Here is a 40951-nt window from a genome sequence, read left to right on the forward strand (position 1 = left end):
CTGCGGAATCGACGCCCTACGGCCACGACCCGGCGCGACCCTGCCCAGATCGGCCAGCCCACGCTCGGCGAACTCCGACCGCCACGCCCGCACCGTCACCCGGGTCACCCCAGCCAGCACCGCATTGTCGGCGTTGGACATCCCGTCCGCGGCCCGCAGCAGCACCTGCGCCCGCTGCACCAGCCGATGCTCGACCGTACGCGACTTGGCAAGAGACTCCAGCAGTTCCCGCTGGCCGGGTTCGAGCACCAGTGGTGCGGCAGAACGTGTCACGTCCAGAGCCTACTAAAACGGCTAGCTATTTGCGAGACACAACACTAGTTCGACGGCGTAGTCGACGTTCGCCTTGGCAATCTTGAACAGCCACTGGCTGATGAACTCCGACTTCAGCACGGATTCGTCGACGGCGGCCTTCTGCTTGACGGCCTTGGCGTTGTAAGCGCTCGCCGCGTCGCCGGTCCACTTGGCCAAGTTCTCGTCGACTGGTTCCGTGGTGACGAATGACAGGTCGGAGACGGGCCTCTTCACGTCGTTGACCCACCGAAAGCTGATATTGATCAACGAGAGCACCGGCAGTTGATGCTCCAGGGCCCGATCGACCTGGTCGAGGACGGCGTTCAGAGCGCTGCGGGTGGCGTCCAGGTTGTGCTTGATCCACCAGAGCGCCGCCGGTCCGAGGAGCCACTTCCACTCTTTGACCTGGTCGACGATCTCGTTGAACTTGCCGACGGCGGTGTCGATGCCCGAGCGGATCTGGTCGAAGGCCATGTTGAACGGCTCGCCGTACTCGAGGTCGGAGTTTCCAGGCTGCATCGGGTGTTCGTGTCCTTCGTCGTCAGACGGTGTAGATCTTGTTGAGGTCGAGGGCGACTACCTCGTCGGCGCGGTCGTATTCGTCGGCGATGCGCCGGAGCGCTCCGCCGATCTGCTCGAACTCGGTGACGGCCCGCCGAGGATGTCGATCATGAAGGTGTGGAAGTCCCGGTACGCCACCGAGTGGATGAGGACGTTCGCGTCGCCGATGAAGAAGGCCGATGCGTCGAGGTGAAGCTGCTCGGCTGTGCTTTTGATAGCGGCGATCTGGTCGGACAGCTTCAGCCACTTGCCGCCCTCGTCGCGGACGGCGTCGGTGATGACGTTCAGTTCGTTCATGCGTGCACCTCAGGATCGGTTCCGGGAGCGGGCCAGGGTGTAGGTCCGGAACAGGGATCGGGCCTCGAACTGCACCTGGCCCGCATCCATGCGTGCGATGCGGCCGACGTCCTGCGTGATGGCTACGATGCTCCCGCCGCGCAGACGTAGCGCCAGGGAACCGTATGGGCTGGAGATTGCCTGCTCGGCCTCGACGTTCGGCTCCTGGGTTAACCGTTGGAGGTCCGCGTCGATCTCGTGCAGAGTGCGCCAGGTTCGGCGAAGCCAGAGGTGCTCGTCGACTTCCTGATCTTGAGCGGCGCCGGAGGCCGGCGTCGCCGGCGGTGGTGCGTCCTGGTCCGTCTGCAATTCTTGTAGCGCGGTCGCCTCAAGTGCGGTGTGCAGTGCCGCGGTGTAGGCCTGAAAGAGTGCGTCGGCGAGTCCGCCCACGCCGAGCTGACGGCGCCAGTCGTGGGCGATGGACACGTCTTCGACGTCGCGATGTGCGTCGATGAGCACCGTGACGGACCCAGTCGAGTCCTTGCCTGTGTGGGTGCCTGGCGTCTGCCGGGAATCCGTCTGCAGGTATGCCTGCTGGGCTTGGGCCCGCAGCTCCACGTCGCTGCCGAGGAAGTCGAGGCTGGCCAGGGACAGGCGTGCGTTCCGTCTGTCTCGCTGCATCGTCCCCCGGGTCCCCTCGCACAACGAGTGCATTATGTGATTCGCCCGTCACGGCGAAGCAGGACCACCGTACGTGAAGACCGCCGGCTCATGGGGTCCCGTAGATGCCGGACCCTCTGCTCCGGCGGCAGGAGACCAGGATGCGGTTTCAGAGATAGTGGCATCCGGGGTGGGCTGCGTCGAGGTGGTTCTAGCCAGAGGGTGGACGGGCAGAAGAGGTTCCCGGGCTAGTCATTGGCTGGAGCCTGATGCCGCCGGGGAGGAAGACTTCGGTCTGCGGGAGATAGCCGTTGCGGCTGAAGAGGCGGCGGGACGCGGGCGGGACTTCTGCCATGGCCGGCAGGCCGATGCGGTCGAGTCGTTGGCGGTGGTAGGCGAGCAGGGTGTCACCGAGGCCTTGGCGCTGGTGTGCCGGCAAGACGGCGAGGGTGGCGAGGTGACAGTGGGGTGTGCCGGGGCGGTTGCTGTGGAGATATGCCTCGAACAGGTCGAAGGGTTTCGTGTCAGGCCCGGCGGCGGCGCGGAGGCGTTGCTGGTATGGGGCTGGTGGGGGGATGGGTCGGTAGCGGTGGAAGGTGACAGTGGCTGCGGTGAGGTTGTCGGTGACGTGACTTCGCCGAAGAACAGGGCGTGTTCGACCCAAATTTCCAGCACGTCGGTGAGGATGCGCCTGGAATGGTGCTCGTCGGGCACGAGCCAGGCGCCGAGTGGCTGGGTGTGAAGCGCGTCGGCGGTGAGGGCGGCGACGGCGTGTTTGTCGGCCCACCGGGCCGGGCGGATGCGGGGCAGGGCGTACGGCACGAGGCGTAGATCCTTTGTGCGTGGTGTCAGCGGTAGGCGGCGGTGGCGAGGTCGCCGATGGTGGCGTCGACGGCGGTGGTGATGTCCCGTACCGCCTGGTAGTGCTGGTCGCGATCGCCGTCAGGTGTGTGGTGACCGTGGTGGTGTCGTGGTCGAGGTAGAGGTGTTCGGCGAGTCCGAGGACTGCGGTGAGGCCGGCGAGGGCGGCGGTGTGGTTGTCGGGTTGTTCCCGGCCGGCGATCAGGTAGCGCAGCCGGGATCGGGCGACGACTGCCCATTTGCTGTCGGTGGCCTGGTAGGTGTCGGTACGGAGGAGGCCGCCGAGACGTCGCCGGCTGTGTTGACGCAGGATGCCTGCGGCGACGAGCCCGGCTCGGGTCCGGTCGTACATGTCGGTGGAGGAGGTCCGAAGCCACATCTTCAGCGGCGGAGAAGCGTGGCGGATGGAGGCGAGAGCGGAGTCGGCGATCAGGTCGCCGACGGGTTTGTCGGTGTGCAGGCGGATGCGCCGGTCGGTGCCGGGCCGGGCGCCGTCGCGGGGGCCGAGGTGGATGCGTCCGGCGAGGAACAGGTCGATCAGCACGGCGCCGGCGAGGCCGAGAGCGAGGGCCCGCTGGTGCAGGTGGAGTTCACCGGTGTCGTCGTCGTGGCTGAGCAGGTAGAGCTCGTCGCGCAGCGGCAGGCGGGGCAGTGGGAGGCTCATCGGCTGCCCTCCTGCTGTGCGGCGGTGAGCCGCTGCAACCGGCCGTGCGTCCCGTCGTACGGGGCGGCGGCTGCGGGTAGTAGCGCCTTGTCGGCTGCGGCCAGGACGGTGTAGTTCGGGTCGCAGACGTTGCCGATGGGCGCCCGGCCTATCTGGGAGACAAGCTGGTAGGCGTCGAGGACGTGCAGTCCGGTGAGCCGGCTGGTCCAGCCGACGAGGTCGTGGTGGGCGATGCGGTAGGCATCTTCGAGGGGTCGGGCGCATCCCACGGACATGATCGACGTGTCCGTTTCCAGCCGTGGCCACAGGGTGGGTTCGCCCTTGATAACGTCGACGATGAGGGTGGCGGTGGCCGCGATCTCGATGCCGGCGCCGCAGGCTTCGCCGTCGCCTTGGCGGGCGTGGGCGTCGCCGAGGGCGAGCATCGCCCCGTGCACGTTGACCCCGAGGTAGACGGTGGTTCCGGCGCGTACCTGCGGGGTGTCGAGGTTGCCGCCGTGGATGTCGCCGACGATCGTGCAGCGGGCTTCGAATCCGCCGGGGGCGACGCCGATCGTGCCGATCATCGCCTCGAGGGGCAGGTCAATGCTGTGGTCGCTGTCCGTCGCTGCGAACCGCACGGTGCCGGCGCGCCGGTCAATGCGATACACCCATACCCGTTCCTCGAGGGGCGGCTGGAGGGTGGCGGTGTGCGTGGTGGAGGTCAGCGCCCCGAAGTGCGGGAAGGTCGTCGAGATTCCCCAGTCCCTGGCCGGGACGATGGAGCAGATGTGCACGGCGAGGGTGTCGCCGGGCTCGGCGTCTTCGACGAAGAACGGGCCGGACACGGGGTTGAGGTAGGGCATGCGGCATGTCTGCGAGGGGAGATCGGCCGGTCCGCGGACCAGGCCGCCGAAACAGTCCTCGGTGAAGACCTGCAGCATGTCACCGGAGCGCAGGTGCGCCACCGGCATCCGGCCGCCGAAGGTGTAGGCCAGCTCGTCGCGGACCGGCCGGTACACGATCTTGCCCATGGCGCTCACACCCGCTCGATGTCGCGCCGCAGCGGCTGGACCGGCGCCAGTCCGGACAGCGCCGGCCGGCGGCCGGTCACGTAGAGGCCGGCGAGGACGAGCACGCCGAGGGCGAGCCAGGCCAGCCCCAGACGCTGCGCGGCGATGTTGGCGTTGATCAGCACGTAGGCGAGGATCACGAACCCGGCCGCCGGCATGACGAGATGCGCCCACCAGTGGTGGCTTCGGCGGCGGACGAGGTGATGCACGACCACCGAGACGTGCAGGACGAGGAAGGCGACCATCGCCCCGAAGTTGATCAGCGACGACAGCAGGGTGATCCCGTCTGTGCGGGTGCCCATGTAGAGGCCGAGGATCAGGGACACCGCGCCGGTGAGCAGGGTGGCGTTGATGGAGACGCTGCGTCGCAGCGACACCTTCGCCAGAAAGCCGGGTAGCTGCCGGTCGCGGGCCATCGCGTACAGCAGCCGGGAGGTGGCGACTTGCGCGACCATCGAGTTCGGCAGCCCCCAGGCAATGGCCGTCGAGACGGCGCACAAGGTGGCCAACCAGCCTCCACCGGCCACGGCGGCGGCGTGGTAGAAGGCGGTGCCGTTCGGATCCCCCTGGGCGAGGAGCGTGCCGGAGTCGGGGATGAGCATCGCGGCCAGCCACGTCTGCGCGATGAACAACACCCCCGCCAAGATCAGGACGGCGGCCATCGCGCGGCCAATCTGCCGGGAGCCGCCCTTGGTTTCCTCGGCCAGCATGCTGATGCCGTCAAAGCCGAGGAAGGACAGCACCGCTATCGACACCGCTCCCGCCAAGAGGGGCCAGGTGAAGGTGTCGGCGTTGTAGAACCCATCCCAGTTGAGCCGGCCCCTGCCCGAGGCGAGGGCCCAGCCGGCGACGGCCAGGAAGATCGCCAGGATGATCAGTTCGCCGACGAGCATGACTCGGGTGACCATCGCGGTCATTCGGATGCCGACCGAGTTGACGATCGTGTTGACCGCGACGAACCCGAGCAGCCACAGCCAGACCGGAACCGTCGGGACCGTGGCGTGCATCGCCACCGACGCCACGAGATAGAGCAGGCCTGGCACCAGCACGTAGTCGAGGAGAATCACCCAGCCAGCCAAGAAACCGACCGGCGCGCTGATGCCGCGGCCCGCATAGTTGTAGACGCTTCCCGCAATGGGGAACGCCTTGACCATCTGCGCGTACGAGAACGCGGTGAACACCAGCGCCACCACGCCGACCGCGTACGCCAGAGCCACCATGCCGCCGGAGCCGGCGTACACGCTGCCGAAGATCGCCATGGGCGCGATCGGCACCATGTACACCAGCCCGTACGCGACCAGGTCCCGGAACCGCAGCCTCCGGGCCAACTCCTGGCGATAGCCGTAGCGCCCCAATTCCTCCTGTAGTTGCATCGGACCCTTCCATTGAGGTCGTTATCGGGGGACGGAGCATTGATTGCTGCGCCGCCCGTGAATGGCCTTTCCGCTCTGAATGGTGTCTCGATTCGAATGGCTTGGTCGATACCGAAGATGCGGACAATAACTGTTGTCCGCATCGACGTTGCCTCCGCGAAAACGAACGGGCCGGCGGGCAGTTTGCGAGGCCGACATCCAGCGGCAGGGGCAAGGCGCCCGGGCGTAGAGTCGCCACGTCTGAGCACTCGCGCCGGCCCGGAGGACCGAGAGACTTCCTGGCCTTGCCGGTGCCCCGGCGACTGGTTGACGAGCCCGCCGTCGTCCGGTCGCGCGTGGAAGCTGTTCGAGGAGGACCCGTGAGGCTGGCGGACAGGAACGCTGAAGTGTCGGTGGACGACGCCGTCCGCGCCTCGGTGACCTATGACCAACTGCGTACCGGTGATGACGGCCTGTACTGGCTGGAGACTCGCCCCGACGCCGGCGGGGGTACGACGGTGACGCGTTGGCGGCCCGGCGAGGGCAAGCGTGATGTCAGTCCGAAGGGCTTCGATATCGCCAGCGGCGTTCACGCGTACGGAGGCGGATCATTCGCTGTCGCCGAGGGGACATTCTGGTGCGTTGGCGGAGATGGCCTCTACCGGAGCCGTCGTCACGGCGGGGAACTCGAATTGGTCAGCCATGGATGCTTCGGTGACCTGACGATCGGTGACGGCGAGTTGTTGGCTGTGCGGGAGTCGGGGCAGGGTGACGAACTCGTCGCGGTGTCGCTCACCGGTGCTCCGCAGGTGCGGACTCTCGCCTCGTCCCGCGGGTTCCTCGGTGCGCCTCGGTCGGGTCTGGGTTGGTTGGCCTGGACCGCGTGGAGCGAGCGCGACATGCCCTGGGATGCGTGTGAGGTGTGGGTGGCCTCCTACTCGCCGCGTGGTTCGGTCGAGCGCGCAGTAAGACTGGCTGGCGGTCCGGATGAGTCTGCGGTGGAGCCGCGGTGGGGACCCGACGGGGCGTTGTACTTCGTGTCGGACCGCAGTGGCTGGTGGAACCTCTACCGATGGAACGGCCACCGGGTGGAGGCGGTGGCACCGATCGCGGGTGAGTGCGCCGCGGAGCCGTGGGAGCTGGGTTACGCGTCGTACGGCTTCCTCGACGATGGCCGGATCGTCGTGGCGGTGCAGGAGGGGCCGCGACACCGCATTGTTGTCATCGAGAGCGACGGCACTGTCCGCCCGGTCGACTTTCCGTACACGTCGATCAAGCCGTACCTGGCCGTTCGAGGGATGACGGTGGCGTTGATCGGATCGTCACCGACCGCAGCCCCGCAGGTCGCGCTGATCGACCTGGCTGACGCCGATCCCCAGGTGGAGGTGCTTGCCAGGTCGGAGCACGCCGGACTCGACGGGGCGCGAGTTTCGACGCCGATGGAGCTGCGCGTTCAGGTGGCGAGTGGTCGGGAGGTGCTTGCTCTGGTGTATCCGCCGACGGGCTCGGCTGCGGACTGGCGGGCACCGGTGATCGTTCGGGCGCATCCTGGGCCTACCGCCTCCTGTCTGCTGCGCTTGGACTGGCAGGCGCAGTTCTTCACCAGTCGCGGGTTCGCCGTCGTTGATGTCGACTACCTGGGTAGCACCGGGTACGGCCGGGTGTTCCGGGAATCGCTGTACGGCCGGTGGGGTCTGGACGATGTCGATGACTGCGCGGCGGTGGCGGTTCACCTGCTGTCGACGGGGCGGGCGGTGGCGGGGCAGGTGTTCATCCGTGGTGCCAGCGCCGGCGGATACACCGCGTTGCACGCGGTGGCACAGGACGGCCCGTTCGCCGCCGCTACCGCCGTGTCGGCGATCGTGGATCCTGACCGGTGGGTGGAGACGGTGCCTCGGTTCCAGCGGGCGCACGCGATGCGGCTGCGAGGTGGTGCCGGCCGAGTCCGTGCCGCCACAGTCCAACGGCCGGTGCTGCTCATTCATGGCACCGCCGACGAGGTGGCCGTGGTCGAGGATGTACGGGAACTCGCCCACGAGTTGAGCTCTCTCGGCATGGCGCCCGAGGTGTTGTTCCTCCCTGACGTTGGTCACTATGTGGCGACGTCCCGTCGAGCAGGCGCGGCGCTGGAGGCGGAGCTGGCTCACTACCGCTCAGTGATGGCGGATGCGGCCAACGATCAACAGGGGTTACACAGCGGCCAGCGGTAGCCGATGACGCACGTACTCGCCGAACTCGCGGACCTCCGGCTCACACCGGTAGGGCTCAAGGTCAGCCTGTACCTCGACAATGCGCTGCAGGCAGCGGTGTGAGGTAGTTCGTGCGGCGTGGTCAACTGCCTGGCGTGCGGCGGCGCAGGCTTCGTCGATGCGGCCGGCGGCGGCCAGTGACGAGGCCAGGAGCGCGGTGTCGATGGCGAGTCGCCGGACGTGGGTGGGGCTCAGCGCGGTGAGGGCGTCGCCCAGGTGCCGTTGGGTTTGCCGCGGTCGGCCCAGGTCGTGGAAGCAGTGGGCGATCTCATCGGCGAGGTACGCCGCGTCGAAGTACCGGATCCACGCTGGCTCGTCCTCGGGCTTGCTGCGGGCCAGTTGCTTCTCCGCCATGTCGAGGTGGGTCAGGCATTCGCCTTCGCGTCCAAGGCGGGCGTGCGTGCGCGCCACCACCGCGTGCAGCGCGGCTGCCACAGCGGGCGTCGCCTGGGTCTCGCTCCCTCTCACCGCCGTCAGCGCCATCCTCCGTGCCGGCTCGGGGTGCCCGCAGTGCAGTGCGAGGTGGCCGATGTTCACGGCGAGCAGGTAGCTGCCGTACAGGCGGTCGGCGGCGGCTTCCGTCAGACGTAGAGCGCGAAGGTAGCGGCGTTGGGCGAGGCCATGGGCGCCGGTGTCGACCGCCTGGTACCCGCAGAGCTCGAAGAATCCCGCCGCCAGCGTGTAGAGGTGCCGGCCGACCGCCTCGGAGGTGGGGGTGCTCGCCAGCAGCCGGTTCAGTTCGCCTTCGACGTACCGCTGCACCTGAACGTGGACTCGTCCGGCACCGTAGGTGTGGTCCAACTGCCGGAACATCGCCAGAGCGGTCTCCGCCAAGTGAAGATCCTCTTCGTCAACCTGGTCAGGCGAGCCGGGTCGTCCGGCCACGGACAGGCGGGGTCCCGCCGCAGCGTTCAGCCAGTCCAGCGCGGCGCGGTCAAGAACGCCTGGCTGAAACGGAACACGGACGACCATGTCCGCCACCCCAGGCGTCTCCGCCGATTGGATGGGCAGCAGGGTGTCGACGTTGCTAGAACCGCTCGGCGAAGTTGGCCGCATACCCTCATTGGCGCGACTTCCCTCAAGAAGCGGTAGCAGGCGGGTCAAGGCCCCTCCGGTCGCCAGCGCCCTGTCGCAGGCTTCAACGAATTCCCGTGACGGGAAACGGTCCGCCGTCTCGACCCGACGCACCAGGTCGGCGCTGAAGCGGATCATCGCGCCGAGTCGCGCCTGCGAAAGGTTGGCCCGCTCCCGCAGCCGACGCAACTCGGCACCGAAGAAGTGGCGCTCGGACAGGGACGGCTGGAGCATCCGCGGGGTCTGGCCCATAGCACCGCCTCCTCAGACTGTTCGCACCACCACGGCGATGAGCAGCATGGATGTCGCGCACATAGGGTCACTCAGTGTTCAGCGCGGCGCAACCAAGAACACCGAGATGCGTAGGTGCGGGTGACGCTGGTCGACGGCCCACATGCGGACAACCGCTTCGTCCGCATGCTCGGCATTCACTCCACCGACTCGACGGGCGAGTGTGGAGACGGGCGGTGGCTACTCGTCAGATCCGCCCCTGACTTGAACTTGCGCGGGAGGTTGCAGTGGAGCAGGAGATCGTTCCGCCGCCGTGATCTTGACTCACGCCGGCTGCGCCCTCGGCCTTGCCACCGTGCGAGCGATCATGCGGACGAGCATCCGCGCATATGGCTAGGGCATCTAGGCGCGCCAGCAGGATGCAACCTTCGACCGGCACCACATCGACATCAGACTTCCATGTGACTTGGCGAGTCCAGCGGCTTGAGGCGCTGTTGAGCCGAGAAGAGCGGAACGGCGGGCCATCCGATCGGGAGGCCCTGATGGAAAGGGGAAGCACCCGAATGAGTGTCGATACGGCGAGCGGCGAGGACCTCCATGCCGCAATGGTCGATCAGCTCGTCGCTGATCAAGCGGCGAAAGGGCTGATCATGCGGCCCGAGGTGGAGGCGGCGCTACGGTCCGTGCCACGCCATCTGTTCGCTCCGGATGCCGCGTTGACGGAGGCGTACCGGGCCGACCAGGCGGTGGTGACCAAGCGGATCGGCGACGAGGCGGTCAGCTCGGTGTCGGCGCCGTGGCTCATCGCGGAGATGCTTGGTCAGGCAGTCGACGCCATCGACGGCGGGTTGCCCGGCCGGCACGTCGTCGAGATCGGCTCCGGCGGGTACAACGCCGCGCTGCTGCGCGAGCTGGTCGGCCCGTCGGGCTCGGTCACGACCGTAGACATCGATCGCGAGGTGACCGACCGGGCCACCGCCTGCCTCACAGCGGCTGGTTACGACGACGTGGCGGTGGTGTGTGCGGACGCCGAGCAGCCGATCGGCCCGGGCCACTCCTACGATCTGATCATCGTCACGGTCGGGGCGTGGGACGTTCCCCCGGCTTGGACCGCGCAGCTCGCCGAGAACGGAACGCTGGTCGTACCGCTGCGGACGTTCGGGATGACCCGCTCGTGGGCGATGCGTCGGACGGGGGACCGGCTGGTCAGCCACAGCCAGCGGTTGTGCGGGTTCGTGTCGATGCAGGGCGCCGGGGCGCATGAGGTGCGGTACGTCGACATCGCTGACGGGGTGCACCTGCGGCTGGACGAGGACCAGCAGGTCAATCGCCACGCTGTCGGTGAGCTGTTGGCGCAGCCGCAGACGCAGGCATGGGCCGGGGTGAGCCTGCCCCCTCGTACCGTCCTGGCTGATCTCGACCTGTGGTTGGCGGCCCGCATCACCGATGCGGGACAGCAGTTTGTTGTTCTCACGGCTCAGCAGGAGGCGGTCGATGCGGGCGTCGTCGCCCCGGCGTGGCGCTTCGGCACACCGGCCGCCCTCGACAACGGCGCGTTCTGCTACCGCTCGACGCTGCGCTGGAACGACGACGACATGTTCGACCTGGGTGCTTGTGCGCATGGGCCCGATGCCGCGGCGGCGGCCGGTCGGATGGTCGGACAGATGCGCGCGTGGCTGGATGCGGGCAGCCCCTCGCCGGTGCTGCACGTCCTGCCCGCTGGTACTCCCGACGGCGACCTGCCGGCCGGGACGGTGTTGGACAAGCGGCACTGCCGCTTCGTCCTCACCTTCACCCCCGCATAGAAGGGAACGCACGTGAACGAAATCGACGCCTCGGAGTTCGCCCTGGACGTCAGCCTGGTCGACGCCGGCCCCACCGCGGGCGGCTACGCCACCGCCACCGACGACGGGTGCGGCTCGGGCAACACCGGTTCCAACGCCTGCACCACGAAGTGCGACGGCGGCAACTGACCCATCCGTTCCTCTCATGATCGGGCCCGGCGTCGAGCGCGCCGGGCCCGTCGATTCGGTGGTGCCTCATGGTTCCCGCAGCTGGTGCGGCGCTGATCAGAATCGCCGCCTACCCAAAGGGCCTCGTGCTGCCTGCCTGGCCCGATTTGGCCCTCGGTTATCCGGATCAGTGGCGCGAGTGGCTGGACACGACGTGGACGCTGCCCGGGTTCGCGGCGGCCGTCGCCTGCGCGGCGCCGCAGCTGGCCGACCAGATCCAACGGGCTCTGAGCGGTGAGCCGATGTCACTGCAGCGGCTGCGGCGCCTGGTGCAGTCAGCGGTCCGGTACCTGCTGCGCTGGACCACCCGTGCGACCCCGTTCGGCACGTTCGCCGGCGTGGCCCCGGTCCAGTTCGGCGCTCGCGCGTCGGTCCGCCTGGGCGAGGCCCATCGTGCGGTCTCCCGCCCCGACGGCCAATTCGTCGCCGAGCACACCGCGCGGGCCGAACAGGACCTGACCACGCTGCGCACCGTCGCGGTGGTGACGAACTCGTTGGGATACCGGCGCGGCGACAGGTGGGTGCTGCCCTGTGCCCACGCCAGCGCCGATCGGCGGTGGGACGTCGAAATCCGCCTGACCGGACCGATCCGGGCTGCGATCCAGGCGGCGCGGTCCCCGGTTAGGTTCGCCGAACTCGCCGCGACGATCGCCGGGCCCGCCAGCATCGCCGCCGCCGAGCGGCTGCTGGTCGAACTGGTCCGCAACGGCGTGCTGCTGTCGGCCCTACGCCCACCCATGACCGCCACCGACCCGGCCGCACACGTCACCCGCCACCACGCCGTCACGGCACCGGGCAACCGAGTCGCCGTCGATCTACGCGCCGACATCGCGGTGACTCTGCCCCCGCCGGTACTGCACGAGGCGGAGCGGGCCGCGTCGACACTCGCGGCGGTAGCGCCGCCGTATGCGGCCGGATGGACCGAGTACCACAACGCGTTCATCGAGCGGTGGGGTCCAGGAGCGGCTGTTCCCATCCGTGAGGTGCTGAACGTGCTGGGGTTTCCGGCTGGCTACCGGGGATCCACTCGTCGCGCCCCAGCGCTGTTCACCAGCCGCGACCGGCTGCTCGGACAGCTCGCGCAGCAGGCCGCACTCGACGGCTGCGCCGAGGTGGTGCTCGACGACGCGCTGATCGACCGGCTGCGCGGGGATGACGACCGGCCGCCGATTCCGCACACCGAACTGCGGTTCGCCCTCGCCGCCGACGCCCCGCACGATCTGGACCGCGGCGCGTTCACCCTGACGGTACTCAGCGGGTCCCGCCACGCCGGCGTCGCCGCCGCCCGGTTCCTGCATCTGCTCACCCCCGCCGAACTCGCCGGATTCGAGCAGGTTTACCGGCATCTGCCGACCGCCCTGCCCGGCGCGGCCACGGTGCAGCTGTCCGGACCCCCGCTGGACGCCCGTCTCACCGCAGTGGCCCGGACGCCCGAGCTGCTTCCCGTCCTTCCTGTCGGCGACTTCCACCCGGCACCGCCGTGCACGGTCGAGGATCTGGGGGTGACCGGCGACGGCCGCCGGTTGTGGCTGGTATCGCTGGACACCGGTCAGCCTGTCGAACCGCTGCTGTTCAACAGCGTGCTGCTGCCCACGCTGCAGCAGCCGCTGATGCGGTTCCTGACCGAGATCTGGACCGCGTGGACGGCACCGTGCAGCCGGTTCGACTGGGGACACGCCAGCGGCCTGCCGTTCCTACCTCGCCTGCGGCGCGGACGCACCATCGTGCACCCCGCCCGCTGGATCATCGACCACACCACGCTTCCCGCTCCGAGCACCGCATGGCCGCAGTGGCGCGCCGCCTGGCAGCGACACCGCCACCAGCGGCACATCCCCCAGCAGGTCCTTGTCGGCGACGACGACATCCGCCTACGCCTCGATTTGGACGACCACGCCCACCTGACGGTCCTCCGCGACCACCTCGACCGACATCCCCGCACCGCGATCACCGAGGCTCCAGAGCCAGCGGGCTGGATCGACGACCGCCCCGCCGAACTCCTGCTCACCCTCACCCACCCCGCGCCAGCCGCCCGACCAGCCCGACCAGCCCGAACCCCCACCACTGTTCAGCACTGGCCTGGGCGGTCACAGTGGCTGCAGGCACACCTCCACGGTCGGCTCGACGACATCTTGACCGACCTCGCCGGCCGCGCCGCTGACCACCTACCGACCGGCTGGTGGTTCCTGCGGTATCCCCACCCCGAGCCGCACCTGCGGCTGCGCATCCCAATTCCGGACACCGGCCGGTTCGCCGACACCGCCCGCCATCTCGCCGGCTGGGTGCAGCACCTGCACGATGACGCCCTCGTACACGACTACAGCCTGCACCCGTACCGCCCCGAAACCCGCCACGGTGCCGCAGCGACCCTCGCCGCCGCCGAGCGGGTGTTCGCCGCCGACTCCCGTGCCGCCCTGCACAGGCTCACCGGCGACCGACAAGCCACCACCGCCGCCGGGATGATCGCCATCGCCGACGGGTTCACCGGCGACGGGCCGCGCTGGCTCGCCACCCACGTCGCCCACCGGACCGGTCCCCGCCTCGACCCCGCCCAGCTCAAACATGCCCGACGCCCAGTGCATGACGAGCGACTCGCGGCAGCGCTGGCCGCCTACCGGTCGTTGGTCGTCGATGACGGACTTGACCCCGACGAGGTGCTGGGTGACCTGCTGCACCTGCGCCACGCCCGCATGATCGGTGTCGACCTCGCCTCCGAACGGCACTGCCTGCGGCTGGCCCGAACCATCGCCCGCACCACCCTCGCCGGGCGTAAGCCGTGACCGCGGGACAGTCCCTCGCCGACGGCGCGGCGGGCATCGCACTGCTGCACCTGGAAACCGGCAACCGGACCGCAGCGTACGAGGCACTGCGCGACGCCAGCGCCGGTGGCGTGAGCATCGCCGAGGGGGCCAGCCTCTTCTACGGCGCTCCCGCGCTCGCGTTCGTCCTCGCCACCACCGACCACCCGGGCCTGGCCCAGGCACGAGCGGCCACCGCCCACGGCACCGCCACGGTGACCCGCCGACGGCTCGACGCCGCCCACCGCCGCATCGACCGACACCAGCAGCCGCACTACGCCGAGTACGACCTCATCCGCGGGCTGACCGGGCTCGGCGTCGTTCTACGCCGGCTCGGCGATCACGACCTGCTCCGTCAGGTCCTGGACTACCTCGTCCGGCTGACCGAACCGCGAGGCGAGCTGCCTGGCTGGTGGTGCTGGAACGGGCCCGAACGCCGCCAGGCACTGCCCGTCGGCGGTCACGCGAACTTCGGCATGGCCCACGGCATCATCGGCCCGCTGGCGCTGCTCGCCCTGACCCTCTGCGACGGCATCACTGTCGCCGGACACACCACGGCGATCAACCGCATCAGCCGATGGCTGGACGCCTGGCAGCAGCAGACCGGCGGTGCGATCTGGTGGCCGCAAACCATCACCCTCACCGACCTACGCCGCGGGCCACCGGCCCAACAAACCCCGCTGCGGCCGTCCTGGTGCTACGGCACCCCCGGCATCGCCCGCGCCCAGCAACTCGCCGCACACGCCCTGCACGACATCACACGCCAGCATCTCGCCGAGACCGCATTCACCACTTGCGTCACCGACCCCGAACAACTCCGTCGGCTCACCGACCGAGGCCTGTGTCACGGCACCGCCGGACTGTTGGCCACCGCCCGCCGCATCGCTTCCGATGCCCTCACCCCCATACCCCTCGATCTCGTCAACGATCTCCACCGGCAGGCCACCCCCACCACCAATGAGCCCGAAGGGCTGCTCGACGGGAAGGCAGGAGCCGACCTTGTCACCGCCGCCGCCACCGCCTGGGACGCCTGTCTCCTTCTCACCTGACGAAAGAGCCGTTGTGGACCACACCCCCTGGCATCAGATCAACATCACCTTCCCCGGCCAGACCGCCCGCGAGCGCGAGCAACAGGCGGTCGCCCACCTCAGCCGAGTGCTTCCCGCCGCCGAGACCGCCGGCCTGATCACCTGCTGGTGGTTCATCCGCAAAGGCGCCTGGCGCATCCGTTACCTCCTCACGAACAGCCCAGACAGCGGAGACCAGGCCCGCCGGCTACTCACCGATGGCGCCACCTGGACCGGCGACATCTACGAACCCGAAACTCACGCGTTCGGCGGCCACGACCCCATGATCACCGCGCACACGCTGTTCCACCACGACAGCCGCCACCTTCTCACCCACCTTCACCAGCACCACACCACCCGGCGCGAACACTCCCTCATCTTGTGCACCGCCCTGATGCGCGCCGCAGCACTGGACCTCAACGAGCAAGGCGACGTATGGGCACAAGTCGTCGAGCACCGCGCAGCACACCTCAACCAAGCACCCACAACCGATGCCCGCAGGTGGGAGAGCTTCACCGGAGACGTTCGGAGCCTGCTGCTCGGCGCGCCTCGCGCCACCGGCGACTGGCACGCCGCGTTCGAGAACGCTGGCGCAGCCCTACATCGCCAACGGGAACGGGGCAGCCTCACCCGTGGCCTACGGGCAGTAATCGCACTGCACGTGATCTTTCACTGGAACAGGCTCGGCCTACCCGCCACCACCCAAGCCACCCTCGCCCAAGCAGCCCAGGAAGCCATCTTCGGTCTGCCCGATCCGCGCCTGCCGGACCGCGGGTAGACGCATCAGGAATGAGAGGAGGAAGGCGCCATGCCCGAGAAGGTGATTACCAACAAGGTTCTCTGCTACGTCGTGCGGGACGGGCACTTGCTCGTCTTCCGGCACACCGCCTTCAGCTACGAGGAGGTGGGCATCGAGGTTCCGGGCGGCAGCGTCCGGCCGGGTGAGGACCCGGCGGACGCGGCGCTGCGCGAGGCCCGCGAAGAGACCGGACTGAGGGGCTTCAGCGTCGTGCGCAAGCTGGGGGAGGTCGAGTACGACATCAGTCCGCTCCGCTTCGAGATCCAGCGTCGCCACGTCTTTGAGCTGGCGCTGCACGGGGCGACGCCCGAGCGCTGGGCGAGCCAGGAAGACCACGACGGCGAGCGGGAGCCCACCCGGTTCGAGTGCTTCTGGATACCGCTACGGGCCGCGCACGTCCTGCAGTCCGGCCAGGGTGCCCTCGTGGGCCGGTTGTTCGACTGACTAGGAATCCCAACAGCGGCAACCAGGGGAACCAATGCGGGAAGACGAACTGCGGGATCTGGTCCAGCGCAGCCCGTGGCTGGTGCGGGCGCTGGGCGTCGTTCGGGACTCCGGCCTGCCGGACGCCTAGATTGGCGCGGGCGCCATCCGCGACCTCGTCTGGGCCGAGCGGTACGGCGACGGGTTCGACCCGTCATCGGTGTGTGATGTCGATGTTGTCTTCCTCGACCTGGCGGACCTGAGCCGCGGCAACGACGACCGGGCCACTCGGCGGCTGGTGGCGACCTGGTCGGATCCGCCGTGGGAGGCGAAGGACCTGGCCGGCGTGCACACCTGGTATCCGACCAAGTTCGGCGGCGACCCGGTGGCCCCGTTGCGCGCCATCACCGACGCGGTCGCCACCTGGCCCGAATACGCCACCGCCGTGGCCGTACGCCTCGAAGCGCACGGCCAGATCGTGGTCTGCGCGCCGCACGGCCTCGACGACCTGCTCGACGGGGTGTGGCGGCGCAACCCGGCCAGAGTCAGCCCGGAGGTCTCCCGGCAACGACTCGCCCGCCACCGCCCCGCCGAACGCTGGCCCGGCGTCCGCGTCGTGACCTGAGCCAGCGCTCGAAGCCCGCGGATTGCCACCGAGGCGCTCCTGCCGGCCGGCGACTCCGGGACCGGGAGAGCGGACGGCACACCATGATCTTGGATGATGTGCGAGGTGTGCTCTCCAGCGGCTGCCAACCCGGGTCACCCGGTACCAGCGCGGGTTACCGCGGCCGACCGCCGGTCGCAAACCGGGGTTCGTGTGCTCCGGGTGTCCTGGGCTGGGACAACAGGGGTCCGGGTGACGTGGGCGAACGGGATCGTTAGGTCCAGCGCCGTTGCTGTCATCTCGGTCTACTCGGACGACAGCCAGAGGCCGGAAAGAGCCAAGCCATCGGCAACGCCGTCGAGGACCAGGGAGGTGTTTACGCCGGCCGGAGCAACCCGCGGGTCAATGAACCTGGCACAGAAGTGCCGGACGCCGCGCACGGTGACCCTCTGCCGCACCGGGCCCCCGCTCAGCCAGAGGAGATCGCCCTCGCGGATGTCCCCCAGCTCTGGGCGCCCCGTGACCACCACGCCAACACGAGGAACCGTGAAGGAGTCAGCGATGAGCATCCGAGTCACAGTCACCTCCTTCACAGAGTCTCGGCCCCTGCTTTGCAGAGATCAAGACTGCTGTCGGCCGGCGTCGGCTACTGCAGCTGACTGCTCGCCTCGTCGGTCGCTGTCGCTCGTCACCTGCCTCCGTGGGCCGGCTTGGCTGTACGGATGGCTGTACGCGCAATTGACGAGCTTGATCGAGAAGCTGAGAAGATGCGGGCATGGTTGCTCCGGATGTGCCCTTGGCGACGCTGGCACGTCGCCACCTACCTGCTGCTGTCGCCGGCGAGTGGATCGCGCTCATCCGGCCTGCCCTGCACCTGCGACCCGCTGAGTCTACGGAGCCCGACGTCGCACGTTTAGGTGGACTTCCCGCTCTTCCCGAGGACGTTTCGTGGCCGCTACGGGAAGGCCACGGGCCGTTGAGCTTTGTCGCGAGCATCGATTGCGGGCAGTTGCCCTCTGATGCGCTCGACATCGCTCTGCCAGCGGAGGGCACTCTCTTGTTCTTCTACCGTCACCCCAGGTGGGACGACGGAACGGTGATCGAGTCGTCCGCACCGGAGACACAGGCAGGCGCTCGAGTGGTCTACCTACCGCCAGGTACGCAGACCGCCGAGCGCGAGCCGCCTGAGGGCGTCCATCAATATCCCCTCGTTCGACTCGCCGCTGATGTCATCGCGAGCGGGCCGGACTGGGAACACCCAGCCCTCCGAGCCGCGCTCGACCGTGTCTCCGACGAGGACCGAGCGTTCATGGATGATCCGATGAACAGTGACCCGTTCCGGATGGCAATGGGCGAACTCAGCCTGGAGCTCGGCCCACAGCACCGGGTCGGCGGCTACGCAGACCCCATTCAGGGCTCGGTCGAGATCGACGTCGCACAAGTGCAGCTCAGTGGCCGGGTGGCATACGACGATCCGGCCCTACATCAGGAAGCGCAGCGATGGACGCTGCTCGCCCAAATTGACAGCGACGACCACGCGGACATGGCGTGGGGTGACCGCGGAGCGTTGTACTGGCTCATCCGCCGCGATGATCTGGCCGCCGAGCGATGGCAGGCGGCATCGTTTACATGGCAGTGCTACTGAGAGGGATCTCCTCGCCGGGCAGTCGCCACACCTTCCAGCCTCCACGGACGGGGACAAGGTGGAGCGCCCTACCGGACTGCGAGCCAGGTCGGAAGAGCTGCTCTGTCGTCTGCTGCTGGATGCCGGCGCAGCCGTCCCCGCGCCAACTGGTTGACGCGGGGACCGGTGGTCGGTGGCCTGCGGCCGAGCTGCTCCTCCTGCACATGGCCGTGGCCAGCAGCCGGGAGGCGGCCTCGCCGACCAGCACAGCTTCCTCACCAAAGCCCTTGGCGCGCCGCAGCCACTCCTGCGGCTGATGCTCCTGTAAGCGTCAAGCTGCGAGAGTGAGGTCGTCGATCAGCGGGGGAGGCACACTGTTCCGGACCTTCAGTGCGGCTCTGACCAGGGCGAACATCTCGCGAGCGATGTAGCGCTTCAGGCAGCGCATGATTTCCAGGTGATTCAGCCCTTGGGCGCGTCGTCGCTCGGCGTAGGCTCGGGTGCGCTCGTCGGTGCGTAGTCGGTTCAGGGCGATCATGTGCAAGGCGAGATTCGCCCCTCGATCACCGCCTCGGTTGAGGCGGTGCCTGTCTGTGCGACCCGAGCTGGCGGAGATGGGCGAAACCCCACAGAGGGCAGCGAACGATCGTTCGCTGCGGATCCGCTCTGGGTTGTCGCCAGCGGTGACGAGTAGCTGAGCCGCGACCTCCGTGCCTACGCCAGGCTGCTCCAGCAACTCGGGTGCCGTCTCGCCGATCATCAGCCGAAGGTCGAAGTCCGCGTCCTTGATTTCCTGATGTCCTGCTCGGCCCATCGAGCAGCCGCGGGGTGGCGAACATGGCCCAGCGGTACTGCGACCAGTACACCGGAGGCTCAGCGGACCCCCGCAACGACGGCCGTTGGCAATGTACGAGGCTTCTCTCCACGTCCATTGTCGACATGGACGTCGCCTGCCGCGACACGTACGATTCCGGCGCCTACGCACAGACATCGAATTCCGACGATCCGTACGCCTGGCGGTGCTACCGCTGATCACTCTGAGGTAACGCGGCGAGCCGGTCGGCACCAGGTGGAGATGGTGGGCTCGCTGGCTGGGGTGGGGCTTGCAGAACCAGTGCATGACTTCAGCGCGGTACGGCCAGTACCAGTAGAGCAGAGGCTTCAACAGCTCGATGCAGGGGCGCGACGAGACGATGTCGGCCACGCCGACGATGATGTCGATGACTGGCTTGGCGGCGGGCCTCGGCACTGCGGTGCTGCCTACGTGGTGGACGACGCCGGTGATCATGGACTGGCCTCGCTGGTCAGGATGGGCTCCTGGGCAGACCGCCAGGGCCAGGCTGCGTCATAGGGATCAAGGTAGACCGGGGCTCGGCCTCGCTGAGTCGCTGCCGTGGCTGTCCGGCAGGACGGTCATTCTGCCAGGGGATGCCGGTTCGTCGCGGTTCGGACCGATGCGCAGGGCCCGCTCGGCGCCGGTCTGACCTGAACCGCGAGCCGAGGTGGGTTGGCTCTACTGCTGAGCAGGCGCACTGCGGTTGGCGTTTGCGCGTCAGAGGCCGAGCAACTGCCTCTTCTTCGCCTCGAACTCCTCCGCAGTGACAATCCCGGCGTCGCGCAGCTCGGCGAGCTTGCGCAGCTGGTCCAGCGGATCCGGCTGGGACGGGACAGCCGTTGCGGCGGGTCGCTGCCCGGCCCGCGCGCGCAGCAGCTCGGCGAACCGGGCGACGTCACCGGTGTTGATCCACTTCAAGCTGACGTCGTTACCCGAGGCCGCAAACCGAAAAGAGTGCCCCATCAAACCCTTGCTCGACTCAAACGACGAGATGTTGGCATACGGAAATGACTCGAGGTCGTGCCCGCCGAGCTTCTTCGCGAAAACACGAGCCTGCGGTCGGTTGCCAGCATCACACCGTTTCGCACGGTGGACTGCCCCATCATCTTCGTGTCGTATGCGCCGAGCACCGCAGCCTCGATCTGCTCGCCCGGCTCCAAGTGAGCGCGGGCCTGCTCAACGAGCTTGTCGAGCTTCGCCATGTGATCCCCCTTGCAATGGGCAGGACCGCCAGTGTCCAGGACTGGCGCATCGCCAGCCCATCCGCCAACCGGGCGGAATGGACGTGTTGCATGACCTTGCGGAGTACTGGCACCGCCGCGACCCCGAGCTGCATCCGGCGGAGATCGCTTCGCGGATTGGCCGGTCCGAACGCACCGTCCGCCGCTACTGGCCGCCGCGGCCTCCGCGGGGCGAGACGCACGCCAACGGGCGTCTCGCCGACAGCCGGCGCCGCTGACGCCTTCCGCTGGCCATCACCTGGGCAACGACCGGCCATCGTCGGGAACCGTGCGGGCTGCCGCTGCAGCCCGTCTTCGCTGCGAGCCCAATGACGACTGCCACGAGCGGGCTTGGGATGGCGGCCCCGAATCGGAGTGGTCAGATGACAAGAGGACCCGGTCTCTTTGCTTCCAAGCTGGCGCCGGTCGTCGGTGGAACCGGATCAGATGGCCAACGGCTCCTGATCTTTAGCCGTGGCGGCCGGACGCCTAGCCGCGTCCGGCCCGGCCGGACCACAGGGGAAGCGCCGACCACGGTGTCGTCGTAGGGGTCTCGGCGAAGGCCGAACAGGGAGCAGGCGAAGCCAGCAGGCGGGTTCTGTTGTAGTTCCGGCGACCGGGATCTCCTTGGGGGTCTTGCAGCCAGCGCCGCCGTATTTCCGGTGTGAGAAGAGGGCACCCTGTCCGGCCGCGGCATCCAGCAACCGGCGGGTCACAGACATTCGCCGATCAACCGGGGGAGTTGCTGCGGTCGTTCGTCCGTTGACGCCTTTCGGCCGATGATTCCCGTCGCTTCCGCTTCTACAGTCGCTTCTAATCCGATCGCTTGGAGCGACGCGCGTGGATAACCGTCGGCTGGCCCACAGCACCATGACAGCAATCATCATCACCTGCCTCCTGTTAGTTGCCGCCTCGGTCACACCGACTCCTGCGGCTCGGCAGCAGCTGACGAGCACCGTCAACTTCACGGACCGCAGCTACACCCCGCTATCACCGAGTCGCCTGCTGGACACTCGCTCGGGGGTGGGGGCGAGCGCGACGGGCCCTGTCGGCCCGGCAAAGACGATCGAGGTGCAGATAGCTGGTCGTGGCGGTGTGCCTGCCGATGGCGTCGGTGCCGTCGTCTTCAACTTGACTGGCACCCAGCCGACCGCCTCGACCTACATCACCGCCTATCCGGCCGGGCAAGGCCGACCCGCCAGCAGCACTTTGAACCTGACGGCGGGGGAGACGAGGCCAAATCTGGCCATCATCACGGTCGGAGCCGGAGGCAAAGTAGCCCTGTATAACCACGCCGGCTCCACCCACCTGATCGCCGATGTCGTCGGTTGGTTCGCGCGGGGCGCCGATCTCACAGGCCTCTCACCCGCCAGGATCTTGGACACCCGGTCGGGGCTGGGAGCCAGCACGATGGATCCTGTCGGTGCGGGCAAGACGATCGATGTGCAGGTGACTGGTCGGGGCGGTGTGCCGGCCGATGGCGTCGGCGCGGTCGTCTTCAACCTGACTGGCACGCAGCCCACTGCGTCGACCGTTGTGACCGTCTTTCCCACCGGTGAGAGCCGCCCAACCAGCAGCACGTTGAACCTTGCCAAGGGGCAGACAGCGCCGAATCTGGCCGTGGCCAAGGTCGGGGCCGGCGGGAAGCTGTCTCTCTACAACAACACCGGCTCCACCCATCTCATCGCCGACGTGCTCGGATGGATGCCGGTCGGCGCCGACTATGTGGGCCTTTCCCCAGTCCGTCTACTCGACACCCGGTCCGGGCTGGGAGCCAGCACGATGGATCCTGTCGGTGCGGGCAAGACGATCGATGTGCAGGTGACTGGTCGGGGCGGTGTGCCGGCCGATGGCGTCGGCGCGGTCGTCTTCAACCTGACTGGCACGCAGCCCACTGCGTCGACCGTTGTCACCGTCTTTCCCACCGGTGAGAGCCGCCCAACCAGCAGCACCTTGAATCTCGTTAAGGGCCAGACAGCGCCGAATCTTGTCGTGGCAAAGGTCGGGGCCCGCGGAAAGGTGTCTCTTCACAATCTCACCGGTTCCACCCATCTCATTGCCGACGTCGTCGGGTGGATTTCCGCCGGGGTTGCGGCCAGTCTCGAAAAGCCGGCGACAACAGAAGTGGTTGACGTGCGGCAGGTGGTCAGCATGTCACCGGACTCGGACGCAGTCACCATGACTGGTGCGGCACCGGGAGTGGGTGAGGCTATGTTCGTCCCTCCGAGCCCCACAACCGGAGCGGGAATCCTTGCCCGAGTGACCTCCACCCAGCAGAGCGGATCCGGACAGACGATCCTTCGTACCGAACCAGTGTCACTTGAGGATGCGTTTCCCTCCGGCAGTATCTCCGGCAGCGCCGACACCCGTGCCCTCGCAGCAGGGGCCCCCGCATCAGCGGCGAAGTCCCTAGCAGGCCGACTATTGGCCGGCGACGACGGCCAGCTACGGATAGGAGCCGCTGCCGCGGGCACCACTCCCTGTGCAGGCTATGTGCTTCGAACGGACATCGCTATCGACGTTTCCGCCCGGGTCCTCCTCGACGCATCCTGGGGATTGGGCAAGTTGAAGCGGCTGCGAGTCGCGTTCGAACTGGAAGTCGCAGGAGCCGTGGCGATCACCGCGCCCGCGTCGGTCAAGTGCTCCTTCGGGGTAGGCCCATCGATCCCTCTAGGCACAATTTGGGGTTTCGTGCCGTCTATTCAGCCGACACTCAAGGTGGAGTTTGCCGCCGGGGTCACCGACACCGTCAAGATCAGTGGGAGGATCACCGTCGGAGCCGAGTACGTGGACGGACAGGGTGTCGACTGGATTCACCAGGGCACCGCTACAGGCTCCTTCACACCACCCACTGTGTCCGCGACCGGCAAGCTACGAGTGGCCTTCGGGCCCAAGGCGTCGCTCAAGTTCGCACGAGCTGCCGGCCCGGCCTTCTTCGGCGGACTCTTCGCCGAGACCACCCTGTCTCCCACCGCCAATCCCTGGTGGAGCACTGACCTGGGCGTCACCGTCGAGGGCTCGTTCGACGTCGACCTCTGGTTCACACAGGTCTCCTACACTCTTGCCGCCTTCGACGTGCTGCGATTCCAGCTGTCTCACGCCGGTGGCGCTTGGCCCGGTCCGTCGATCACCGGCGGTGAACTGCCCGCAGGAACCGTCGGGCAGCCCTACAGCGCGCCGCTACAGATAGCCGGCGGATCCGCGCCGCTCACCACCCGCATCGCCAGTGGTGGCCTGCCTTCCGGCCTGACGCTCTCCGGCACCGGCATCACCGGGACCCCCACGGCAGCCGGCCAGTACCGGGCCGTTGTCGAGGTGACGGACGCAGCGGGCCACACAGTCACCAGCGATGTCCAGATCCTCATCAAGACCGCCGGCGGCTCAGGTAGCGGTGACCCGCCGCCGGCCAATCCCGCACCCATGTGGCAGCGACAGCTCCCTAACGACGCGGACCCTCAGGGCATGCTCACCCACGCCGATTCCGCCCTGACCTTGAAAACCTGCTACCAGTTCGGAGACACCCAACCCGTCTTGTCGACCTTCAATCCCGACGGGACGTTGCGTGGAAGTCTGCCAGGGGATCCTGAGCATTGGCCTCAGACCTGCCCCGGTGACCAAGTTGGCGTCGGACCCGACGGCACCCTCTACTTCGCGTCGCGGGACTGGGTTTCACCATTCGGCGAAACCTGGAGGCTGGCCGCCTACCGGCCAGAGGTAGGGATCGTTTGGCGATCACCGGCTCTGCCGGGTTGCAGGACCGGACCGGATCGGGACCTCCATATTGGTGCCACCGGTGATGTTTACCTACTGACCGGGGCCTGCGAGGACCTGACGCGGGGGCGGCATCTCCTGGGAATACGCGTGGCCAACGGCGCGGTATTCCTCGACCGGGTCATGCCAGCTCATAGTCCGACCCCGACCATGTGGGACACCTTAGAGTTGGACGCCTACCGCGACGGGCTTCTTGTCACGGCATGGACTGGCCCCAATTCGGTAGAAGGCCATTACTCTATCCATTACTACGGATACGACGCACTCTCAGGCGAACTGTGGAGTTGCCGAACGGGGTGAATGTGTTTCAGGCAAGGCCCACCGACTGGATTGGCAACACCTATGCCGGCGTTAATGGCGATGCACCATCAGGCGTCGACTGCTACCCTGGCGGGTGGACGACCACACTTGTCCGTATCAACCCCAACGGCGAAGTCAGGCAGACGCCACTGAACGTGTGCGATGCGCGCTATGCCTACACGAGTCCCGACGGTCTTTTCATCCGTGGATCTTTGCCGGACACCCTTACCAAGCTCGACAGCGATGGGAAGCGCAGCTGGCAGTACCAGCCCTCCGATTGGGACCTCTCATTCGGGCGCCTGCTCGTCGGGGCGGACGGCAACATCGCCGTCCACGAGGCCAACTACGACATTTGGCGCGCGGAGCGAGTCATCGTGCTTGATGGCCGATCCGGCCACATTATCTGGTCGTGGTCGAACAGCTCCACGACACAGTGGGTCCATTGGCAGATCGCAAACAATCGCATCTACCTGCAAACTCGTCACTGCGACGACGGCTGCTCAACGACGGTCGGCGCATATAATGCGCCGTTGGCGCTCGACTATCCACGAAGCGACCTACTAGTACCCTGAACTGCGGGCTTTCGAAGGTGGAGAGCGACTACCAGGCGTGGAGGACCGCCAATTGCTCCTGACTGCCCCGAACAGCACGCGCTGTGCTTGACCTGGCCGTCGACGCGAAGCACATCCGCGACAACCCGGCACGGGTGTGCGCCGGCCGAAGCGCAACGCGGCCCATTTTCGCAGGTCAGCGAGATGCCCCGGCATTCATTCACACCGATGAGGTAGTCGGTGTTGAGCATCGAGGTGGCCTTCTGGACATCGAAGACTCAGCAAATGCGGGCGGAAGGTGTCCCCAGGTCGGGGAGAACCAAGGTGTGAAGCGCGTTGGCTGGATGGGTTGGGACGAGGCCGAGGGCTTGGCTCAGCGGGCGAGGACGGCGACGGTGTCGCCGAGGAGCAGCGGCGCCCCGTCGGGGCCTTTGATGTAAGAGTGGATCCAGATGCGGTAGGGCTGCCCATCGGCGTTGACGAGGCGTCGCCAGTGTCCGCGCACGAGGAACCGGACGCGGTAGTGCCACTTCGCTTCCCCGTCGGTGGGCCCGTCGACGGGTTTGGTGCGGCGGAGCATGACCACGCGGGTGTCGTGGCGGAGACTGGCGCGTAGCGCGCGGCGGCGGGCGGGTCGATCCAGCGGCGGGGCCGCGACGGTGGCGATCGGTTGTTCCTGGATACGCCAGAACGTGTAGAGCACCGCCGCGACGGCCCTCATCCGCAGCGTTGACTCGTCGATGCAGAATCGGCCGTCCGGGGCGGTCTCCCAGTCGCCGTCGACCGGCTGGTGGTCCTTTCCGATGGCGGCGATGGGGGTGCCGATGGGGATTTCGGCGAAGGAGTTCAGCACGTAGGGGCCGAACTGGGCGGCGAGGTCCGGGGCTTCGGCGAGTTGCTGGCGGCGGCGGGCGGCGGCGGGGTCGAGCGGGTCGTCGCGGTCGGCCCACCCGGTGATCCACCAGCCGGTGCGGCCGCTGCCGGTGTTGTGCCATTTGGCCCAGGTGATGGCGCCGATGGACGTGACCTCGCCGTGCACGCCGCGTTCGTAGATGGGCTCGGGGAGGAACAGCACGCCGGCGTCGCTGGGGGCGACGTCGTTGCCGACAATGTCGCCGGTGAGGTCGAGGGCTTGCGCGGCTGCGGCGATGATCGCCGTCATGGCCGGGGCGAGGACGTAGGGCTCGCCGTGCTGCCACGGTTCGTGCGCGACGCGGCTGAACGCGCTGAGCACGTCGGCCTGCTGGTTGGGGTAGTCGGGGTCGTGGTCGAGACGGGGTTCGAGGAACGCGCGCAGGTACTGCTGGGCGAATCGGCTGCGGGAGTATTCGGTCATGCGCAGGCGTAGGTCGACTGCTGCGCGGGCATAGCCGGCGAGGGTTGACTCGGTACGGAAACTCACGGTCCCTCCGTGGGTATCGAGGGCAGCGGTGGCGGCGGATCGCCGTTGCCGCAGGGCAGGTGTCTGTGTGCGAGGCGAGATCAGGCGGCGCGCGGGTACGGCGTCGACTGCGGTGGCGCTGCTACCACCGTGCGGGTGGGCCGGAACCAGCCGGCGAAGCGTGCTGCTGTCGTCGGGGTGGCGACTTGTGCCCGGCCCCGGGCGGGCAGCGGGGGATTGGTGGCGGCTTGGTAGGCGCGGTGGGCGTCGCGCGCTGGCGGGCACGGGTACGCCTGGCCGGCGCAGCGCAGGTTGGCGCAGCGGCCTGGCTGCGCGGGGTGGGGTTGGTGGGCGGCGGCGACGTCGGTGGCGAGCAGCCACAGCAGGACGTCGGTGACGGTGCGGGGTACGGCGCGTCGGTGCGGTTGCGTCATCGGGCGGTACCTCCCAGGGGGCGGTGTCGGCTCGGGTGGCCGCCACCTCGGCCAGCGGTGTGGGGATGCCGCTGTCGGGTTCGTCGGGGTGGCGACCGCGAGCAGTGACGCTCGACTCTCCCTATAGATCAAGTCGTCGGTCACTGGCCGGGGTAGGGGTGTTCGGCGGTGGTGGGGTCGAGGTCGCCGGGGTTGGCGTCGTCGCGTTCGCGTCCGTCCCACTCGATGTGCACGTCGAGGTCGGCGCCGGTGAGTGTGGTCTCGACGGCGGCTTCGGCGGTGTCGAAGGCGTTCTCGCGGCTGGTCGCGGTGACCTCGATGAGGATGGGCAGGGTGAGGCGGACCTGCCAGCGGCGCGGTAGCAGCGGCAGGTCCACGGCGTGTAGGACCCGGTTGGCGGCGTCGACGTCGATGTCGTGCTCGGCGACGGCGTCGCGCAGCGCACTCCAGACGTGGGCGCCGAGCCGCGTCGACGGGTCGGTGAGTTCGACCGCTGGCGGCTGTGGCGCGACGGGCTGGTGATCGCGCACGTAGGCCTGGACCTGAGCGGCGGTGTGGGTCAGCCATCCCAATGGGGCGGGCTGGGTGGGATGGAAGGCGTCCCAGGCGTGACGCAGAACGGATTCCAGGGTCGGCGGTGCGGCGGTGGTCGCCGTCGGTTCGATCATCGGGATACCTCATGTCTCGGGTAGGGGCCGGCCCCGCTGCCCGTTTGCGGGCGGCGGGGCACGGCGCGGCGGTGTCCTGGTCAGGGCGTGGTCTTGGTGGCGCCGTCGGGTTGGCCGGCGGCGCTGGTGACGTCGCAGGTTGTGACCAGGGCGCTGTCGGTGCTGATGAGGGCCTGGCAGGTGCGCCTGAGGGCGGCGGTGGCCTTGTCGCGCTGAGCGAGGGCGGTGGTGAGGGCGCCGGCGATCCGGTCGAGGCGTTCGCGCAGGGTCAGGACGGTGTCGGCGCCTGCGCTGTTGTGCACGTCGCAGAGCAGGTTCGCGGCGTCGGTCAGGGCGGTGATCTGTGCCTGGGTGGCAGCGATGATGCCGGCCTGCGACAGCAGCGCGCACACCTCGTCGGGTTGCTGCGCGCATGCCTCGGCGAGTTCGTCCAGGGCGAGGGCGTAGCCCTGGTGTTGCAGGAGTCGGTGCAGGACGTCGAGGTGGGGTTCAGACACGGTGTTCTCCAGGAGGGCTGGCGCGGGTCAGGGCGTGTGCGGGCCGGGATTGGGCCACCGGTCGAGCACGGACGGGGGCAGTCCGGCGCGGAGGGCTTGGTCGATGAGCTGCGCGAGGGTGTAGGTGGGATCGGCGGTCAGGGCCCGGTCGAGGGCGACGGAGGCGAGTGCGCCTTCGCCGCGGCGCCAGGCGGCGAAGGCGAGCAGGGTGGCGGGTGGGGCCGCGAGGGGCGGGTGGACGCGGCGGGTGATGTCGGCCCATAGGGCGGTGTGCCAGGGCAGCGAGTCGGTGGCCAGCCAGGCGGCGTCGCGGACGGCGGGGATGGGTAGCAGGACGGTGAGCCAGGCCAGTTCGTCGTCGGTGAGGACCTGCTCGTCGGCGTAGCGGGCGAACGTGGCCTGGACGGCCTGTTCGCCTGCGCGGATCAGCCCGTCGGGGCCCTCGCTGATGGTGAGGACGCGGCGGCGGGCGCGGGCTCGCGCGGTGGCGCGGGTGACCGTGGCGCGGGTGCGCCCGGTGGCGGGGGCGATGCTAGCGACGAGGGCGGCCCGATCGGGCAGGGCGTGACAGCCGGCGACGATCGCGTGCATGGTCACGTCGCTGCGGTGCGGGTCGAAGGGCACCCCGTCGGCGGGGCAGCAGGCGGGTTCGGAGCACAGGTAGGAGAAGTAGCGGCCGTCGGTGACCCGCAGGGCGTCGAGCACGTCGAGGCCGGCGGCGGTCAGCTGCCCGGTGACGGTGTCCATGACCGGGGTGACGGCGGCGGCTGGCCCGTAGCCGACCGTGATGGCGCGGGTGGCTGCCGCGTTGCGCAGCAGGCGGATCTGCGACGGCTCAATCTGCTCGGCCCAGTCGGTGACGTCGCCGGGTGCGGGCAGGTCGGTGCGGCTGGCGACGACGACCCGGGGGCCGGCGATGCCGACGAGCACGAGGCTGTCGGTGGGATGGAAGCCGAGCAGGTACGGCACGGCGGTGAGCAGGTCGGCGGGTGAGGCGAGCGATAGGCGCTTGTTCGAGTGGCTCACGCTTGTCTCCCAAGGTGTCGATGTGAGTCCCGGGCACGGCCGACCGGCCGTGCCCGGGGTGCGCTGAGGTGCGCAGGTGGCCGGGCGACCGGCGGTAGCGGTGCAGGAAGGAACCTCGGCTTGATGCCGGTTACGGCGATGCGCGGAGGTGTGGTGCCCGGTGCGTCAGGCCGGGGCAGGCCGACCGCGGATCGGTTGGCCGCAAAAGGTCAGGCGCGCTCGAGGGCGGTGACGGCGGCGTCGGCGATGTGGCCGATGGCCTGCACCGGGTCGGCCACCAGCAGCGTGGTGGTGTCGGTGAAGGTGTGCCCGTCCAGGTCGGCGGGGCGTAGCCACAACACGGCGCAGCCCGCTCGGTGCAGGGTGGTGACGAGTCGTTGGGCGGGGTCGATGTCGGGCAGGTCGCCGTCGGAGACGACGGCGAGCATTCGCAGCCGCCCGGGCTGGCGCAGGTGCAGGACCTCATCGGCGAGTTTCACCGCGTCGGTGAAGGCGCTGCTGCCGCCGTAGGCGTGCAGTTCCAACACCTGGGTGGGGCGTTGGCGGGGTGCGACGAGCAGCGTCGGGCTGCTGCCGAAGGCGATGGTGGCGGTGACGGCGTCGATGCTGCGGGCGGCGTAGGCGAGGATCCACCCGGCCGACGACATGGGTGCGGCGTAGGGGTGCATCGAGTAGGAGGCGTCGACGATGACGCCCAGGTGCAGGGTCGGCTTCGGCGGCGGCGACTGTGTGCTGCGCTGCCACGGTGTGGCGGTGGGGATGGCACCGGCGGCGATCTGCGCCTGGGCGGTGATGGCGTGGCGGGTGCGCAGCCGGCCCGGCGGCACCGGGCTGGGCCGGGTGTCTGGTTCGGGCTGGTGGGTGCGGGCGCGGGCCAGCCGGGCGGCGAGGGTGCGGGCGGCGGCGCGTTCGGCGTCGGTGGGGTCGCGGCGGCTCCAGGTCGCGGGCGGGGAGTGCCGGGCGGTGATCTGCTGGTCGCGGTACTCCGCCGGGGTCAGGCCGGCGGTGTGAGCGAGGTAGTCGGTGAGCGCCTGGGCGAGAAGGCCGGTGAACACGGCAGGGTCCGCAGTGGGTACGTGCGGTCGGCGGTGGGGGTCGATGTCGAGGATGCGGCACCACCGCCACGCCAGGTCGATCATCGTGTCGGCGTCGGTGTCGTCGGTGCTGTGGGCTTGCCGCCACAGGTCGCGTAGTTGCAGGAGCCGCTTGCGGCCGAGGACCGTGGTGACGGCGGTACGGACTCCCTTGATGTCCTTGGCGGTGATGATCCGGGCGTCGACCCGGGCGAGGAGCAGCCCGGCGAGGTGCGCGGCGTGCCAGGGGTCGTCGGCGGGGGCGTCGTCGGCGCTGATCAGGGTGGTGACGGTGTGGCGCAGCCACCGGCGGTCGCCGCGCCGGCGGGTGCGCTGCCGGTACTCGATGCGGGACTCCTCGAGGACCTCGGTGACCGCGGCGACGATCGGTGGGGTGCCGGGTGGGGTGCGCCAGCGGCTGTGGGCGGCGTGCGCGGCTTCGTGGACGAGGAGTCCGTAGGCGGTGGGCACCAGGCGCTTGTGGCCGGCGCGTCGGGGGTTGGCGATGTCAGGGCTGCCGATGTGGGTGGCGTCGACTTCGATGCGACACGTGTCGGGGTAGAAGCAGGGCGGGGGCGCCGCCGCCTGCGCCCGGCGCGACGCTGACCGTCAGGTCGGTGCGGCCGGTCAAGACGGGGATGTGCCGGGTCCACGCGGTGCTCCAGTCCTGCCAGTCCGGGTCGCCGGTCGCAGGGGCGGTGCCGGCCTGCAGGTGAGTTCGGGGATGGGGCATCAGGTTCTCCTTCCAGGGGTTAGCGCTGCTTGCCGAGGGTCAGCGCGGTGATCTCGCTGCCGAAGTGCTGCCGCAGGGCGGCGGTGACCGCCTCGCGGTCGTCTTCGGGGGCGCGGCCGGCGAGGTTCGCCACCGCGGCGGGCAGGCCGAGGGTCTTGCGGACGCGGGCGAAGCCGAGCAGCTCGCGCAGCTGCGGTGCCCACGACAGCCGCCCGGCGGCGAGGTCGGCGTTGAGAGCGATGGCGGCTTGCACGGCGGGGGCGGGGACGCCGAGGTGGCGGGCGAGGTCCCAGTCCGTGGTGACCTCGATGTGCACGTCGAAGCGGGACGCGAGCGCCTCGGTCAAGATGGCGCCGTGTACGCCGGGGTTGTGCCCGGCGATGACGTAGAACCCGTCGACGGCGTCGACGCGTTCGTTGCGGTAGCCGGGGATGGTGATCACGCGGCGGCCGTCCATGGCGGGGTAGAGCACGGCGAGGACCTTCGGCGCGATGAGGGTGGCGTCGTCGACCAGCAGCGCCCGCCCCTCGCGCATCGCGGTGACGAGGGGCCCTTAGACGAATTCGAAGCCGCCGTCCGGGAGGGGGATGAAGTTGCCGAGGGAGTCCTCCACGACGGTGTCGCCGGTGCCGGCAACGGTGAGCAGGTCAGGAAACGCGGCTTCCACCAGGGCGGTCTTGCCGGTACCTGGCGGGCCGTAGAGCAACACGGGGATACGCTTTTCACGTAGCCGGCGCAGCACGTCCACATCGGTGGCGCCCGCGAGTTTGCGCGGGAAGTACAGGTCACCGTTGGGGCGGGTGACTGGCTGCCGTCGACCTGCCCCGCGGCCACTGCGGGGTGTACGCGGGGCAGGCGGCGGCATCGCCCCGGCGGCGTCGATGCCCGCCTGTGTGATCTGGAAGCGGTGCGGGCCGGTGTAGTGGGTGGCGTAGCCGGCGGCGGCCATCTTCTTCAACGCTTCGAACACCGCGCCGGTGGAGCGGGCCGCGATGGCGGTAGTGATTTCGCCGACCTTGAGCCACTGGTCGGGTTGGTTGGCGAGGTAGGCGGCGACCTGCCGGTAGAGGTAGCCGGGCCGGCGTCCGTCTGTGGCGGTCGGAGGGATGTCGTTCGTGGCGGGCGTGGTCGCAGGGTCCATGCGGGCCTCCTGTCGTAGGGGTCGGGCCCGCGCACCCGTTTCCGGTGCGCGGGCGGTGATGGTGTCCGCGCGGCGGAGACGGGCAGTGGCGGGCCGAGCCCTGTGGCAGGGACGGGCCAGCAACGTCCGTGAGGTGCTCATGGCACAGCCGGATGGGCTGCGGGTGGACGGTGTCGCCGCCACCGGGCGGGTGGGCGACGACAAGGAACGCACCCGCCCGCGCCATCGATCAAGTCGACCGGGAACGTGGTGCGCGGGGGCTTAGCTGCGGCGGAGGGTGACCTCGCTGCGGGGGCGGCGGGAGATCTGCACGGTCAGGCCGAACACGCTGCCGTCGGACAACTCGATCCACACACCCCGGTCGAGGGTCAGCACGCCGGCGTCGCGGTAGACGCGGGCCGAGGTGATGGTCACCGGGGCGCCGTCGTCGTGGGTGAGCTGGGGCAGGTCGGCGTCGTCGCAGAGCTGGTCCAGGTCGGCGCTGGTGAGCAGGTGCCGCACCAGGGCCTGCAGGATCTCCTCGTGCGCGTACTCACCGAACTCGTCGTCGCGGTCATCGAGCATGGTGGGTCCTTCCTTTGGTCAGTAGGTCATTGGTGGAGGGGTTCGGTTAGTCCTCGGGCGTCGGCTGGCTGACTGGGTTGGGGATGTCACCGGCGATGCGGTCGCAGTCGTAGGGGTGAACGGCAATCCAGGTCCAGGCGCGGCCCATGACCGTGTACCGGCCCTGCGCGTCCGGGGCGATGCGGTGCACCGCCGCCGGGTCGCCGTGGATGACGGTCTCGTCGACGGCGATGACATCGCCGTCGAAGCGCATCCGCGCGAGGGAGTCGTCCAGCAGCCGCTCCCGCCGCGCCTCAGGGACGTCCTCTTCAGCGAGGGCCTGCCGGTAGCGGTCGCGGGCGGCCTGCTGGTCGGCGACGATCGCTTCCGCCACCTGGCGGGTGCAGGTGAACACCGCCCACCCGTTCCACGTGTCGACCAGGGTCCCGACGAATCCGACCGGGATGCGCATCTCCCCGTCGGCGTTCGGCGTCCACGCCCAGTTCCCGGCAAAGACGCCCGGCCCGCCCAGGCGCACCCGGTCCGGGTGCAGGTGGCTGAGGTCCCGGTCGTCGCCGGTGGGGGACAAAATGATGCGGCACTGTCGGGCCACCTCGTCGGTGACCGCCTGGTCGAAGCCGTCGCACCACGCCCACCGCGTCTGGTCGCAGCGGGCGGCGGTCAGGTCCTCCCACGGCGGCGCGCCGGCCGCAGCGGCCTCGGCGTACCGGTCCCGATCCTGATCGAGGCAGTACCGGTCGGCGGCGGGAAGCCCGTCGAGCACCGCCGGGTCCCCGTCGTCGATCCCGGCGAGGATCCGCCGCGCGGGGCCGGCGGCGTTGCCCGCAGCCCGACCGCCGAGGACGTCCTGCACCCACCACTGCGCCGCTGAACGTCCGGCCGCGGCGCCGGCTATGCGCAGCGCGTCGAGCACCTGCTGCCAACCCGCGTCGCTGCTCTCGTGGCCGGTGAGGGCACGGACGCGTTCACCGGCGTCGCGCCCGCCGGGTGGTCGGTAGGTCATCGCCGCGTCACCTGGGCGGACAGGAGCTGCCACGACCAGCCGGGCACCGGCACGTCAAGCAGCAGCAACCCGTCAGCGTCGCGGCGAAGCCGGTAGGGCCGCTCGCCGTGGCTGCCGGGCATGACCAGGTCGAACTGCGGGCCCACCGGGCGCAGCCACGGCGCCTGCCGCCCCGCCTGCAAAGTTGTGGGGGCGGTGGCGGCGGTGATCGCGCCGGCGGTGGCGTCGCTGAACCGCAGGACCGTCGCCGTGCCCAGGTGCGGGGCCAGGCAGATCTCGGCGTCCAGGCCGGTGCGGGCGTCCGGCAGCCACAGGCGACACCCGTGCCAGCGGTGCCCGTGCGTGCGATAGCCGCCGCAGCCCAACACCCGCGCGTCCGAATCCGGGTCGAGCAGGCGCCCGCCCGAGTCCGGGTCGAGCAGGTGTCGGCTGTGGCGCAGCCAGCGACCGTGACAGGTCGCCTCGTACACCACGACGGTGTCGGTGGCGACGTCGATCAGGTACATCCATTCGAGGTAGCCCGCGATCGGGTCGTCGACCCGGCCGCGGCGGATCCCGTCCTGCAGGCCGGCGGTGACGCCGACGCCAGGAACCGGCCGCTGCCCGCCGCGTCCAGGGTGGCGGGGGTAGTCGAGGGTGAGCCAGTCGTGGCGCAGCAGCGCCTCGCCCGTGGCGAGGGTGCGCCGGTCGAAGGTGTGCCGCCAGATGCGCCGCAGCTGCGGCAGCATCTGCGCGGGGTCACCGCCCCAGTGCAACCAGCGCACGGCGTAGGCGCCACCGGAAGCGGTGACACCGATCAGGGTGGAGCAACTCACGATGAAACCTCCATCAAACGATGTGAGAACCCCCGGGCCCGGCGGGTTCGGGGGCGGACAGGAAGCGGCTGGCCTGCCTGGGGTGCGGGTCAGGCGACGATGCGGCGGACGGCGGCGAGCTGGCTGGCCCACGCCGACAGGCGGCTGATCTTGACGACGTCGCCGGAGTGTGGGGCCTGCACGATCAGCCCGTCACCGAGGTACAGGCCGACGTGGCCGGGCCGGGCGGGGCTGCCGCGGCTGCCGGGGATGAACAGCAGGTCCCCCGCGCGCAGGTCCCGGTGGTCGGGGACCGGCTGGCCTGCGTGGACTTGTTCGCTGGTGGTGCGGGGCAGGTCGATGCCGGCGGAGCGGTAGGCCTGCTGCACCAGGGAGGAGCAGTCGCACTGGCGCGCCGGGATGCCGGAGTGCGGTGCGGTGCAGTCCCCGCCGAAGGTGTAGGGGGTGCCGCGCTGGGCGAGGGCCCAGCCGATCGCCGTCGCGATCGGCCGCGCGGTGCCCGGTGGCAGCGTGAACTGATCCGGTAGGGGAACTTGCTCGCCGCCGAGCTGGCCGTCGCCGGCGTCGAACAGGCACAGCGGGTTGCTCATCGCCTGCTCCAGCTCGGGCGCGACCGGGCCGGCCGCCGTGCCGCCGGTGAGGACGCGGACCAGGGCGATTGCCTCGTGCTCCCACTTCGCGTACGCGCCGGGGTAGGCGGATCGCTGCACCGCCTGGGCGGCGTCGGTCAGCGCCATGGCCTGCCACCCGTCGACGGCCAGCAGCGCCTGGTAGAACCGGCTGGCGGCGTAGCGGGGGTCCCGGAGTTCGGTGGGGGTGCCCCACCCTTGGGAGGGGCGCTGCTGGAACAGCCCGACCGAGTCGTGGTCCCCGCCGGGCAGGTTGCGCAGCGTGGACTCCTGCATTGCGGTGGCCAGGGCGATGATCCACCCGCGCGGCGGGACCTTCAGGTCTGCGCCGACGGCGACGATCACCGCGGCGTGGGCCGTCTGCTCGCTGGTCCACCCGACGGCGGCGGCAACGGGTGGGGAGACGGTGATGCCCGCCGGCAGAGGCTGTCCGTCGGCCGTAGCGCGGTAGCAGGCGACCGAGGCGGTGCCGCCGCCGGTGAACAGCGCCCCGATCCCGGCCGCGCACAGCAGGAGCAGGGCCACCACAGCGGCGGCTACGGCGCCGAGCGCCCGGGCGGTCACAGCGGTGTCCCCGGCGCCGACACCAGCGCGCAGGGTGCCGTCGCGGTCGTGCCCGAAGCGGGTCTGCGTGCCGGGTCCGGGCCGGCAGAGGGGCTGACGCAGTCGCGGAGCCGGTAGCGGGCCAGGTGGTGCCCGTCGTCGGTGTGCACGGCGACCGTGTCGGTCGCCGGGTCGAGAAGGTAGATCCACTGCGCGTCGAGGTGCCCGGCCCGGCACAGGGGGAACACGGTGACCGGCTCCGGCGTGTCCACGGCACAGTCCGGGTCGGCGTCGGTCAGGGGGATGCCGACGCCCGGCACGGGGTGCTGCCCCATCCCGGACACGGTGTTGGCGGTGGTGGCGGGGTCGAGGTACTCCCAGTCGCGGGTGAGTACGGCGCCGATCAGTGCCTGGGTGTCGCGGTGGACGTGCGCGGCCCAGATGGTGGCGAGGGTGGGCACGACAACGCCGGGGTGGCCGTTGACGAGCACGAACCGGGCGTGTACAAGGTGCGGGTTCGCCGGGTCTGTGGTGCCGACGAAGCAGGAGGTGTTCACGAGACAGGACTCCTTACGGGGATGGCGTTTTCCGCGATGTCGGATGCGAGCTGGTGGCGGCGCCGCAGGGGCCGTGACGATCGGCGCGGTGGCAGGCCCGTGATCGGCGGGTGCGGGTTCGTGCCGTGGTTGCGTGCAGGTGCGGCTGTGGCAGCGCCGCGTCGTGGCAGGCGCTTCGGCCGTGCGGCGGTAGGCGCGGGGGCGCCTTCGGGTGCCCGCTCCTGGGCCCTTTGAGGGCGGGGCCTGCTGGCGGTGGCGATGCCGGGGGGTTGTTACGGCTGGTCGTGCTTGGTGGTGGGCGGCCAGGGGGCGGGCTTGGCGCGCCAGCCGAAGATCGGGTCGGTGGTCTCGACCGATCCGCAGCGGGTGCAGCGGACGTAGGTGTCCTCGCCGTAGCCGGCCATGGACGGCACCTCGTCGCCGACGACCTCGTTGACCGCCCCGCACACCCGGCAGCGGATCGACGCACCGTCGGGCCCGCACACGCCGAAGATCGGCTCGTCGTCGTCGTCGGCGTCCGGTGGCACCTGCGGGCCGGTCATGCCCGTGTCCGGGCGGGCGCCACCCTGCAGGTGTCCGGCGGTGGCGGCCAGCAGCGCGGTCAGCCCGCAGTAGGTGGCGGGAAGGTCCTGCGCGTCTGGTCGGTCATCGACGAGCAGCACGGGGTGGTCCTCGCCGCGCGGGCGGGTGAGCTGGTAGATGCGGCCGTCGATGTCGACCGCGTCGATGCGGCGGGCCTGCCGCGGCTGACCGCCGTTGGTGAGGATGTCGTCGTAGCAGGTGGCCCAGGCCAGCAGACGCGCGTCGGGCGCGGTCGCCCGGATCAGCCCGAGGATGGTGTCGAGGGTGGCCCGGTAGGGCGTGGGCGTGTGCGGGTCGCGAAGGCCGGCGGCGAGGCCGTGCAGCAGCGCGGGCAGGCCGGTCGGTTCGGTGAGCAGGTCGTCGCGGCGCGGCGGGAACTCCAGGCTGCGCATCTCGCGCATGGATGACGGCCCGCCGGTGTGCAGGGGCCGGTCGTGGATGAGCAGCAGCGTCGCGGGCTGGCCCCAGCCCAGCGCGTCGGCGTCGGCGTCGACGGCCAGGAGGCAACCGGCGAGGGTGCGTACAGCGGGGATGGACAACACGGGGATCTCCCTTGTCAGGGGCAGGAAAGGGAAGGACCCCGCAGCCGGCGGCTGCGGGGTCCATTCGGGTGGGGGTGGCTCAAGCGGTGGTCGAGCCGGTGGGGCGCGCGGGATGGTCGGCACTGCCGGCCGGACGAACATGCACGCGGCTACCTGTTGATCGCCGCAGTCCATCGGTGTCGGAGCAGGCGGAGGGTCTTCGCCTGTCCGGAGGGGACGATTGCGGCGGCGGTCGGCGGGTGCCGGTCAGCGGTAGTGGCGGTCGCGGCTGCGCCGCTGCGGCGGCGTGCCGCGGGGGCAGTAGGCGCAAACGCCACCGCCGGAGCCTTTGGCCTGGTACATGGCGGTGTCGGCTTCGGCGAGCAGCTGTCGGGGGCTGGCGTGCGGGTCGCGGGTGTGGGTGTAGCCGACCGAGGCGGCGACGGGGATGTCGCCGGTGTCGAGGCGGATCGGGGCGGCGGCGATGACCTGCCAGGCGGCGTGGGCCGCGGCGGCGGTGTCGTCGTCATCGCCGGACACGAGCAGGGCGAACTCGTCGCCGGAGAGCCGTGCCGCTATCTGTACCGGGGTGGGCATGCTGGCCAGGAGCCGGCCGACCTGCTCCAGCAGGACGTTGCCGGTGTCGTGGCCGAAGGTGTCGTTGACGGCCTTGAACCGGTCGAGGTCGAGCAGCACCACCCCGACCGGCGTGCGGTCGGCGAGGGCGGCGCGTAGACGGGTGAGGAACAGCCGCCGGTTGGGCAGGCCGGTGATCTCGTCGTGGCTGGCCTCGTACCGGGCCGCCTGGAGGGCTTGCTGCTGCCACCAGAGCAGGGCACCGGCGAGGAAAAGGCCGGCGAGGATCCCGCCGGCGGCGATAGCGGTCGTGTGCAGGATGGGAGACACTCGTGTCGCTCCTGTGCGACTCGCGGTCGCACGATCCAAGTGGACGCACCAGGGAGGATCAGGAGGTTCGTCTGATGGTGTAGTTCCGGGCTTGTGTCCAATGGCCCGTCTCCGCTCCGACGTGCGTCGCTGGTAACGGCGGGGTGCGAAGCTCGGGGTAGAAGCCCAAGGGCTCCCGTGCCGTCCGGGGGCCACAGGCAAGGGGAAGGCCGGACGGGTGAACGCAAGTGAACCTTCGACGATGCCCCGTGATTCGAAACCCTGGGGTGACGGATCGTGTGACCTGGGGATAAGGGCTGGCCGTTGAGAACGCGGCAGGCGGCGGCTGGTGAAGGAGCGCCAGCCGTGGGGACACCGCCGCCCTCGGGGTAAAGGAGGCACCCTCCCCGGCCGTGTCTTGGTCGTGTGGAACGAGGTAATCCCGATGAGGTCCGGGCCGGTGCCAGGCCCGGTAAGCCGACCGTGAGGGAAGCTGAATTCCTCAGCGGGCAGAGGATGGCCCAAGAAGCGAATGCCGGTGGCCGAAAGGCAGCAGGAAACCGGGAATTGATGGCTGGCTCCTCCGCCGGTCTTTCCGGATAACTGGCCGGATACGGGTGGTGCCCGGACCCGAAAGGGTGCTGACCTGGGCCAGGTGAGCCTGTGAAGGATCGATGACGACGACAACTGCACTGATGGGCAAGTTGGACGCCGTCGTGCCTGCGGGCACGTTGGTGAACGGACCGGAGGGCGAGCGTTTCGACTGGGAGACCGTTGATTGGTCTTCGGTGGAGGCGTCCGTAGGGCGTCTGCGGCAGCGGATCTTCACGGCATCGCGGGCAGGGGACCTGAAGAAGGTCCGTAACTTGCAGAAGTTGATGCTGCGTTCGTGGGCCAACACGCTGCTGAGCGTGCGGCGCACGACGCAGGTCAACGCTGGCCGCAAGACCGCCGGGATCGACGGGCGCGTCGCGCTGCACCCGGAAGACCGGGCCGATCTGGCGCGGTGGGTGCAACACGAGGCGAGCTTGTGGACAGCCCGGCCGGTGAAGCGGGTGTTCATCCCGAAAGCCGGTGGCAAGCAGCGCCCACTCGGTATCCCGGTCATCGTTGACCGGGTGCTCCAAGCGCAGGTCGTCAACGCGCTGGAGCCGGAGTGGGAAGCCAGGTTCGAGCCGAAGTCGTACGGCTTCCGGCCCGGGCGTGGCTGCCATGACGCGATCGGCGCTGTCTACCAGTCCGTGCGAGGGCCCCGAGCCAAGCGGCTCTGGGCGTTGGACGCGGATCTCAAGGCGGCGTTCGACCGCATCGACCATCCACACCTGCTGAAATCCCTCGGCAATTTTCCCGCGAGGAAAGCTATTGCCGGGTGGCTGAAAGCGGGGGTGGTGGACAAGGGTCGATGGTCCCCGACTGAGGAAGGCACTCCCCAGGGAGGGGTTGTCAGTCCATTGCTGCTGAATGTCGCGCTGCACGGGATAGAGCAAGCCGCAGGTGTCCGATATCGTCAAGTCCGCTCGAAAGCGGAGGTGTTGACGGGATTTCCGCTGGTGGTCAGATACGCCGATGACTTTGTTGTCTTATGCCATTCACGGGATGAGGCGGAAGGGGTCAAGGCGCGGCTCGCCGCATGGCTGACGCCGAGAGGGTTGGCTTTCAACGAGGATAAAACGGCGATCGTCCACCTTGAAGACGGCTTCGATTTTCTCGGATTCAACGTCCGCCGCTACCGCGACAAGCTGCTGATAAAACCCAGCGACGCGGCCGTGAGACGCATCCGGCACAGGCTGCGCACCGAGATCAAGGCTCTGCGAGGAGCCGACGTCGCGGTGATCGTCGGCGCGATCAACCCGATCGTGCGCGGCTGGGCGGCCTACTACCGGACGGCGGTGTCCAGTCGAGTCTTCAGCCGGCTGGACCACTACCTGTGGCAGCTGACCTACAGGTGGGCGTTACGCCGCCACCCGAACAAGCCGAAGCACTGGATCGTTTCCCGGTACTTCGACCGGTTCAACCCGTCCCGCAGAACCCGGTGGGTGTTCGGCGACCGCGACAGCGGCGCATACCTGCTCAAGTTCGGCTGGACGAAAATCGTCCGGCACCAGATGGTCATCGGCTCGGCGTCCGTCGACGACCCGACCCTGACCGACTACTGGAACGCCCGGCGTCGCCGCAGCCGATCGTCGCTCCCAGTCAACCGCCTCACCCTGGGCCTGCTCCAGGCTCAGCACGGGCGGTGCGGCTACTGCGACGACCTGCTGCTGCACGCCGACCGGCAGCCGCAGAACCCACAGCAGTGGGAACAGTGGCTGCGCGGAACCCGCAAGGCGATCAGCCGCAAAGCCATCGTCCCAGGGGGTGGCGGGCCGGACGATCAACCGCGTCTCGTCCACGCTCACTGCCGGCGGCGGCGCACCTCCGCTGCCAACGTGAGCCCAGCACCGCAAGAGACCTGCGAGCCCGTGGGGCTTGCTTGAGCCGGGTGCGGTGAAAGCCGCACGCCCGGTTCTGAGGGGGCCCCGTCACGGCGACGCGATGGGGCTACCCGACTTGTACGAAGGAGCACCGGGGACGGGCGTGAGGCTGCGAACTTCGACGCCCGCCCCCGGGCTGCCTGACAGGTG

General features: G+C 69.4%; 37 protein-coding genes and 5 pseudogenes. 12 read left to right on the plus strand and 30 right to left on the minus strand.

Translation table 11 applies throughout. The features are described 5' to 3' along the window. The 8 genes and pseudogenes from JNW89_RS01625 to JNW89_RS01660 form a co-directional block, all read right to left on the minus strand. Nucleotides 1–273: helix-turn-helix domain-containing protein (locus tag JNW89_RS01625; protein WP_238447341.1), on the minus strand; the 273-nt coding region annotated here is incomplete at its 3' end. 21 nt (nucleotides 274–294) lie between these two features. Then, nucleotides 295–813, minus strand: a complete 519-nt coding sequence (locus JNW89_RS01630) for a hypothetical protein (RefSeq protein ID WP_238447342.1) — start codon at nucleotides 811–813, stop codon at nucleotides 295–297. A 57-nt stretch (nucleotides 814–870) separates the two neighbouring features. Then, a complete protein-coding gene (locus JNW89_RS01635) occupies nucleotides 871–1152 on the minus strand; it encodes a hypothetical protein (RefSeq protein ID WP_238447343.1) in 282 nt (93 codons plus the stop codon). A 9-nt stretch (nucleotides 1153–1161) separates the two neighbouring features. Beyond that, on the minus strand, nucleotides 1162–1812 hold the full coding sequence (locus JNW89_RS01640; RefSeq protein WP_238447344.1) for a hypothetical protein: 651 nt from the start codon (nucleotides 1810–1812) through the stop codon (nucleotides 1162–1164). 190 nt (nucleotides 1813–2002) lie between these two features. After that, nucleotides 2003–2578, minus strand: coding sequence for a GNAT family N-acetyltransferase (locus JNW89_RS01645; protein WP_238447345.1), 576 nt, complete (start codon nucleotides 2576–2578; stop codon nucleotides 2003–2005). A 61-nt stretch (nucleotides 2579–2639) separates the two neighbouring features. Next, nucleotides 2640–3316: pseudogene (locus tag JNW89_RS01650) on the minus strand (GPP34 family phosphoprotein). Beyond that, a complete protein-coding gene (locus JNW89_RS01655) occupies nucleotides 3313–4329 on the minus strand; it encodes an acetamidase/formamidase family protein (protein WP_255540271.1) in 1017 nt (338 codons plus the stop codon). Before JNW89_RS01655 ends, JNW89_RS01650 begins: the two are co-directional and overlap by 4 nt. Before the next feature lie 5 nt (nucleotides 4330–4334). Continuing rightward, entirely contained in the window at nucleotides 4335–5741 is a 1407-nt protein-coding gene (locus tag JNW89_RS01660; protein WP_238447347.1) for an APC family permease, read from the minus strand. A 1007-nt stretch (nucleotides 5742–6748) separates the two neighbouring features. Between JNW89_RS01660 and JNW89_RS37480 the strand changes: the two are divergent. Next, nucleotides 6749–7937: pseudogene (locus tag JNW89_RS37480) on the plus strand (alpha/beta hydrolase family protein). On the opposite strand, the gene JNW89_RS01670 reads toward JNW89_RS37480, so the two are convergent. Further along, nucleotides 7910–9295, minus strand: a complete 1386-nt coding sequence (locus JNW89_RS01670) for a helix-turn-helix transcriptional regulator (protein ID WP_238447349.1) — start codon at nucleotides 9293–9295, stop codon at nucleotides 7910–7912. The pseudogene JNW89_RS37480 and the gene JNW89_RS01670 sit on opposite strands and share 28 nt — an antisense overlap. Nucleotides 9296–9837: 542 nt before the next feature. On the opposite strand from JNW89_RS01670, the gene fxlM reads away from it, so the two are divergent. The 7 genes from fxlM (at nucleotide 9838) to JNW89_RS01705 (ending at nucleotide 16995) form a co-directional block, all read left to right on the plus strand. Next, nucleotides 9838–11079, plus strand: a complete 1242-nt coding sequence (gene fxlM, locus JNW89_RS01675; protein ID WP_306344786.1) for a methyltransferase, FxLD system — start codon at nucleotides 9838–9840, stop codon at nucleotides 11077–11079. A 12-nt stretch (nucleotides 11080–11091) separates the two neighbouring features. Continuing rightward, nucleotides 11092–11247, plus strand: coding sequence for an FxLD family lanthipeptide (locus JNW89_RS01680; protein WP_238447351.1), 156 nt, complete (start codon nucleotides 11092–11094; stop codon nucleotides 11245–11247). 68 nt (nucleotides 11248–11315) lie between these two features. After that, the gene (locus tag JNW89_RS01685) at nucleotides 11316–14063 is read left to right on the plus strand and encodes a lantibiotic dehydratase (protein WP_238447352.1); all 2748 of its coding nucleotides are present in this window, start codon (nucleotides 11316–11318) and stop codon (nucleotides 14061–14063) included. Next, on the plus strand, nucleotides 14060–15130 hold the full coding sequence (locus JNW89_RS01690) for a lanthionine synthetase C family protein (protein ID WP_238447353.1): 1071 nt from the start codon (nucleotides 14060–14062) through the stop codon (nucleotides 15128–15130). The genes JNW89_RS01685 and JNW89_RS01690 overlap by 4 nt, the downstream gene beginning before the upstream one ends. A 13-nt stretch (nucleotides 15131–15143) precedes the next feature. Then, on the plus strand, nucleotides 15144–15926 hold the full coding sequence (locus JNW89_RS01695) for a thiopeptide-type bacteriocin biosynthesis protein (protein ID WP_238447354.1): 783 nt from the start codon (nucleotides 15144–15146) through the stop codon (nucleotides 15924–15926). Between the two features lie 30 nt (nucleotides 15927–15956). Beyond that, nucleotides 15957–16391, plus strand: coding sequence for an NUDIX domain-containing protein (locus JNW89_RS01700; protein ID WP_238447355.1), 435 nt, complete (start codon nucleotides 15957–15959; stop codon nucleotides 16389–16391). 145 nt (nucleotides 16392–16536) lie between these two features. After that, on the plus strand, nucleotides 16537–16995 hold the full coding sequence (locus JNW89_RS01705) for a nucleotidyltransferase family protein (RefSeq protein WP_238447378.1): 459 nt from the start codon (nucleotides 16537–16539) through the stop codon (nucleotides 16993–16995). 284 nt (nucleotides 16996–17279) lie between these two features. On the opposite strand, the gene JNW89_RS01710 is transcribed toward JNW89_RS01705, so the two are convergent. Next, nucleotides 17280–17543, minus strand: a complete 264-nt coding sequence (locus JNW89_RS01710; RefSeq protein ID WP_238447356.1) for a hypothetical protein — start codon at nucleotides 17541–17543, stop codon at nucleotides 17280–17282. Between the two features lie 206 nt (nucleotides 17544–17749). On the opposite strand from JNW89_RS01710, the gene JNW89_RS01715 reads away from it, so the two are divergent. Beyond that, nucleotides 17750–18619, plus strand: coding sequence for a YwqG family protein (locus tag JNW89_RS01715; protein ID WP_238447357.1), 870 nt, complete (start codon nucleotides 17750–17752; stop codon nucleotides 18617–18619). A 310-nt stretch (nucleotides 18620–18929) separates the two neighbouring features. On the opposite strand, the pseudogene JNW89_RS01720 reads toward JNW89_RS01715, so the two are convergent. From JNW89_RS01720 to JNW89_RS01730, 5 genes and pseudogenes are all read right to left on the minus strand, one after another. Then, a pseudogene (locus JNW89_RS01720) lies at nucleotides 18930–19397 on the minus strand (transposase); the annotation flags it as partial. 252 nt (nucleotides 19398–19649) lie between these two features. Next, nucleotides 19650–19886: pseudogene (locus JNW89_RS38465) on the minus strand (GrpB family protein); the annotation flags it as partial. 264 nt (nucleotides 19887–20150) lie between these two features. Beyond that, complete coding sequence (locus JNW89_RS01725) at nucleotides 20151–20351, minus strand: SHOCT domain-containing protein (protein ID WP_238447358.1); 201 nt, start codon at nucleotides 20349–20351, stop codon at nucleotides 20151–20153. 9 nt (nucleotides 20352–20360) lie between these two features. Beyond that, nucleotides 20361–20426 (minus strand): annotated as a pseudogene (locus tag JNW89_RS38470) (hypothetical protein); the annotation flags it as partial. Then, on the minus strand, nucleotides 20396–20635 hold the full coding sequence (locus JNW89_RS01730) for a hypothetical protein (RefSeq protein ID WP_238447359.1): 240 nt from the start codon (nucleotides 20633–20635) through the stop codon (nucleotides 20396–20398). The gene JNW89_RS01730 and the pseudogene JNW89_RS38470, both read right to left, overlap by 31 nt. An 888-nt stretch (nucleotides 20636–21523) precedes the next feature. On the opposite strand from JNW89_RS01730, the gene JNW89_RS01735 reads away from it, so the two are divergent. Both JNW89_RS01735 and JNW89_RS01740 read left to right on the plus strand, forming a co-directional pair. After that, on the plus strand, nucleotides 21524–24724 hold the full coding sequence (locus JNW89_RS01735) for an Ig domain-containing protein (protein WP_238447360.1): 3201 nt from the start codon (nucleotides 21524–21526) through the stop codon (nucleotides 24722–24724). Further along, complete coding sequence (locus JNW89_RS01740; RefSeq protein ID WP_238447361.1) at nucleotides 24703–25296, plus strand: hypothetical protein; 594 nt, start codon at nucleotides 24703–24705, stop codon at nucleotides 25294–25296. Before JNW89_RS01735 ends, JNW89_RS01740 begins: the two co-directional genes overlap by 22 nt. Nucleotides 25297–25648: 352 nt before the next feature. Here JNW89_RS01740 and JNW89_RS01745 read toward each other — a convergent pair whose 3' ends face one another. The 15 genes from JNW89_RS01745 to JNW89_RS01815 form a co-directional block, all read right to left on the minus strand. After that, nucleotides 25649–26677, minus strand: a complete 1029-nt coding sequence (locus JNW89_RS01745; RefSeq protein ID WP_238447362.1) for a hypothetical protein — start codon at nucleotides 26675–26677, stop codon at nucleotides 25649–25651. Nucleotides 26678–26757: 80 nt separating this feature from the next. Then, on the minus strand, nucleotides 26758–27090 hold the full coding sequence (locus tag JNW89_RS01750; RefSeq protein ID WP_238447363.1) for a hypothetical protein: 333 nt from the start codon (nucleotides 27088–27090) through the stop codon (nucleotides 26758–26760). 140 nt (nucleotides 27091–27230) lie between these two features. Beyond that, nucleotides 27231–27758, minus strand: coding sequence for a hypothetical protein (locus tag JNW89_RS01755; protein WP_238447364.1), 528 nt, complete (start codon nucleotides 27756–27758; stop codon nucleotides 27231–27233). Nucleotides 27759–27838: 80 nt separating this feature from the next. Beyond that, nucleotides 27839–28255, minus strand: coding sequence for a hypothetical protein (locus JNW89_RS01760; protein WP_238447365.1), 417 nt, complete (start codon nucleotides 28253–28255; stop codon nucleotides 27839–27841). Between the two features lie 27 nt (nucleotides 28256–28282). Continuing rightward, nucleotides 28283–29281 (minus strand): DUF4192 domain-containing protein, encoded by a 999-nt coding sequence (locus tag JNW89_RS01765; protein WP_238447366.1) that lies wholly within the window; start codon nucleotides 29279–29281, stop codon nucleotides 28283–28285. Nucleotides 29282–29490: 209 nt separating this feature from the next. After that, nucleotides 29491–30825, minus strand: coding sequence for a VWA domain-containing protein (locus JNW89_RS01770; protein ID WP_238447367.1), 1335 nt, complete (start codon nucleotides 30823–30825; stop codon nucleotides 29491–29493). Between the two features lie 281 nt (nucleotides 30826–31106). After that, the gene (locus tag JNW89_RS38475; RefSeq protein ID WP_238447368.1) at nucleotides 31107–31622 is read right to left on the minus strand and encodes an AAA family ATPase; all 516 of its coding nucleotides are present in this window, start codon (nucleotides 31620–31622) and stop codon (nucleotides 31107–31109) included. An 18-nt stretch (nucleotides 31623–31640) separates the two neighbouring features. Beyond that, on the minus strand, nucleotides 31641–32228 hold the full coding sequence (locus tag JNW89_RS38480; RefSeq protein WP_238447369.1) for an AAA family ATPase: 588 nt from the start codon (nucleotides 32226–32228) through the stop codon (nucleotides 31641–31643). Between the two features lie 261 nt (nucleotides 32229–32489). Further along, nucleotides 32490–32792, minus strand: a complete 303-nt coding sequence (locus tag JNW89_RS01785; protein WP_238447370.1) for a hypothetical protein — start codon at nucleotides 32790–32792, stop codon at nucleotides 32490–32492. Between the two features lie 46 nt (nucleotides 32793–32838). Continuing rightward, the gene (locus JNW89_RS01790) at nucleotides 32839–33795 is read right to left on the minus strand and encodes a DUF4314 domain-containing protein (RefSeq protein WP_238447371.1); all 957 of its coding nucleotides are present in this window, start codon (nucleotides 33793–33795) and stop codon (nucleotides 32839–32841) included. Next, on the minus strand, nucleotides 33792–34610 hold the full coding sequence (locus JNW89_RS01795; RefSeq protein WP_238447372.1) for a hypothetical protein: 819 nt from the start codon (nucleotides 34608–34610) through the stop codon (nucleotides 33792–33794). The genes JNW89_RS01790 and JNW89_RS01795 overlap by 4 nt, the downstream gene beginning before the upstream one ends. 89 nt (nucleotides 34611–34699) lie before the next feature. Beyond that, nucleotides 34700–35803: a C40 family peptidase gene (locus JNW89_RS01800; RefSeq protein WP_238447373.1), complete on the minus strand. Its 1104-nt coding sequence runs from the start codon at nucleotides 35801–35803 to the stop codon at nucleotides 34700–34702. Continuing rightward, nucleotides 35800–36339 (minus strand): hypothetical protein, encoded by a 540-nt coding sequence (locus JNW89_RS01805; RefSeq protein ID WP_238447374.1) that lies wholly within the window; start codon nucleotides 36337–36339, stop codon nucleotides 35800–35802. Before JNW89_RS01805 ends, JNW89_RS01800 begins: the two co-directional genes overlap by 4 nt. A gap of 272 nt (nucleotides 36340–36611) precedes the next feature. Next, a complete protein-coding gene (locus JNW89_RS01810) occupies nucleotides 36612–37463 on the minus strand; it encodes a hypothetical protein (protein ID WP_238447375.1) in 852 nt (283 codons plus the stop codon). 246 nt (nucleotides 37464–37709) lie between these two features. Next, nucleotides 37710–38348: a GGDEF domain-containing protein gene (locus JNW89_RS01815; protein ID WP_238447376.1), complete on the minus strand. Its 639-nt coding sequence runs from the start codon at nucleotides 38346–38348 to the stop codon at nucleotides 37710–37712. A 674-nt stretch (nucleotides 38349–39022) separates the two neighbouring features. Between JNW89_RS01815 and ltrA the strand changes: the two genes are divergently transcribed. Next, a complete protein-coding gene (gene ltrA, locus JNW89_RS01820; protein WP_238447377.1) occupies nucleotides 39023–40804 on the plus strand; it encodes a group II intron reverse transcriptase/maturase in 1782 nt (593 codons plus the stop codon). Nucleotides 40805–40951: the final 147 nt, after the last annotated feature.

The organism is Micromonospora sp. 4G55 (assembly GCF_016803375.1).

What these genes read in the sequence shown, in the direction of transcription:
- JNW89_RS01640 (WP_238447344.1), bottom strand. Translation starts at nt 1,812, where the DNA reads ATGCAGCGAGACAGACGGAACGCACGCCTGTCCCTGGCCAGCCTCGAC.
- JNW89_RS38480 (WP_238447369.1), bottom strand. Translation starts at nt 32,228, where the DNA reads ATGGACCCTGCGACCACGCCCGCCACGAACGACATCCCTCCGACCGCC.
- JNW89_RS01635 (WP_238447343.1), bottom strand. Translation starts at nt 1,152, where the DNA reads ATGAACGAACTGAACGTCATCACCGACGCCGTCCGCGACGAGGGCGGC.
- JNW89_RS01785 (WP_238447370.1), bottom strand. Translation starts at nt 32,792, where the DNA reads ATGCTCGATGACCGCGACGACGAGTTCGGTGAGTACGCGCACGAGGAG.
- JNW89_RS01750 (WP_238447363.1), bottom strand. Translation starts at nt 27,090, where the DNA reads ATGACGCAACCGCACCGACGCGCCGTACCCCGCACCGTCACCGACGTC.
- JNW89_RS38475 (WP_238447368.1), bottom strand. Translation starts at nt 31,622, where the DNA reads ATGCGCGAGGGGCGGGCGCTGCTGGTCGACGACGCCACCCTCATCGCG.
- JNW89_RS01655 (WP_255540271.1), bottom strand. Translation starts at nt 4,329, where the DNA reads ATGGGCAAGATCGTGTACCGGCCGGTCCGCGACGAGCTGGCCTACACC.
- JNW89_RS01790 (WP_238447371.1), bottom strand. Translation starts at nt 33,795, where the DNA reads ATGACCTACCGACCACCCGGCGGGCGCGACGCCGGTGAACGCGTCCGT.
- JNW89_RS01660 (WP_238447347.1), bottom strand. Translation starts at nt 5,741, where the DNA reads ATGCAACTACAGGAGGAATTGGGGCGCTACGGCTATCGCCAGGAGTTG.
- JNW89_RS01735 (WP_238447360.1), top strand. Translation starts at nt 21,524, where the DNA reads ATGACAGCAATCATCATCACCTGCCTCCTGTTAGTTGCCGCCTCGGTC.
- JNW89_RS01630 (WP_238447342.1), bottom strand. Translation starts at nt 813, where the DNA reads ATGCAGCCTGGAAACTCCGACCTCGAGTACGGCGAGCCGTTCAACATG.
- JNW89_RS01700 (WP_238447355.1), top strand. Translation starts at nt 15,957, where the DNA reads ATGCCCGAGAAGGTGATTACCAACAAGGTTCTCTGCTACGTCGTGCGG.
- JNW89_RS01755 (WP_238447364.1), bottom strand. Translation starts at nt 27,758, where the DNA reads ATGATCGAACCGACGGCGACCACCGCCGCACCGCCGACCCTGGAATCC.
- JNW89_RS01670 (WP_238447349.1), bottom strand. Translation starts at nt 9,295, where the DNA reads ATGGGCCAGACCCCGCGGATGCTCCAGCCGTCCCTGTCCGAGCGCCAC.
- JNW89_RS01715 (WP_238447357.1), top strand. Translation starts at nt 17,750, where the DNA reads ATGGTTGCTCCGGATGTGCCCTTGGCGACGCTGGCACGTCGCCACCTA.
- JNW89_RS01685 (WP_238447352.1), top strand. Translation starts at nt 11,316, where the DNA reads ATGGTTCCCGCAGCTGGTGCGGCGCTGATCAGAATCGCCGCCTACCCA.
- JNW89_RS01710 (WP_238447356.1), bottom strand. Translation starts at nt 17,543, where the DNA reads ATGCTCATCGCTGACTCCTTCACGGTTCCTCGTGTTGGCGTGGTGGTC.
- fxlM (WP_306344786.1), top strand. Translation starts at nt 9,838, where the DNA reads ATGAGTGTCGATACGGCGAGCGGCGAGGACCTCCATGCCGCAATGGTC.
- JNW89_RS01730 (WP_238447359.1), bottom strand. Translation starts at nt 20,635, where the DNA reads ATGGCGAAGCTCGACAAGCTCGTTGAGCAGGCCCGCGCTCACTTGGAG.
- ltrA (WP_238447377.1), top strand. Translation starts at nt 39,023, where the DNA reads ATGGGCAAGTTGGACGCCGTCGTGCCTGCGGGCACGTTGGTGAACGGA.